This window comes from Clostridium sp. L2-50 (assembly GCF_000154245.1).
Taxonomy (GTDB): Bacteria; Bacillota; Clostridia; order Lachnospirales; family Lachnospiraceae; genus Coprococcus.
In genome coordinates this window covers 1-57,671 of sequence record NZ_DS480312.1, presented here as the reverse complement: position 1 = coordinate 57,671, position 57,671 = coordinate 1, and the positions used below count along the sequence as shown (strand labels likewise).

46 protein-coding genes and 1 pseudogene (1 of these 47 running past the window's edge) are annotated in these 57,671 nt (G+C 41.8%); 40 read left to right on the top strand and 7 right to left on the bottom strand.

Annotation, left to right across the window (positions count from 1 at the left end; translation table 11 throughout):
• The 4 genes from CLOL250_RS00440 to CLOL250_RS00425 form a co-directional block, all read left to right on the top strand.
• Positions 1-1,688, top strand: partial view of a hypothetical protein gene (locus tag CLOL250_RS00440; RefSeq protein WP_008399845.1) — the 3' portion only. Its footprint begins 22 nt before the window's first position; the window shows 1,688 of its 1,710 coding nt (coding positions 23-1,710); its start codon lies off the left edge, out of view; it ends in the stop codon at positions 1,686-1,688.
• Between the two features lie 158 nt (positions 1,689-1,846).
• Complete coding sequence (locus CLOL250_RS00435) at positions 1,847-2,206, top strand: hypothetical protein (protein WP_008399844.1); 360 nt, start codon at positions 1,847-1,849, stop codon at positions 2,204-2,206.
• Positions 2,207-2,369: 163 nt separating this feature from the next.
• Positions 2,370-2,987, top strand: coding sequence for an HNH endonuclease (locus tag CLOL250_RS00430; RefSeq protein ID WP_008399842.1), 618 nt, complete (start codon positions 2,370-2,372; stop codon positions 2,985-2,987).
• A 354-nt stretch (positions 2,988-3,341) separates the two neighbouring features.
• Positions 3,342-6,065 carry an AAA domain-containing protein gene (locus tag CLOL250_RS00425; protein WP_008399841.1) on the top strand — a complete coding sequence of 908 codons (2,724 nt, stop codon included), beginning with the start codon at positions 3,342-3,344 and terminating at the stop codon, positions 6,063-6,065.
• Between the two features lie 2 nt (positions 6,066-6,067).
• On the opposite strand, the gene CLOL250_RS00420 is transcribed toward CLOL250_RS00425, so the two are convergent.
• Complete coding sequence (locus CLOL250_RS00420; RefSeq protein WP_008399840.1) at positions 6,068-7,423, bottom strand: MATE family efflux transporter; 1,356 nt, start codon at positions 7,421-7,423, stop codon at positions 6,068-6,070.
• 339 nt (positions 7,424-7,762) lie between these two features.
• On the opposite strand from CLOL250_RS00420, the gene CLOL250_RS00415 reads away from it, so the two are divergent.
• Genes CLOL250_RS00415 through CLOL250_RS00400 form a run of 4 tightly spaced genes read left to right on the top strand, consistent with a single transcriptional unit; the run spans position 7,763 to position 10,665 of the window.
• A complete protein-coding gene (locus CLOL250_RS00415; RefSeq protein ID WP_008399838.1) occupies positions 7,763-8,806 on the top strand; it encodes a lysylphosphatidylglycerol synthase transmembrane domain-containing protein in 1,044 nt (347 codons plus the stop codon).
• Entirely contained in the window at positions 8,800-9,420 is a 621-nt protein-coding gene (locus CLOL250_RS00410) for a CDP-alcohol phosphatidyltransferase family protein (RefSeq protein WP_008399837.1), read from the top strand. The genes CLOL250_RS00415 and CLOL250_RS00410 overlap by 7 nt, the downstream gene beginning before the upstream one ends.
• 21 nt (positions 9,421-9,441) lie before the next feature.
• Positions 9,442-10,329: a phosphatidylserine decarboxylase gene (locus CLOL250_RS00405; protein ID WP_008399836.1), complete on the top strand. Its 888-nt coding sequence runs from the start codon at positions 9,442-9,444 to the stop codon at positions 10,327-10,329.
• Positions 10,330-10,374: 45 nt separating this feature from the next.
• Positions 10,375-10,665 carry a hypothetical protein gene (locus tag CLOL250_RS00400; RefSeq protein ID WP_008399835.1) on the top strand — a complete coding sequence of 97 codons (291 nt, stop codon included), beginning with the start codon at positions 10,375-10,377 and terminating at the stop codon, positions 10,663-10,665.
• Positions 10,666-10,686: 21 nt separating this feature from the next.
• Here the strand turns inward: CLOL250_RS00400 and CLOL250_RS00395 are convergent, their stop codons facing one another.
• Positions 10,687-12,009, bottom strand: coding sequence for a sodium-dependent transporter (locus tag CLOL250_RS00395; RefSeq protein WP_008399834.1), 1,323 nt, complete (start codon positions 12,007-12,009; stop codon positions 10,687-10,689).
• A gap of 180 nt (positions 12,010-12,189) precedes the next feature.
• Between CLOL250_RS00395 and CLOL250_RS00390 the strand changes: the two genes are divergently transcribed.
• From CLOL250_RS00390 to mutY, 6 genes are all read left to right on the top strand, one after another.
• Positions 12,190-12,936: an NERD domain-containing protein gene (locus CLOL250_RS00390; RefSeq protein ID WP_008399833.1), complete on the top strand. Its 747-nt coding sequence runs from the start codon at positions 12,190-12,192 to the stop codon at positions 12,934-12,936.
• 13 nt (positions 12,937-12,949) lie between these two features.
• Positions 12,950-13,819: a methylenetetrahydrofolate reductase [NAD(P)H] gene (gene metF, locus CLOL250_RS00385; RefSeq protein WP_008399832.1), complete on the top strand. Its 870-nt coding sequence runs from the start codon at positions 12,950-12,952 to the stop codon at positions 13,817-13,819.
• A 626-nt stretch (positions 13,820-14,445) separates the two neighbouring features.
• A complete protein-coding gene (bsh, locus tag CLOL250_RS00380) occupies positions 14,446-15,420 on the top strand; it encodes a choloylglycine hydrolase (protein ID WP_008399830.1) in 975 nt (324 codons plus the stop codon).
• 73 nt (positions 15,421-15,493) lie between these two features.
• Positions 15,494-16,120: a metallophosphoesterase gene (locus CLOL250_RS00375; protein ID WP_008399829.1), complete on the top strand. Its 627-nt coding sequence runs from the start codon at positions 15,494-15,496 to the stop codon at positions 16,118-16,120.
• A gap of 6 nt (positions 16,121-16,126) precedes the next feature.
• The gene (locus CLOL250_RS00370) at positions 16,127-16,366 is read left to right on the top strand and encodes a hypothetical protein (protein ID WP_008399828.1); all 240 of its coding nucleotides are present in this window, start codon (positions 16,127-16,129) and stop codon (positions 16,364-16,366) included.
• A 113-nt stretch (positions 16,367-16,479) separates the two neighbouring features.
• Positions 16,480-17,532 (top strand): A/G-specific adenine glycosylase, encoded by a 1,053-nt coding sequence (gene mutY, locus CLOL250_RS00365; protein ID WP_044944518.1) that lies wholly within the window; start codon positions 16,480-16,482, stop codon positions 17,530-17,532.
• Here the strand turns inward: mutY and CLOL250_RS00360 are convergent.
• Positions 17,515-18,321 carry a LytR/AlgR family response regulator transcription factor gene (locus CLOL250_RS00360; protein ID WP_008399826.1) on the bottom strand — a complete coding sequence of 269 codons (807 nt, stop codon included), beginning with the start codon at positions 18,319-18,321 and terminating at the stop codon, positions 17,515-17,517. The genes mutY and CLOL250_RS00360 overlap by 18 nt on opposite strands.
• Before the next feature lie 450 nt (positions 18,322-18,771).
• Here CLOL250_RS00360 and CLOL250_RS00355 point away from each other — a divergent pair, with 450 nt between their 5' ends.
• From CLOL250_RS00355 to CLOL250_RS13190, 3 genes are all read left to right on the top strand, one after another.
• Entirely contained in the window at positions 18,772-19,026 is a 255-nt protein-coding gene (locus CLOL250_RS00355; RefSeq protein ID WP_021943313.1) for a heavy-metal-associated domain-containing protein, read from the top strand.
• A gap of 259 nt (positions 19,027-19,285) precedes the next feature.
• Positions 19,286-19,462: a hypothetical protein gene (locus CLOL250_RS00350; protein ID WP_008399824.1), complete on the top strand. Its 177-nt coding sequence runs from the start codon at positions 19,286-19,288 to the stop codon at positions 19,460-19,462.
• A gap of 26 nt (positions 19,463-19,488) precedes the next feature.
• Positions 19,489-21,000, top strand: a complete 1,512-nt coding sequence (locus tag CLOL250_RS13190; RefSeq protein WP_008399823.1) for a DUF975 family protein — start codon at positions 19,489-19,491, stop codon at positions 20,998-21,000.
• A gap of 299 nt (positions 21,001-21,299) precedes the next feature.
• On the opposite strand, the gene CLOL250_RS00340 is transcribed toward CLOL250_RS13190, so the two are convergent.
• On the bottom strand, positions 21,300-22,142 hold the full coding sequence (locus CLOL250_RS00340; protein ID WP_008399822.1) for an AraC family transcriptional regulator: 843 nt from the start codon (positions 22,140-22,142) through the stop codon (positions 21,300-21,302).
• 212 nt (positions 22,143-22,354) lie between these two features.
• Here CLOL250_RS00340 and CLOL250_RS00335 point away from each other — a divergent pair, with 212 nt between their 5' ends.
• From CLOL250_RS00335 to gtfA, 6 genes are all read left to right on the top strand, one after another.
• A complete protein-coding gene (locus CLOL250_RS00335) occupies positions 22,355-23,638 on the top strand; it encodes an ABC transporter substrate-binding protein (protein WP_008399821.1) in 1,284 nt (427 codons plus the stop codon).
• A gap of 53 nt (positions 23,639-23,691) precedes the next feature.
• Positions 23,692-24,549 carry a carbohydrate ABC transporter permease gene (locus CLOL250_RS00330; protein WP_342413205.1) on the top strand — a complete coding sequence of 286 codons (858 nt, stop codon included), beginning with the start codon at positions 23,692-23,694 and terminating at the stop codon, positions 24,547-24,549.
• Complete coding sequence (locus CLOL250_RS00325; RefSeq protein WP_008399819.1) at positions 24,546-25,430, top strand: carbohydrate ABC transporter permease; 885 nt, start codon at positions 24,546-24,548, stop codon at positions 25,428-25,430. Before CLOL250_RS00330 ends, CLOL250_RS00325 begins: the two co-directional genes overlap by 4 nt.
• 15 nt (positions 25,431-25,445) lie before the next feature.
• Complete coding sequence (locus CLOL250_RS00320) at positions 25,446-27,623, top strand: alpha-galactosidase (RefSeq protein WP_008399818.1); 2,178 nt, start codon at positions 25,446-25,448, stop codon at positions 27,621-27,623.
• Positions 27,624-27,727: 104 nt separating this feature from the next.
• Positions 27,728-28,555, top strand: a complete 828-nt coding sequence (locus CLOL250_RS00315; protein WP_008399817.1) for a zeta toxin family protein — start codon at positions 27,728-27,730, stop codon at positions 28,553-28,555.
• Between the two features lie 24 nt (positions 28,556-28,579).
• Positions 28,580-30,217 carry a sucrose phosphorylase gene (gene gtfA / locus CLOL250_RS00310; RefSeq protein ID WP_008399816.1) on the top strand — a complete coding sequence of 546 codons (1,638 nt, stop codon included), beginning with the start codon at positions 28,580-28,582 and terminating at the stop codon, positions 30,215-30,217.
• Positions 30,218-30,759: 542 nt separating this feature from the next.
• On the opposite strand, the gene CLOL250_RS00305 is transcribed toward gtfA, so the two are convergent.
• Positions 30,760-31,218 carry a DUF2798 domain-containing protein gene (locus CLOL250_RS00305; RefSeq protein WP_044944514.1) on the bottom strand — a complete coding sequence of 153 codons (459 nt, stop codon included), beginning with the start codon at positions 31,216-31,218 and terminating at the stop codon, positions 30,760-30,762.
• Positions 31,219-31,622: 404 nt separating this feature from the next.
• Here CLOL250_RS00305 and CLOL250_RS00300 point away from each other — a divergent pair, with 404 nt between their 5' ends.
• Entirely contained in the window at positions 31,623-32,222 is a 600-nt protein-coding gene (locus tag CLOL250_RS00300) for a zinc-ribbon domain-containing protein (RefSeq protein WP_021943325.1), read from the top strand.
• Between the two features lie 99 nt (positions 32,223-32,321).
• Here the strand turns inward: CLOL250_RS00300 and hcp are convergent, their stop codons facing one another.
• A complete protein-coding gene (gene hcp / locus CLOL250_RS00295; protein ID WP_008399811.1) occupies positions 32,322-34,265 on the bottom strand; it encodes a hydroxylamine reductase in 1,944 nt (647 codons plus the stop codon).
• A gap of 868 nt (positions 34,266-35,133) precedes the next feature.
• Between hcp and CLOL250_RS00290 the strand changes: the two genes are divergently transcribed.
• The 4 genes from CLOL250_RS00290 (at position 35,134) to CLOL250_RS00275 (ending at position 39,775) form a co-directional block, all read left to right on the top strand.
• Entirely contained in the window at positions 35,134-35,907 is a 774-nt protein-coding gene (locus CLOL250_RS00290) for an ABC transporter ATP-binding protein (RefSeq protein ID WP_008399808.1), read from the top strand.
• Positions 35,897-37,984, top strand: coding sequence for an ABC transporter permease (locus tag CLOL250_RS00285; protein ID WP_008399807.1), 2,088 nt, complete (start codon positions 35,897-35,899; stop codon positions 37,982-37,984). Before CLOL250_RS00290 ends, CLOL250_RS00285 begins: the two co-directional genes overlap by 11 nt.
• A 64-nt stretch (positions 37,985-38,048) precedes the next feature.
• Complete coding sequence (locus CLOL250_RS00280) at positions 38,049-38,729, top strand: response regulator transcription factor (protein ID WP_008399806.1); 681 nt, start codon at positions 38,049-38,051, stop codon at positions 38,727-38,729.
• A gap of 2 nt (positions 38,730-38,731) precedes the next feature.
• Complete coding sequence (locus CLOL250_RS00275; protein WP_008399805.1) at positions 38,732-39,775, top strand: sensor histidine kinase; 1,044 nt, start codon at positions 38,732-38,734, stop codon at positions 39,773-39,775.
• 15 nt (positions 39,776-39,790) lie between these two features.
• Here CLOL250_RS00275 and CLOL250_RS00270 read toward each other — a convergent pair whose 3' ends face one another.
• Positions 39,791-40,672 carry a helix-turn-helix transcriptional regulator gene (locus CLOL250_RS00270; RefSeq protein WP_008399804.1) on the bottom strand — a complete coding sequence of 294 codons (882 nt, stop codon included), beginning with the start codon at positions 40,670-40,672 and terminating at the stop codon, positions 39,791-39,793.
• Positions 40,673-41,018: 346 nt separating this feature from the next.
• Between CLOL250_RS00270 and malQ the strand changes: the two are divergent.
• From malQ to CLOL250_RS00215, 12 genes and pseudogenes are all read left to right on the top strand, one after another.
• Positions 41,019-42,488: pseudogene (gene malQ, locus CLOL250_RS14000) on the top strand (4-alpha-glucanotransferase); the annotation flags it as partial.
• 48 nt (positions 42,489-42,536) lie between these two features.
• On the top strand, positions 42,537-44,786 hold the full coding sequence (locus CLOL250_RS13995; RefSeq protein ID WP_044944693.1) for a glycogen/starch/alpha-glucan phosphorylase: 2,250 nt from the start codon (positions 42,537-42,539) through the stop codon (positions 44,784-44,786).
• Between the two features lie 51 nt (positions 44,787-44,837).
• Complete coding sequence (locus CLOL250_RS00260; protein ID WP_008399802.1) at positions 44,838-46,355, top strand: response regulator; 1,518 nt, start codon at positions 44,838-44,840, stop codon at positions 46,353-46,355.
• Positions 46,348-48,090, top strand: coding sequence for a sensor histidine kinase (locus tag CLOL250_RS00255; protein WP_008399801.1), 1,743 nt, complete (start codon positions 46,348-46,350; stop codon positions 48,088-48,090). The genes CLOL250_RS00260 and CLOL250_RS00255 overlap by 8 nt, the downstream gene beginning before the upstream one ends.
• Positions 48,091-48,227: 137 nt before the next feature.
• Positions 48,228-49,535: an extracellular solute-binding protein gene (locus CLOL250_RS00250; RefSeq protein ID WP_008399800.1), complete on the top strand. Its 1,308-nt coding sequence runs from the start codon at positions 48,228-48,230 to the stop codon at positions 49,533-49,535.
• Between the two features lie 112 nt (positions 49,536-49,647).
• Positions 49,648-51,033 (top strand): carbohydrate ABC transporter permease, encoded by a 1,386-nt coding sequence (locus CLOL250_RS00245; RefSeq protein ID WP_008399799.1) that lies wholly within the window; start codon positions 49,648-49,650, stop codon positions 51,031-51,033.
• Positions 51,033-51,908 (top strand): sugar ABC transporter permease, encoded by an 876-nt coding sequence (locus tag CLOL250_RS00240; RefSeq protein ID WP_008399798.1) that lies wholly within the window; start codon positions 51,033-51,035, stop codon positions 51,906-51,908. Before CLOL250_RS00245 ends, CLOL250_RS00240 begins: the two co-directional genes overlap by 1 nt.
• A gap of 89 nt (positions 51,909-51,997) precedes the next feature.
• The gene (locus CLOL250_RS00235; protein WP_274922213.1) at positions 51,998-53,659 is read left to right on the top strand and encodes an extracellular solute-binding protein; all 1,662 of its coding nucleotides are present in this window, start codon (positions 51,998-52,000) and stop codon (positions 53,657-53,659) included.
• A 36-nt stretch (positions 53,660-53,695) separates the two neighbouring features.
• Positions 53,696-54,292 carry a sugar O-acetyltransferase gene (locus CLOL250_RS00230; RefSeq protein ID WP_008399796.1) on the top strand — a complete coding sequence of 199 codons (597 nt, stop codon included), beginning with the start codon at positions 53,696-53,698 and terminating at the stop codon, positions 54,290-54,292.
• A 109-nt stretch (positions 54,293-54,401) separates the two neighbouring features.
• Complete coding sequence (locus tag CLOL250_RS00225; RefSeq protein WP_008399795.1) at positions 54,402-55,382, top strand: diaminopimelate dehydrogenase; 981 nt, start codon at positions 54,402-54,404, stop codon at positions 55,380-55,382.
• A gap of 205 nt (positions 55,383-55,587) precedes the next feature.
• On the top strand, positions 55,588-56,115 hold the full coding sequence (locus CLOL250_RS00220; RefSeq protein ID WP_044944510.1) for a nitroreductase: 528 nt from the start codon (positions 55,588-55,590) through the stop codon (positions 56,113-56,115).
• Between the two features lie 156 nt (positions 56,116-56,271).
• Complete coding sequence (locus tag CLOL250_RS00215) at positions 56,272-57,606, top strand: MATE family efflux transporter (protein WP_008399793.1); 1,335 nt, start codon at positions 56,272-56,274, stop codon at positions 57,604-57,606.
• Positions 57,607-57,671: the final 65 nt, after the last annotated feature.

Genomic DNA, 57,671 nt, shown 5'->3' with positions numbered 1-57,671 from the left:
TACTAGCCGTAGTTATTTTATTAGTATTCGGTATATTTGCATTTCAGGGAGCCGATATAGAGACTTATGCAAAAGGTACAACTTCGAAATGGACGGTAGCTACGAGTAAAAAAACTTATGCTTATACAGGAAAGAAAATTAAACCGAAAGTTACAGTGAAGTATAAGGGGAAGAAATTAAAACCGAAGAACTATAAGGTTACATATCCTAAAAAGCCCGTCAAACCGGGTAAGTACAAAATTAAAGTTACCTTAAAAGGCAAATATAAAGGTAAAAAATTAAAAGGAAGCAAAACCATAGAATATAGCATAGCGGTTCCTGCGGTAAAAGGTCTGAGTGGCACAATTAAGAGCGGTGAGTATTATGGGGATGCTTTATGCTTTAGCTGGGATGACAATTCGGCTATGAATATCGATGGATATGACATAGAAGTAAAAAATAATGGGAAAAATGGAAATAAATTAACAAAGAAGAAAATAGAAGCTTATTATAGCAACTACAATGTTGAGATTTATGAATATGGGACGACATATACATTCCACATACGTTCCTATAAGAAAATAGGCGGGAAAAAATATTATTCCAAATGGTCTAAAGTAACGAAAAAGGTACCGGTACCAGATTATCATATGACTACTAAGACAGTAAATGGGATAGAGCTTGCATACAAGCAGGACGCATTTCCATTCTTTAAATATACCGGTTATTCGAGTTATGATGGCGATGTAAAGGACAGAACTTCAAAGAATTTTGCACAGTGCTATTTTCCGATCTTTATTAAGCAGAGGCTGAAGGATAATTTTATAATTCATACAGAATATAATGAAAAATGTGGATTTAGCAGTTTTTCACATTCGCAATACATTCCGAACAGAAAAGATGTTCAGGTAGCAACAAATATATCGGTGACATATTATAATGAAATGCCGGTTGAAGATAAAATGCAGCAGGCCCTTTATAAGCAGGGCTATGTTGGATACATACTTGTAAATGCAAGCTGTCTGTTGGATAAAAAGCAATCGGTAGGTGTATATTTTGGTGATGCAAAGGTTGTAACACTGGTATCAAATGGATATTCAAAAGCCAAGGAATATGACTACAGAAAATATAGAGGATATAATCCGTTCATAGAACCTGTGTATATTTATGAAAGCGAAGTGCTTCTAAAAGATATGTTAAAAGATGTTGCTAAATGTGCACCAAACATGACAGATTATGAAACATATACGGCACTTAAATATTGGATACAAAATCACACCTATACGGAGTACTCATGCTGGGGTGCGGCAACGGTGGCAAATGCTATGATGGAGCTTGGTTATCCATACATAATACTGTCTTGTTCGTATGATGGGAAGGATGGACTTTATAACGACTACAGCCGATACTATTCTCCTGCAAGTAAAATCGCACATGATTCGGCTGGACATATGATAACATTGATTTTTATGGAGCCGGGCAAATATGTAAGGTGCGAGGTTCAGGGCTATGGATTTGGCAGTTCAGAATTTAAGTTTGATCCTACAGGATGGCAGAGACCTGTTAACAGCACATTAACTTCCGCATCAGCTGAGTTTGGGTTAAATGAATATAATACCATCGAAGAATTAATGAAGGGAGATTATTATATAGATATCAATAAATACGATCCATATGACTGGCATACATGGTCCACTCATTTAGAGTAATAGTGCAAATAGATAAAAGTACTTGCATATTTATCTGCATTTATATATAATGGAAAAACATCGAAAATAATTGAAAAGACAAGGTATATATTAGGACGAGGCTAAAAGTCTGTCCGGATATATACCTTTTTTATATTATTTTCAATGGAGGTGCTGATATGGCATACAAATTTACAGAAAAAAGAAACAACATTCAGGAACAGACCACATATGTGCTCTACATGATCGTCAGCAGTTATTTTCACAAAAGCATCTGTAATTCCCGAACATTGGAGACATCGTTGTATCTTCATTATCTGGAGATGTCGAAGAACCAGCAGGAAAATCTGGAGAAGCAGGTGATCCGAAGATCGGAACAGGATCTTGGGGAAGTCATGTCTGTGCTTTCTCAGATGAATTGTGAGGTCGTGTTTACCCACAGGGATAACCGATACTATCTCGATTTCGAGACCGGGTTCGAGACGGTGTCTGTGGTGGTGGATCAGATGGGACACTACGTCATAGATGTGTTGATGTAGGTGATACCAGAAAGGCAGTCGCCAGATGCCTGCGGAAATGCAGGGGTCTGGCGATTTGCAGTATTTATATAGTGAATGGAAATGTTTTGTAGATGACCGCTTATTTGGACATTACACTTGTTACTATTGAATCATCATTGTGAAGATCAAAGGAGATTAATTTATGAGCAAAAGAGAACCAATCAAAACTACAAAAGAAGCAATTATTTCATATTGGGCAAAGCATCAGGACGAATGCGGATTAAGTGTAGACTGGGCTGAAGCGGGTGAAAGATGTTGGAGATGCGGGTGTGAGCGTTCATTGGATCGATGCCACATTATACCGGATTCATTAGGTGGAAAAGATGAACCGGAGAATTTGGTGCTTTTGTGCAAGAGATGCCATGCAGATGGTCCGAATGTTGCAGATCCGGAGATTATGTGGGACTGGATAAGAGCCTATGGGGTTTCGTTTTATGATACATTTTGGGGATGTGAGGGAATGCGCGAATATAAATTTATATATGGGTATAAATTTCGGAGCGCATTAAGATATATTCTGGATCATTCAGAAAATGAGCTGGATGAAAGAAAAATGCAGGAATATATAAGTAAAGAAATCAAGTCCCTTGCAGACAGATCAAGTGTGCATTTTGGACAAAATTACTGGAATACAGCAACATATGCAGGAAATCTTAGAATGATAATTAAGTCATTAGCAGAAAAGCAGGGGATTAACATTAAAGAAATAGATAAAGAACTACAGCAAAATAAATCCTCATGGTGGCTGGAAGCATTTTAGAGAAAGCAGCATAGTTCCTCTAAAGAGTGGGATTTTTCCCTTTTCACCTATTTTATATATTTTACATATGCGACAAACAATGCATAGCTGGAAAAGTCCGTGTAAGTGATGCTTGAAAAATAGTCGCCAGATATCTGCAGGAATGCAGGTGTCTGGCGATTTGCATATGCTGTCAGTTTAAAAATGGTAGTATGACTATACGAAATGTGTTATAATGCAAAAGAAGTAATAAGGGGTGGGTTAGTCTAATAGCCAAATCTGGCAAGAATTACCTAAAGAAATAAATAATCTTATACTTTGCGAATAAAGGACAATTTATATTATATATTGTCGAATAAAAGTAGTGAGGCACAAATGGATACAAGAAAAGAAATGATAGTTATACAGGGTGTAATAAAAACATGCAAGGTAGCATTATGTGAATACAATAGAGAAATGTATTCCTGGAATGTTTGGTATAACGATGGAAGGTTTTCTATATATAGGTATGATGAAGTGGAAAAATTAACAAATCCCAAGGTTTTAAATCCTGTTGAATACCGCATTAGCAGGAATGGTAAGGAATTCTTTAATATAGAAGAAATCTATGTTTTTAATGGTAGAGAAGAGGAATATTGGCATATTTGTTTCAAAAAAGAAATACAAGGCGATTATTTTCGGAGAGATCTTAGCATAGATAAATCCATTTTAAGTCAGGGTAATGAAGCAAATAAATTTGAGTATATGAAGCAGATTGCAGAATTGAGTGATCTCAGAAATAATAGAACAGGTGATAAATTACTGGTAAAGAAATATGAGAAAATATCCTTCATAAGCCCATATGTAGCATTATCCCATTACTTGAATCCGGCTAATTATAAAATAAAAAAGGGAAATTATACTCCAATCTTTCCGTTTGGGTGTAATAACAGTCAGTATACAGCAGTGAAAAAGGCGATGGAGAATCAGATCAGTGTCATTCAGGGACCTCCTGGTACTGGCAAGACTCAGACAATTTTGAACATAATTGCAAATATTTTAATGGATGGAAAAACAGTTCAGATTGTTTCTGGAAATAATTCAGCTACTGAAAATGTATATGAGAAATTGAGTTTTCCAGAGTATAATATGGGATTTATTGCAGCACGATTAGGTAATTCCGAAAATAAAAAACGTTTTATAGAACAACAAAGCATTGACTATCCTGACTTTTCATCATGGAGAGTACATACGGATATTCTTGCGTTACAGAGAAAAATACACGAAGATTCTGTTAAATTAAGGACTGTATTTGATAAACAGGAAAGATTGGCTGCATTAAGACAAGAACTTTCACAGATGCTTATAGAACAGGAATATTTTAATCAATATGTACAGGAAAAGAATATCTATATAGCAAAAATAAAGTTCCGGAAAAAGATATCATCGAAAAAATGGATCGAATTATGGCAGGAGTGGCAGATGGCTGTAGAGGAAAAACAGAAAATCAGTTTATGGATTAAATTGAAGTCATTATTTATGTATGGGATAGGAGATTGGAAATTTTATAAACAGGATATCACAAATGTAATTACAATATTTCAGGTTATGTATTATTATGCAAGAAAAGAAGAATTAACAAGTGAAATATTAGAAATAGAAACCTATTTAAAAAATACGGATCAGAATTTATTAAATAATCTATGTAGTGAATCTATGTTGGTTTTAAAAAATCAGATAGCAAAAAGATATGGAAATAACACGGAACGTAGAATATTTACGGAAGATGATTTATGGAAAAATTCGGAGGAGGTATTAGCGGAATATCCTGTCGTATTGAGTACAACATTTTCAGCCAGAAACAGTCTGAATTCGAAAATAATATATGATTATCTTATTATGGATGAAGCTTCACAGGTTGATATCGCAACAGGAGTATTAGCCCTTTCGTGTGCACGGAATGTTGTAATTGTTGGAGATACGAAGCAGTTGCCTAATGTTGTCCCAAATGATATAAAAAACAGAGCAGATGCTATATTTAATAATTTTAAAATTGATGAGGGATATCGGTATACCAAGAGTTTTTTGCAATCTGTTTTAGAAATTATACCAAATGTTACACAAACGATGTTGCGTGAGCACTACAGGTGTCATCCGAAGATAATTAATTTCTGTAATCAAAAATTTTATCATGGTGAATTGTTAATTATGACAGAGGATCATGGTGAGGAAGATGTGTTGTCAGTTGTTAAAACAGTTGTAGGAAATCATGCGAGAGATCATTATAGTCAGAGACAGATTGATGTTATAAAAAATGAAATTATTCCGCAGCGTAATCTTGATTTACAGAAAACAGGCATTATAACGCCATACAGAAACCAAATGGAAGCATTGTGTAATGAAATTTTAGATACAGATATTGCAACGGTACATAAATTTCAAGGACGGGAAAAGGAGAATATAATAATTTCTACCGTTGATGATGAGATTTCAGATTTTGTTGATGATCCATATTTGCTTAATGTTGCTGTATCGCGAGCAAAAAAGAGACTGATATTAGTGGTAACAGGAAATGAACAAACACGGGAGCGTAACATAACAGATTTGGTTGCTTATATTCAATACAATAATTTTGAAGTTACAGATAGCAAAATTTATTCTATATTTGATTATTTGTACAAGCAATATACAGAAGCAAGAAAGTTATATTTGAAGAATCATCCAAAAGTGTCAAAGTACGATTCTGAAAACTTAATGTATAGTTTAATTGAGGATATTCTTGCTGAAAATAAATATGCAAGTTTGGATGTCGTTTGCCACTTCCCTTTGAATAAACTAATAAGAAGTTCAGAGTTGTTAAGTGATGAAGAAAGGCGATATGTTGCCCAGTCTGGTACGCATGTAGATTTCCTTATATATAGCAGACTTGGTAAAAAGCCGATACTTGCTATCGAAGTCGATGGATATGAATATCATCAGGCAGAATCCAAACAGGCTTTCAGAGATTCAAAGAAAAATCATATATTTGAGTTGTATAAAATTCCATTATTGCGGTTTTGTACAAATGGAAGTGGAGAAAAGCAACAGATTATTGAAAAGTTGGAAGAAGTGATGGGATAGGATTACTTTATCTTCCCCTCCACCTTCTTCATATGTCTTACATATACGATAAACAGTGCACATCCGGTAAATATCCATGAAGCCACATATACATTCAACAGCCAGTCAAATGTTGGCAGCAGGCGGAAGACCGTGCCAAGCCAGATCAGACGGAAAACAACCGTTCCTAAGATGGTGAAGATTGCAGGTTCTACCGATTTGCCCATACCACGGAGAGCGGCACTTTCAACCTCGTAAGTAGTGGTCAGACCTTCCAGTGAGCAGACATGATACATACGGATCAAAGCATAGGCAGCGACTGCTGTACTTTTTGTGTAGATTCCGACGAAAAAGTCACTCCATACGATAAAGATAACTGCGAGAATCTCTGTGAAGACAATGCCAAACAGCATGTTTAACCAGAACACTTTCTTGCAGCGTTTGATGTTTCCTGCGCCATAGTTCTGGCTGGTGAAGGTGACCGTTGCCTGTGCAAATGCATTTGCAATGTCATAGGTAAAATATTCAAAATTAAGCGCAAGAGAAGAACCTGCGATCGCAAATTTGCCAAATGAATTAATACCACTCTGGATAAAAACATTCGAGATCGAGAAAATGGTTCCCTGGATACCGGATGGAATACCGATCTGAAGGATCTTGCGCAGATATGGGCGTACAATCTTCATCCGGTTGAACCGGAATGCAAACTCATCATCTCTGCGGTAAAGATATACCATGACCATAACAGCACTGATAACATTAGAGATTACAGTGGAAATGGCAACACCGGCAACACCCAGATGAAAGCAGATGACGAGGATCAGATTCAGGATGACATTTACGATACCGGAGATGATAAGATAGAACATTGGTCGTCTGGTATCACCGAAGCTTCGCAGAATGGCAGCTCCAAAATTATAAACGGTCATAAACGGAATGCTTAAGAAATAGATGCGGATATATAACAGTGCTTCGGCAAGAACACCGGACGGTGTACCGGATAATTCCAGAATGATCCGGGCAGAGGCAAAGCCGAGGATCATAAGCCCAAGTCCGAGGATTGTGCCAAATGTCAGGATCGTATGTACCATATCGTTGATCTTGTCACGCTGTTTCTGACCGATCAGATTAGCGAGGACGGCATTTGGTCCCACAGCCAGACCGACAATCAGGTTGACAAAGATGCCGACCAGAGCCACACAGCTTCCGACTGCAGCGAGCGCATTATCTCCGGCAAATCTGCCGACAACAGCGACATCTGCGGAGTTGAATAATTGCTGTAAAATGCTGCTGAATGCAAGTGGCAGTGAAAAAAGGATCAGCTTGCCAACTAATCCCCCGTTTAACATATCCATTTCTTTTGACTTTATCGTTTTCATATCTATAATCCCAAAGTAGTATTTTCAAATAAATTTTTTCATACATTAGAAGCAGAATCTATTTAAACACTATCGACAAATGTCGTCAAGATTGGATTATAAAAAATACGTTTTTCTGTAATGTTTTTTAGTTGTGTTGTCATATAAGCGATGGAAGGTGAATAAGGAATTAAAAATACTTTGCAATATAACATTAAATATTATTAATGTGATATTAATGTCAGATTTAACATTTTTTTCAAACGTTGTGATATACTGAAACAGATATTGGCAAAGACACGGTAAAGAAACAGTAAAAATGCTTCATGCATAAGGCAGTGAAATTGGAAATGAGGACGTATGGAGAGTAAGAAAAAATGGATATTTAATATAATTTTTTTGCTTCTGATCTTTGCGGCAACTTTTTATGGTGTGTTTCATGGTAAGGATATGGGGCGGATCATCGAAATAATTAAAACTGTGAACCCGTTTTGGTTGATTCCCGGCGTTATCTGTGTAATAATCTTCATATGGGGAGAATCTATCATTATTCATTATCTGATGCATTCACTTGGTATAAAGGTAAAGAAATGGACCTGCTTTTTATTTTCATCCGTTGGCTTTTTCTTTAGCTGCATTACTCCGTCTGCATCGGGTGGTCAGCCGGCACAGGTTTACTATATGAAGAAAGAAGATATACCGATTCCGATCTCAACGATGGTATTGTTGATCATAACCATTATCTATAAGATGGTACTGGTACTGCTTGGTATTGCATTGGTGATTTTCGGGCAGGGATTTATACATCGGTATTTATCGGATGCAATCTTCTGGTTTTATCTCGGAATGGGATTAAATGTGGTGTGTGTAGCGATTATGGTTGTATTTGCATTTCATCCGAATTTTGCGAAGTCAATTATGATCAAAGGGCATATTTTGTTAGAAAGAATCCATATATTAAAACATAGAAAGTCAAGAGCAAAGAAGCTGGTTCAGTCGATGGATCAGTATCGGGGAGCTGCTGTTTATTTGCAGGAAAATAAAAAGGTGCTGATCGTTGTATTTCTTATTACGATGGTGCAGCGGTTTGCGTTGTTTGCAGCAACCTGGTTCGTATATCTTGCATTTGGATTAAAAGGAACATCAGCGTTTACCGTGATACTTCTTCAGGGCTCAATCGCGGTTGCAGTTGATATGCTGCCGCTTCCGGGCGGAATGGGAATCAGTGAGAAGATATTCCTTGATATCTTCCTTCCGGTATTTGGAAGTATGCTTCTCCTTCCGGGTATGGTATTGTCCCGTGGACTGGGGTATTATACGGAACTGATCCTCAGTGCGATATTTACGATTGTTGCAAATTTTACTATTGGAAGAAAAAAGAAAAGTGTGGTAGAGAAATGTTAGGTGTTTATGATTATACAGTAATTCTTACATATATCAGTCTGATGGTGTCCATCGGTGGTATGTTATTTTCGTTAAATGGCGACTGCCGGATGGCGCTTGTATGTCTGGCAATTTCCGGTTTGTGCGATATGTTTGACGGCAAGGTTGCACGGACAAAGAAAGATCGTACAGAGGTTGAAAAACGATTTGGAATCCAGATCGATTCTCTGGCGGATATTGTCTGCTTTGGAGTTTCACCGGCAATCCTTTGCTACCGCATGGGAATGCGTGGATTGACTGGTGTTGCGATCCTGTTATTCTATGTGCTGGCAGGCCTGATTCGTCTGGCATGGTTCAATGTTTCTGAGGAAGTCAGACAGGATGAGACAGAGGAAAAACGTAAATATTATCAGGGACTTCCGATCACATCTATGGCTGTGCTTCTGCCACTTCTGGCAGTATTTAAGCCGATGCTTGGCAAGCGGGAATTCATGCTCAGCCTTCATGCGTTGGTACTGCTGGTCGGTTTGCTGTTTATTACAAATTTCAAATTCCGTAAACCAAAGAACCGCACACTGGCGATCATCGTTGGCGTTGTAACGTTGGCTGTACTTCGGATGCTCCATATATGGTAGGAGAAGATTGGAGAAAAGAAAATGAGTATCATATATATAGATCGAAAAGGACATAAAAGACAGGGCGAGACCGGTCAGGATTGCCTGCTAGCATTTATCTACGGACATGCAGTGACAAGGTGCCTGATCCGTCCCTTTCTGTCACCGGCAGTATCCCGTATAGGTGGGGCATTTTTGGATACCCGGATTTCCGGACTGGCGGTTCCAGGGTTTGTAAAGAAGAATGGCATTGATCTGTCCTTATATGAGAAACAGACATTTGATTCATATAATGATTTTTTCACCCGAAAGATCAGAGTAGAAGAACGACCGGTTAACCCGGATGCAAATGCGCTGGTCAGCCCAAGTGATGGAAAGGTCAGTGTGTATAAGATCCATGAAAACGGACATTTTCTTATTAAACACACCGAGTATACATTGGAACAGTTGTTGAAAGATAAGAAGCTGGCTAAGCGGTATCTGGACGGATATATCTATGTGATCCGGTTGACGGTAGATGATTATCACAGGTATTGCTATGCAGCAGATGGAAGAAAATCCGAACAGCGTAAGATAGCAGGAATTCTGCATACGGTGAACCCGGTTGCAAATGCTGTCTGTCCGATCTACAAGATGAATTCCAGAGAGTATTGTCTGATAAAGACGGAGCGGTTTGGAACGCTTCTTCAGATGGAAGTCGGGGCATTGATGGTTGGTAAGATCAGTAATAATCAGCAAGGCTTGGGATTTGTTCATAAGGGTGTTGAAAAAGGACGATTTGAATTCGGCGGTTCAACGATCATTCTGCTGACACAGAAGAATGTCGTGATACCGGATCGGGATTTATTGGAACATACCGGATCAGGAATGGAAACACTGGTGAAAATGGGAGAGCAGATCGGACGATCAGCGAACCGTTTGGATGCATAATTGGATATGCAGATATATATCGAAAGAATAGTCAGGTGATCATAAATGAAACCAAGATCAGAAGCAAGTAAAAACCTATATCAGATGATGCTTGACCGGGGCTATCCGGTGGAATTCTGCGAGGTTATAACACAGAATCTGAATACAGATTTTACAGCCGGTCGTATGATCGGCTATTTGTCACATTATCAGACCCTTCCTATGGAGGAGGTCGTAGATGAGATGCTCGCGATCCTCACAGACCGCAACCGCATCATACAGAAAAAAGAACTGGAGCGTAACAACGCCAGGTGGAATGAGTATCTGGCGAATGGCATTCCTAATGACGAGGAGTAATGCCGAGATTTTATCCCTGTTTTAGCCGATTCCGCCTAATGCGATTCCAAGTATTAAAACCAGAATGCAGATAGGGCAATAGATATATTTGCAGATTGGCAGGAATTTGTCGGTTAACTTCTTTTCACGTCCAAGGTTTACCTGCTCCTCTACATATTTCTTACCGCATACCCAGAAGAACATGATTCCGGCAAGTCCTGCACCAAGCGGGCAGATATAGATGGACAGAACATCCATCCAGCCGGATACGATTCCCTGAATACAGATGGATACGATCACGCCGATTCCTGCGATCACACCACAGGATAATTTACGATTTAATCCGAGCTTTTCCTGAATCGTTGCGATCGGAGCTTCGTACAGATTGATCAGTGAGGAAAGTCCAGCAAAGAATACTGCAACAAAGAAGATCATGGCGATGATATGTCCGCCCGGCATAGATTTGAACAGGGCAGGCAGATAGATGAACATAAGTCCGGGACCACCCTGGTCTAACTGCGCACCGGTCGTTGCCATAACCGGAATGATAACGAGGGCGGCAAGTAACGCAGCGATCGTATCAAATAAAGCAACCTGTCCGGCAGCTTCCGGTATATTTTCTTCGTCCGGCAGATAAGAGCCATAGATCAGTGTCCCATTTCCGGCAACAGACAGGGAGAAAAATGCCTGGCCAAGTGCGTAGATCCATGTCTTTGGATCGGCGAGAACCTTTGGCTCGATCCGGAAGATATATTTATATCCTTCGGCAGCACCCGGCTGGCAGGCGGTATAGATCGCAAGAATGATAAACAGGATAAAGAACAGAGGCATCAGGATCTTATTTGCCTTTTCGATTCCGTTTCCGATACCAAACATCAGAATGATAATGCCGACAGCGAGTGCAATGATCTGCCACAGGTTATTGCCGAATGCAGAAGCGGTTGAGCCAAATGCGGCACCAAAGGATTCTACATTTTCCGGTGCAAGTGTTGAACCAGTAAATGCACCGATCATATATTTTAAGATCCAGCCCATTACGACAGTATAGCCGATCGCCATGGCAAGCGCGCCGAGTACCGGTATAAATCCAAGAATTTCGCCAAGCTTTCGTTTGCCCTTTGTTCCACAGGCATAGCCGAAAGCGTCGACCGGGCCGGATTTGGTAGCACGTCCGAAACTCATTTCGCCGATCACACCGGTGAATCCGATCAGGATAACGAATATGAAGTAAGGGATCAGATAAGAGCCTCCGCCATAGAGGGATACTCTGGTTGGGAACATCCAGATATTACCCATGCCGACCGCTGAGCCGATACAGGCGAGGACAAATCCCCATTTGTTGTTGAATGATTCACGTTTTTTCATCTTTTGATAACTCCTCCAAACAAATTACATACCCATATACTATACAGGAAAATGTGGGATTACGCCAGCAAACTTTTCGAAAGTTTTCGCAATGCGGCAGAAAAGAATGTTGTTATTGTCATATTACCGTAGAATTTATATAATAGGGGCATCCGAGAAAAGTATAAGGGGAGGTATGTTATGAACTGGCCAATTTGGGTTATAATAGGTTTTGCTGTAGCGGGTATATTAGTTGGATGGCTGCAGGCAAAGGTTAAAGGAATAATCGGGGAAAAGAAAGTATCGGTGGTTTTAGCGACATTACCAGATAGTGATTATATTATTTTAAATGATGTGATGCTGCCGACAGAAAAGGGAAGTACTCAGATTGATCATATTGTTGTTTCTTTATATGGAATTTTTGTAATTGAGACGAAGAATTATAAAGGATGGATTACAGGAAGTCCATATGCTGAGCAATGGACAAAAAATATGTATGGTAAAAAATATAAATTTTATAATCCAATACGACAGAATTATGGTCATATAAAAAATTTGAGCACAATATTGGGATTGTCGGAAGAAAAATTTATATCCATTGTTGCTTTTTCAGCAAATTCAACAATAAAAGTAAAAAGTAGAGATTATGTGGTTCATATCTTACAGGTGAAAAAGGTTATTAAATCATATAAAGAACCTGTTTTTACACAAGATGAAATCAAACAGTTGGCGGATCGAATAAAGACAATTAATGAAGCATCTAGCGACCTGAGAGTTGGACATGTTAAGAGAATTAAGGAAGCGCAGAATATCAGAAAAAATAATAAGGAAGTTCAGCGGATCTGTCCTAAATGTGGCGGAAAAATAGTATATAAAAGAGGAAAATATGGTAAATTTTTGGGATGCACGAATTATCCCAACTGCAGATATACAAAAGAGATGAAATGACAGGAGGAAATACATGAAGATAAGAGATATTATAGGGCAGGAGAAAGCAACATTGTCATTTGAGGTTTTTCCGCCGAAGAAGGATACAGATTTTGCAAGTGTGGAAGCTGCGGCACTTGGAATTGCGGCATTGCGGCCGAGTTATATGAGTGTTACATATGGAGCGGGTGGCAGCACAAAAGGACATACGATCAAGCTTGCAAATGAGATTCAAGAAAAATACGGAGTTCCGACGATTGCGCATCTGACCTGCGTATGCGCAAATAAAGATAGCATCCGGACAGCACTTTCTGAAATGAAAAATGCAGGGATTGAAAATATCCTGGCACTTCGTGGGGATATTCCAAAGAATTATGATGGACAGGTATTTACTGATTTTGCCCACGCATCGGAGCTGGTAAAATTAATAAAAGAGAGCGGAGACTTCTGTGTGGGCGGAGCTTGTTATCCGGAGGTTCATCCGGATTCTGCAAACAAACAGGATGATATTGCAAACCTGAAAAAGAAAGTGGAAGCGGGATGTGAATATCTGACTACACAGATGTTTTTTGATAACAATATTTTCTTTAATTTCATGTATCGTATCAGAGAAGCAGGGATTACTGTGCCGGTGATTCCGGGAATCATGCCGATCACGAAACGGGTTCAGGTGAAAAATGCCGTCAAATTATCCGGCTGCAACGTGCCGGAACGTTTCAAGAATATTGTTGACCGGTTTGGAGATACCGAAGCTGCAATGAAGCAGGCAGGTATCGCTTATGCGACTGATCAGATCATAGATCTTCTGGCAAATGGCGTAAAGCACATTCATGTATATTCCATGAACAAGCCGGAGGTGGCAGCAGGAATTCAGGCAAATCTGTCTGATATTTTGCCGGTTTAAAAGATGTACGATTTTTTGTGCATATAAAACTGTAATATAAAGCCATAAACGGATTGACTGTATAAAAAATACAGGAAATTCAAAGAAAATCGGAACTTTATAGGGCAGAACAAATGTACAGGAGGTCGGCATTATGATAAAAGGATATTTTGTAACGGAAGGTTATATGGGATATGTAGATGGAAGATACCAGCTTTTTGCGGATGAAACAGATTATATTGAATACATGGAAGAATAGTGAATGATGGCATTCCAATGATATTTGCCCCATGCCAGTATTCATCTATTATAAATGGCTCGCTGTGGTTTCTATTCCATGCACATGCCTGATTCGTAAATGCTCCTGTGCAAACTCGCCCTTTGGGCTCAAACAAGCACCCACATTTACTGGCAATGTGCATGTCATAACGAAATCCTCGCTGATGCCATGTTATAATAAATGAATATTGGCATCAGACAAATTATTCATTGGAATGCCATTTTTACATTGTTTATAAATATATAATTGTTTTATGCGAATACTAATAGTAACATGTGTAGTATATGAAAATAATAAGAATATAATTTTGAATCTGGTGAGTGCAAGATTGTAAAATTGAGAAAACAGGAAAGGATGATGATTATAGATGTGTACAGCAGCGACGTATAAAACGAAGGATTTTTATTTTGGCAGAACATTAGATTATGAATTTTCTTACGGGGATGAGATTACGGTGACACCGAGAAAGTTCCCGTTTGAGTTTCGTCATATGGGAAAGAGGGATTCTCATTATGCGATCATTGGCATGGCGCATGTGGCAGGTGAATATCCGCTTTATTATGATGCGATCAATGAAAAGGGTGTCGGTATGGCGGGACTTAATTTTGTTGGAAATGCAGTTTATCAGGCAGTAGAAGCTGGTAGGGATAATGTTGCGCAGTTTGAATTCATCCCGTGGATACTTGGACAGTGTGCGGATCTGGACGAGGTACGGGCATTGCTTGACCGGATGAATCTGGTCGGAACACCTTTCAGCGAACAGCTTCCATCGGCACAGTTACACTGGATCATAGCAGATCGAAATGCTGCGATCACAGTTGAGTGTATGGCGGATGGAATGCATATACATGAGAATCCGGTCGGAGTTCTCACGAACAATCCACCATTTGAGACACAGATGTTTTTATTGAATAATTATCAGGGCTTATCTCCGAAGCAGCCGGAAAATACTTTCGCAGAGCAGCTGCAGTTACAGTCTTACAGCAGGGGCATGGGTGCACTTGGTTTGCCGGGTGATCTGTCGTCAGCGTCACGATTTGCAAAGGTCGCATTTACAAAAATGAATTCAAAATCTGGCGACAGCGAGGCGGAGAGTATCAGCCAGTTCTTCCATATTCTTGGATCGGTTGATCAGCAGCGTGGATGCTGTGAAGTGACAGATGGCAAGTATGAGATCACGCTCTACACCTCCTGCTGTAATGCAGATAAAGGAATCTATTATTATACAACATACGAAAACCACCAGATCACAGGTGTGGATATGCACCATTGTGATCTGGATGGTTCCGAGCTTTTTAGATATCCACTGGTTCAGGGAGAACAGATCCACTGGATGAATTGACACACCTATTTGGCAGAATGTAAAATGGTGGGAGAAAAAATGTTATAGAGGCATTGCGAGGTGAAAACACAGAATGAATTATTATATCAGTGATCTGCATTTCTGCTGTGCCAGCCAGCTCGCAGGCAGCGGAAGCGGATATGACGAAAGAGAATATAAGACACTGGAAGAAATGCATGCCGATATGCTTGCCAGATGGAACCGGAAGGTGACAAACGGAGATACGGTCTATATCCTCGGCGACATCAGTAAGCGGGGAAAAAGTGAAGAATTGATCGCATTGGTTGCGCAGTTAAAAGGACATAAGATCCTTGTGCATGGGAACCATGATGATTTGTCAGATTACAGGCTCCGGCAGTTATTTGAGGAGGTTTGTAATTACAAAGAGATTACAGACAACATTCGAGGAAATGCATATAAGCTGGTGCTTTGTCATTATCCGATCCTGTTCTGGAATGGTCAGCATAGAGGGAATATTCTGTTGTATGGGCATACACACCGATCCCCGGAGGATGTGTTTTTTCAGGACTGCATAAAGCGGCTGAATGAACGCAAGGATCTTCATGAGGAAGACCAGGATTTCCTGGCGATCAATGTCGGTTGTATGCAGCCTTATATGAATTATGAGCCACAGTCATTGAAGGAACTGTTAGAAGCAAGAGGGATTGAGATTCCGGAAAAAAAGAAAAAAGGAAGGTAATTTCAGATGAAAAGTACATTAATTAAAGACACAACAAAATCAGAACGAATTGCACTTGTAAAACAGTGGGAGGAAGAAGAAGGCTGTGAGAATTCCGGTATGAATTTGATGGAATATTTCAGAGATTACATTGACGGCAAGAAAGAAATTGCAGAAGTAAATGCTGCATTTCGCACAAATTATGTAGTAGAAACACCGGAGACAGAAGAAAAGCCTATGTGTGGTATGGGCGGAAGAAGATTTTAAGTATATAATTATTATTCTTATTAAAATGATCGGAACGGCAAAAAAATGAAAAGTTGCCGCTCCGGTCATTGATAGAGATAAAATACAAAAACGCAACAGGATGGAATGAGTTTATGCAGAATGTATATAAGCAGATCGCGGACAATCTGATCGTGTGGTATCCGGAGCATGCCAGAGATCTTCCATGGAGAAAAGATAAAGAACCGTATCATGTATGGTTGTCGGAGATCATGCTGCAGCAGACGAGAGTGGAAGCAGTAAAAGAATATTACAGAACGTTTTTGCAGGAGCTTCCGACGATCGAGGCGCTGGCAGAGGTAGATGATGACCGCCTGATGAAACTTTGGGAAGGGCTTGGATATTATAACCGTGCAAGAAATCTGAAAAAGGCAGCAGGAGAAGTGGTGATAGAATGGCAGGGAAACTTCCCTGCAGAATACAATGAGATTCTGAGTCTGCCGGGAATCGGAGAATATACGGCGGGAGCGATCGGCTCGATCTGCTTTGATCTGCCAACTCCTGCGGTGGACGGAAATGTTCTCCGGGTATATACCAGAGTGATGGAAGATCCGTCAAATATCGACAAGCAGGCAGTAAAGAAGAAAATCCGGGAGGAACTTCTGCAGGTGTACCGGTATGGACATTGCGATATGCTGACACAGAGTCTGATGGAGGTTGGAGCAACAATCTGTCTGCCAAATGGTGCGCCAAAATGTGAGGTGTGTCCACTACAGGAATTGTGTAAAGCTCATAAGCATGATTCCTGGCAGCAGTATCCGGTTCGTGAAGCAAAGAAGAAACGGAAAGTGGAAGAAAAAGCGGTGCTGATGCTTCGGTATGAAGATAAGGTTGCGATACGGAAGCGGACAGAGAAAGGGTTGTTACATGGATTGTGGGAATTCCCGAATCTTCCTGGAAGCTACAGCACACAGGAGATCCTTTCGTATGTAACGTCAAAAAATCTCCACCCAAAAGAAATCTGGATGGAGACAACATATACACATATTTTTTCCCATGTAGAATGGCATATGAAAGCCTTTTATATGGAATGTATGGAACAGCAGGCGAAAGATCTTCGTTGGGTTACATTAGAAGAGCTGAAGCAGGAGATTGCGATTCCGTCAGCATTTGCACCGTTTAAAGATCTTTTAAATTCCGGTGCCTGATGACCGGGCGTTAATAAAATCCAGAAGCAAACGTTTTACCTGAGTATATTTCTTTTCCGGGATTGGGATTACAAAGCCATCGGACATTGTAAGTTTAAAACGTTCAATTGATGATGCGAAATCAGGATTGATCAAATAACTCTGGTGGCAACGCAGGAAATAATCCGGGAAGCGTTTTTCCAGAGAAAGCAGACTTTCTGTAATCTCGTAAGAATTGGAGGTTGTATGGATATTGGAGTGTCTGCCATGGGATTCTATGTACAGGATCTGATTCCGATTCAGAAAAAGCAGAGATTTATCTGTACCCTTAAACGACAAACGTTCCGAGCGGGATACGCCGGCAAGCGGCATTCCGCGGAATTTGGAATCGTAATGCACCGGATAGATGGTATCTCGTTCATCGTAAGAGATAGCATTTGAGATATGGCAGAGCCGAATCTGAGGAACTCCGTTGTTCATGATCCAGGACAGATGAATCCTCTGATTAACCCGATTCATGCTGTTATCAGGCCATATCGTATCAACCATAAAGAACATAATGATCTCAACTACCCGGTTGCTGGTCGTAGCAAGAGGGGTAATAACCAGATCATGAAGAACAAATTTTAATTCGTGCTGTTCAGACAGAAATGCGTTAACCAACGCTTTTTTTGTGCGGATCACCTGTTTTTCGGCAGGACCGATCCACAGAACATCTTCATGGCATGCATCGAGAAATGGTGTAATGTTGTTGTCATAATATTGTGTCAATACCTCACCGGAAAGAGAAACAAAATCCTGAATTGTCATGGGAAGCTCCTTTCTTTTTTTATATTTTAATCAGAACAATATAAAAATACAACCCGCAAATTGGACAGTGCGTGTATATATGATTGGATAAGAAAAGGTAAAAAAGATAAAAATAAATGAAATAAATGGCAAATACTATCCGTTTGGTTAGTGTACAAAAAGTGGTGCAGGGTGATATAATTTGACTATGATCGACAATAGATCAGTGCATTTGGGAATTTAGTATAAAGAAAAGAGCGTGAGACCGATGTGGGGATATCGGTGATGACCGGCAGATTAGGGACTGCCGGTTTTTCCTTTTTATACAGCATGATTTTTCAAAAAGTGATTTGTGAAGTAACATCCGATTAAGCGATAATTAATTCTCAATATAATAGAAACAGAATTGACATATACCCCTGTGGGGTATATATTAAATGCGACATAATGAATACGAAAGAAGGAATTGAGATGATAAAGACAACTTTAAAAATTGATGGAATGATGTGTGGTATGTGTGAAGCCCACATGAATGATGTGATCCGTAAGAATTTCAAGGTAAAAAAGGTAACTTCTTCTGCCAAGAGCGGGGAAACGGTGATCATCAGCGAGGACAATATCGATACCGAGGCTGCAAAGAAGGCAATCAAGGATATCGGTTATGAGATGCTTTCCGCAACCAGTGAGCCATATGAGAAAAAGGGCTTATTCCATTTTGGCAAGTAGCAAAAATATCGCCATCAAAATAAACTGTTTATAAGCAGTATAACATTAGACAGATATATCCACTCTGAAAATATCAATGCATTTTCTATTCGATACACATAATTCTTTTCCGGGTGGATATATTTGTCTAATGATTAAATGCATGCGTACAGGCAGTTTATTTTGATTGCGAAGTTTTTTGTAAATTTCAAAATGTATATAAAGATAGAATTTTGTCGAAAGAGATAGTATAATCAGGCTAACGCTTTTGATAGGAGATATGGAAATGTTAGTATGTGATTATATTGTAAAACAGATTGATGGAGAATATGCGCATCTGCAGAATCTGGATGGTTCCGAAGAAGATAAGCTGGTTGCAAGAGCCTTGCTGCCGAATGGGATCGCAGAGGGAACGAAGCTGCACTACGAGCTGTTACAGTATGAGATTATACAGTAAGCAGAGCTGGAGGAGAGCATAAGAATATGAACTGGAATCGAAAAGAACTGAGAAAAGGCGCGTGGAACACGGTGTTTAAGCGTGGAACGATGGCGTGGCTTGCACTGGTTGCAGTCTGCTTCATCTTTGCATTTTTAGGTGTCGATGAATTTGCACAGTCGACATTTGTAAATGGGATTGACAAGGCAATCGGACTGGATACTTCGCATGTAGCAAGTAACGTGGAAATCTTAAAAGACTATGCCGTAAATACACCGATTGTAAAGGATGTTCCGTTTATACATTCGGATTTTGTGATCGGACTGATCGATGTTGCTTCCAAGAGTCAGACATGGATCATTAAGCTGTTAGGCGCAAATGCCGCCTATCTGGAACGTAATGCCGGAGAAGTGATCATTGCACTTCTGTTATCCGCATTTATTATGATGATCGTGCATTTCTTCATTCAGAGTGCAGCTATCGTTGGAAAGAATCGGTATGCGATGGAGTGCCGGTACAGTGATAAAGTATCGATCAACCGTATGTTTGCACCATTTCATTTTAAACATTTATTGAGATTGATCTGGACAATGTTCGTATATAAGGTGGTTCTGTTTTTATGGAATCTTACGATCGTCGGTGGTATATACAAATTCTATCAGTACCGGATGATCCCGTATCTTGTTGCGGAGAATCAGACACTTAGCTGGAAAGAGGCAAAAGCTTTATCCAAAGAAATGACAAATGGATACAAATGGAAGATGTTCGTAACAGATCTGTCATGTATTCCTGTTATGCTGTTAAAGCTTGTTCCGATTGCCGGTCTGTTAGTAGCAGTACCGTTTGATGTAGAGATCGACGTGGAGATGTATTTTCATCTTAGAAAGAGAATTGACAGTGAAGCATTTGTTGAGCGTGCATTTGACGGAGCACCATACTGTAAAGGTATAGAAACTGCTGTGCCGGTATATCTCTTGCAGGATGCAGCAGTAGAAGTACCAAAGGGAATCAAAATCAAGAGTGAATACCGGCTGACAGATTTCATCTTTTTCTTCTTCTCATTCTGTTTTGTCGGCTGGGTGTGGGAGGTTATGCTCCACATCGTCAGGGATCATGAGCTCGTAAACCGTGGAACAATGTATGGACCGTGGCTTCCGATCTATGGTGTCGGGGGTGTCGTTATTATCTTCCTGTTAGACCGGTTTAAGGCAGATAAATTGAAATTATTCTTGATGTCTATGGGTATCTGTGGCGTGCTCGAATATATCGCAAGCTGGATCCTGGATTTCTTCTTTAATTCCCACTACTGGAATTATAAGAAATTCTTCATGAATTTAAATGGAAGGATCTGTCTGGTCGGCTTACTTGCATTTGGCATCGGAAGTCTGTTCGGTGTCTATATCGCGGCGCCGAAGCTCAGCCGCTTTATGCATAAGAAGAGCCGGAAAACACAGATCCTGATCTGCGCTGTCTTAAGCACAGCCTTTATCATCGACCTGATCTGTTGTGCGTTATTTGGCTTCAATGCCGGATCCGGCGTAGGTGGAACCTATAACTAAGGAAACGAATCCCCTCCGACAGATGATTATATATGTAACATTTCACCTGTATTTCTTATATGGTAGTCAGGTGTTTTCTAACTATGACATTAGCGTATTTTCGTTATGAGGTTTGCACTGGCTATCAGCATCAAGCCCATGTCTGAGTCCGTAAGGACGAGTTTGGGCGACTGCTGATAAATAAGCGTGCGAACCGAATAGAAAATAAAGCAAGTCATAGTAGAAAAATGACTAACTGCCATATAAGAAATACAGATAAAACCACATACATATTATCATCTGCCGGAGGGGTTTCTATGTTAGTGATTCTGGTCCCGCCAGTTTTTTGGGGAGACACCATATATATTTTTAAAAGCTCTTGAGAAATGCAGTTGGTTTGGATAGCCGACTGCATTTCCTATATCTGCAATTGACAATTTAGTCATTTTCAGCAGCTCTGTTGCTTTGGACATCCGATAATTTATCAGGAATTCCTGTGGCGTTTTGCCAATGGAATCATGAAATATCTTTCCCAGATAGCTGCGGTTGATGCCGCAACAGGCAGCTATATCTTCGATAGAGATGTCATAAGGAAAATTCTGCTCTACGAAGTTTATCGCTTCTTTTATATAGTAATCGCTCATTTTACCGGTTTTTATCATCTGGGTAGAGGCGGTGGAACGGGTGAGTGCATCCAGAAAAAGGTAGGAATGACCGATCAGGTGAAATGGCGGTTCGTTTGGGTGATTGGCAATATAGAGCATTTCGTTCATCATGATTTCCCGGTATTCCTTTGAGGTAGCATGATAGATGGGCTGGTCTTTTGAAAAACCGGCAATGTCCAGTGCTTCTTTTACCCGTAATCCATCAAATTCCAGCCAGGTATATTCCCATGGGTTTGTCTCATCTGCGATATAGGTGCTGATCTGTCCCGGATACAGAAGAAAGCCCTGTCCGCTTTTGATCGAATAATTTCTAGTCTCTCCTTTTTTGTCCTGTGCCATTAAAAGTCCGGTTCCGGAGATGACATAATGAAACAGATAGTGGGTTCTGGCAGCTGGACCGAACTGATGGGCCGGTGTACAGCGTTCCCATCCGTACTGATATAGTCCGAGATCTATAAATTTCTCATTTGGAAATATAGAAAAAAGGTATTCATGCATAAAAAAACCTCCCAAAATTAGAACAAATACATAATATAAACTCTACTGTTTTCTACTATATACCAAAATGCTAGATGAATGCAATAGTGAGACAAAAATAATGTATTTTGGTATAAAAATGGAATTATTACGATATTTTAACAAGCATTATGATATGTTAGAATGAAAATAACTTAAAAAAGCATATTATAAAAGAAGGGAGAAATGTATTTATGCTAAAAGGGAAAAAACTATTATTTGTACTTACAATGATGACTGGTTTCTGCTTACTGGCGGGGTGTGGCAAGAATAATAAAGACGGAAAAACAGTGATCGAACTGGTACAGTACAAGCCGGAAGCAACCTCTTATTTTGAAGAAGTTGAGGAACGGTTTAATGCCAGTCATGATGATATTGAATTGAAGATCAGTTCTCCGAACGATGCAATGACGGTGTTGAAGACCAGATTTGTTCGCGAAGATAATCCGGATATCATTGGTATTGGTGGTGACATCAATTATTCGAATTTTATTGATGCCGATATGTTGATGGATATTTCTGATTTTGATGGACTGGCAGATATAAAGGAAAATTATCTGACAATCTGTGAGAATCTGAAATTTATTCCAACAGAAGGAACATACAGTGTTCCATATGTGGCAAATGCTGCCGGTATCCTGTACAACCGGGATATGTTTGAGGAGCATGGCTGGAAGATCCCGGAAACATGGGATGAGCTTCTTGCATTATGTGATGAGATTAAAGCAGAAGGAATTCTTCCGTTTTATATGGGATACAAGGATACATGGACCTGTCTTTCTCCATGGAACAGTGCAGTAGCTTCATTGACATCTTCGACCGTATGTAAGGATGTTAATAAGGGAGAAACGACATTTTCCGATCAGTATGTTCAGGTTGCGGAAGAAATGAAAACCTTGCTTCAGTATGGAGAAGCCAATCCGGTTGCATATTCTTATAATGATGCTTGTACAGCATTTGCAAAAGGTGAGTCAGCAATGTATATGATCGGAAGCTATGCTGTACCACAGATCCAGTCAGTAAATCCGGATATCAATATTGATTCATTTGTATTCCCGGCTTCTAACAATAAGGATGACATGGTTCTGACATCCGGTGTAGACCTTCAGTTCTGCGTGATGGAAGACTGTCCGAATAAGGAAGCAGCCTATGAAGTCCTCCGTTTCCTGTTAGAGGATGAAAATGTACAGGACTATATAGACAATCAGAACGCAGTACCTTGTAAGAAAGGTGATTTCAAGCTTGCATCTATGTTAGACGGTATGCGGGAATATCTGGACAACGGAATCGTGACTGATTATCAGGATCATTTTTATCCATCTGAGATGGCAGTAGATGCATTGATTCAGACTTATCTGTTAGATGGAGATACAGAAGCGTTTTTGAAGAAATTTGATACGGAATGGAAACGGTACAATCGTGACCTGATCATAAAGGTTCGCAAATATGAGCAGGAGCATTCCGGAGAGGAGGAATAGAAATGGATACAAAAAAGACAGAAGATATGAAGTTTGCTAAAAAGAAAAAGAAAATGTCCGGGAAATCCAGAACATTTATGTTGATCACAATTCCTATCGTAGCATTGTTCTTTACATTCAACACATTGCCTTTGATTCAGGGTGCGATTTACAGCTTTACCAATTTCCGTGGGTATGGCAGCTATGAGTGGGTTGGTTTTCGAAACTATATTGATCTTTTTCATGATGCCAGAGTTGGTTCATCCTATCTGTTTACATTTAAGCTGGCTATAGTAACAACGATCATCGTAAATGCTGTCAGCCTGATCCTTGCGATGGCATTAAACAGCAAGATTCGTTTTAAGAGCGGTCTTCGTGGACTGTATTTCCTGCCAAATATCTTAGGCGGTCTGGTTGTTGGTTATATTTTTAACTATTTCTTTACTTATATTCTGCCACAGATTGCAATCATGCTCGGTTTTGAGGGAAACAGTATGCTGGCAAGTTCTAAAACGGCCTGGCTTGCGATCGCGGTAGTATGTGCATGGCAGTCGATCGCGATGAATACGATCATTTATATATCCGGTCTTCAGACAGTTCCGGAAGATGTATACGAAGCAGGATCTTTAGATGGTGCAACCGGATTTGCAAAATTCCGTTATCTGACATTCCCACTGATCCTTCCGTTTTTTACAATTAATGTAGTCCTTTGTATGAAGAACTTCCTGATGGTATTTGACCAGATCATGTCGTTGACAAAGGGTGGCCCTGCGCAGAGCACAGAATCCATTTCCTACCTGATCTACAACAATGGTATGAGTGGCGGACAGTTTGGATTCCAGAGTGCAAATGCAGTCGTGTTCTTTATAGTAATCGTAGTGATATCTGTATTACAGATGCGTTTCCTGGGTAAGAAGGAGGAACAGTTATGAAAAAATCGCAGAGACAGATCAGAAAAGAATATAAAGAAAAGGGGATTAAGACAGGAAAAGAACGATATAATATCGGGGTTACGATTCTGTTGATCCTTGGTCTTGTAACCATCCTGTTCCCATTATATATGACGGTTATGATCGCATTTAAGCAGCCGTCTGAGATGACAAATGATATCCATGGAATCTTATCTCTTCCACAGCACTGGAGTCTGAGTAATTTTAAGGAAGCTATGGAGGTAACAGATTTCTGGCATTCTCTCGGTAACAGTTTATTTATCACACTGGCAACTATCGCATTATCGATCGTAATACATTCCCTGATCGGTTATGTACTTGGACGAAGCAAGAAAAAGAATCGGATCTATAATGGAATTTATCTTTATCTTGTCAGTGGTATGTTCGTGCCATTTGCTATTTTGATGATGCCGCTTGTAAAACAGACAGCAAAAATGGGACTGGCAAATATGATTGGTGTGGTATTACTTTATACAGTATTTTATCTTCCGATGAACACAATGTTATATGCCGGATATCTGAATAATCTTCCGCTTGAACTGGAAGAGGCAGCTTGTGTTGACGGAGCCACTACATGGACGACTTACTGGAAGATCATCTTCCCGAATATGAAACCAATGCATGCAACGGTTGCGATCCTTACAGCCCTTGGCACATGGAATGACGTTATGACACCGCTTGTAATTATGTCCGGTGATCAGAATACACTTCCGCTTGCGCAGCTGAATTTCCAGACTCAGTTTGGAACAAATTACAATCTGGCCTTTGCATCTTATCTGTTAGCGTTACTTCCGATTCTGATCTTCTATATTATTTGTCAGAAACAGATCATATCAGGTGTGGCAAACGGAGCAGTAAAATAAAAGGAGACTTAATTTATGGCTATTATATATAACAAAGAGAAAAGAATATTTTCTCTCCATACGGGACATACAACTTATCAGATGATGGCCGATACACATGATTATTTGCTTCATCTGTATTACGGAAAACGCTTGGATTCGGAAATGGATTATATACTGACTTACTATGATCGAGGTTTTTCAGGAAATCCATATGATCTTGGAAACGATCGTACTTATTCCCTAGATGCACTTCCTCAGGAATTCCCTGTTCTTGGAACCGGTGATTACAGAACAACGGCAGGAAAGATCCGTGAAGCAAATGGCTGTATGGCACTTGATCTTCGCTATACAGGATATCAGATTCAGGATGGTAAGTATGATCTCCCGGGACTTCCGGCAGCACATTCTGAAGCTGCACAGACTCTGTGCATATATCTGAAGGACGAAAGAGTCGGTGTAGAGGTAACATTATTATATGGCGTATTACCTGACTGCGATGTAATAACCAGAAGTGTAAAAGTTACAAATGTCGGAAAGAATGAAATCTATCTGGAGAAGCTTTCCAGCGCATGTCTTGATCTTTTGTATGGAGATTATGATGTACTGACATTTTATGGACGGCATGCAATGGAACGGAATATGCAGCGAACACCGGTAACACATGGCAAACAGGTGATCGGAAGTAATCGTGGTACGTCCGGACATCAGTATAATCCATATATGATCCTTGCGGAACATGGCACAACAGAGACCGCCGGAGCCTGTTATGGTGTATCACTGGTGTACAGTGGAAGCTTTGAAGGAAGCGTAGAATTAGATCAGTTTGATCAGATCCGTCTGGTTATGGGTCTTCAGGAGGATTTCTTTTCCTATCAACTAAAGCCGGAGCAGACATTTTATGCCCCGGAAGCAGTTCTGTCATATTCAGCGTATGGAATGGAACAGCTATCCAATCAGATGCATCATTTGGTGAGAGAGCATATCTGTCGCGGGAAATATAAAGATCAGATCCGTCCGGTTCTTGTAAATAGCTGGGAAGCCTGTTATTTTGATTTTAATGGTGAAGCGATCGTTAATCTTGCGGAGCAGGCTGCAGCACTTGGTGTGGAGCTTCTGGTCATGGATGATGGCTGGTTTGGCACAAGAGATGATGATAATTCATCCCTTGGTGACTGGATTGTAAATGAAGATAAACTGGGCTGTTCTCTTACGGAGCTGACAAAACGGGTTCATGACAAAGGTGTTCAGTTTGGTATCTGGATAGAACCGGAGATGGTTTCAGAAAACAGTGATCTTTACAGAAAACATCCGGAGTGGGCAATTCAGGTTCCCGGTAAACATCCGGTACACGGCAGAAATCAGCTTGTACTTGATTTTGCAAATCCGGAGGTGGTGGACCATATCTATGAACAGATTGCAGCTGTCCTCAGGCAGGGCGATATCAATTATGTGAAATGGGATATGAATCGAAGCTTATGTGATATATATTCCGACAGTATGGTATGGCAGGGAAATGTAATGTATGACTATATGCTTGGTGTATATGACCTGCTGGAACGTCTGACGCAGGCATTTCCGGATATGTTATGGGAAGGCTGCTCCGGCGGTGGCGGAAGGTTTGATATGGGTATGCTGTATTATACACCACAGATATGGTGCAGTGATAATACAGATGCCGTTGACCGTATCCGTATCCAGTACGGTACATCGTTTGCTTATCCTTTATCAACGATGGGAGCCCATGTATCTGCGGTGCCGAATCATCAGACCGGCAGAGTGACGGATATGAATACCAGAGGTGTGGTTGCCATGACAGGTGCATTCGGATATGAACTGGATCTTGGAAAATTATCTGAGGAAGACAAGACGGCAGTCCGTGAACAGATCAAAACCTATCATGAAGCAGCACCGGTTATTTTAAAAGGGGATTATTACAGATTAAGTAATCCGTTTGAAGCGGAATATGGAGCATGGATGTCTGTCGATGAAGAAAAAAAACATGCAGTTGTAGGTGCTGTTTTATTAAATACACATGGTAATCATCCTGTATTTTATATTCGATTGAGAGGGCTTGCGCCGGAACGTTCTTATCGGGATAAGAAAACAGGTACTGTTTATTCAGGAGCTGCTTTGATGGAGCTCGGTATGCCGTTTACGGTAGTATCCGGTAATTATCCAAGCTATCAGATCCTGCTTGATGCAGTAGAATAAGAATAAATAGGACTCCCCGGTTTCTGTTTGCAGAGATCGGGGAGTTTGGCAAAAACAATAGAGTAAAAGATATATAAGATGATCAGAAATGAGGTGACAGACAGATGGATACGAAAGAAATTACAGTATCGGATCTGGCACAGGAACAGATCAAAAACGCGGAACGATTATTTCCGTTGATCCGGAAAAAAACAGAGGAAAGAAAAGAGAAAAAAACAGTCATATCGGTATCCGGAGGTTCTGGTGTTGGTAAGACCGGAATGGCTTTCTTACTTCAAAATATGTTTGAAAAACAGGGAAAGAAATCACTTATTATAAGCGGGGACAATTATCCGCATCGGATTCCCATGTATAATGATGCAGAACGAATTGCGAGATTTCGTATGTCCGGGTTAAATGGACTTATAACTGAAAGGCTATATACAGATGAAATAAAAGAAAAATTATTAAAGCTTCAAAAAGCCGGAAGGGATGCAGAAGAACAGGAGGACATGCAGTGGTTATCCATATATCAGAAGTATGGAGACAAGGCTCTTACAGACTATCTGGGTACGGATCAGGAACTGGATTATGAAGCTATATCGAATCTTCTCATGCAGTTTCATAGAGGAACTTCACAACTGCTGCTACGTCATATGGGAAGAACCCAGGATGATATCTGGTATGATCGCAGGGATGTATCAGATACAGATATTCTGATTCTTGAATGGACACATGGAAACAGTGCATACCTGCAGGGGGTAGATGTATCTGTTGTATTGATCAGTACGCCGGAAGAAACACTTGAAAACCGAAAGAAGAGGAATCGTGACACTGCCATTGACAGTCCATTTGTAGCCAGAGTATTAAGAATTGAGCAGAAAAAGATTAATGATGGACTGGATAGGGCAGACATCATTCAGGATATGCATGGCAGGATTTATACGGAATAGTAAGTGAACAGGAGGTTATAGAATATGAGGAAAATAGAGATAGAAGAAACCAATATGACAGATATAAATAAAATTAAAAATGGTCCAATGCTGAATCTGTATCCGGACAGTCTTGGCGGAGATCTGGAAGCTGTTGCGGATTTATTTGAAAGAGATGGATTTGCAGATGCATTTTCCTCAATGTATATACTACCGAGTATTTACCATTCTGATCTGGATCGTGGTTTTTCTGTAATCGACTATGATCTTGAGGAGACATTTCATTCTGAAAAGGCACTATTACGGTTGGGCAGACAGAATATTGATCTGAAGCTGGATTTTGTGTTAAACCATGCGTCTGTACAGTCGCCACAGTTTCAGGATCTGTTGGAGAATGGCAGTCGATCTGAATATCGTGACTTTTTTATTAACTGGAATACATTCTGGGAAAACTGTGGAGAAATGACAGAAGACGGCTATATACAACCGGAACAGAAGTATCTGGATCCGATGTTCTTCCGCAAACCGGGATTGCCTCTGTTGATGGTGAAAATGGCAGATGGCAGTCGGATTCCATACTGGAATACGTTTTATCAGGAGATTCGGGATACTGATGATTATCATACCAGATATTTAGGACAAATGGACCTCAATATTAAATCAGAAAAGGTTTGGGACTTTTACCGTGAAACCATAAAAAAACTGGCAGGTTACGGAGCGAAGATAATCCGTCTGGATGCATTTGCATATGCCCCAAAAGCCCCGGGACGCGCCAATTTCTTAAATGAACCGGAGACATGGGAATTCCTTGAACAGATCCATAAGCTTGCAAAACCATATGGAATCCGCCTTCTTCCGGAGATTCATGCCGGATATAAAGAGAAAAAGTATAAGATGATAGCAGAGAAGGGATATCTGACATATGACTTTTTCCTTCCGGGATTGATCCTGGATGCTCTTTACAGAGGCGATGGCTCTTACCTGGAGCAGTGGGCAAAGGAACAGATAAAAGAGAATATTCATACTGTGAATATGCTTGGATGCCATGATGGAATACCGGTACTGGATCTTGCCGGACTGTTGCCGGACGACAGGATTGAAGATCTGATCCGGTTGCTTGTGGATCGTGGGGGTTTTGTAAAGGATCTTCACGGTAATAAAAAGATGTATTATCAGGTAAATACGACATATTATAATGCACTTGGCGAAAATGAGCAGGCATTGTTATTAGCCAGAGCATTACAGATATTTATGCCCGGAAAACCTCAGGTCTGGTATCTGGATCTGTTTGCCGGATCTAATGATTATGAGGCAGTGAAGCGTGCAGGTGCAGGTGGACATAAAGAGATCAACCGGACGAATCTTTCACAAAAAGATATAGAGTCAGGCCTTGAAAAGGAGGTCGTAAAAAAGCAGCTTGAAATGTTGAAATTCCGGAAAGAATTTCCGGCATTTGGATTTGATGCGGAAATGACAATCCGTACAAAGCCTGCAGCGCAGATCTCTGCTCAGGCAGAAAATGCTTTGCATTTTGCAGAATTACCGGCGGACCAGATGTATAACCGTATTTATATCACCTGGAAAAAGGACGGTTATCTTGCCCGTCTGTCCGCAGACCTTAAAGCCCATACCTACCGGATTCAGGCTCTTGATCCATCCGGTAACCTGGTCTGGCAGTCGTAATGTGTAAATCCCCTCCGACAGATGGTTATACATATGGGGCTTTATCTGTATTTCCTATCTGGCAGTCAGCCATTTTTTACTATGACTTGCTATGATTTCTGTTTGCTGCATATGCCTGATTCGTAAATACTCCTGTGCCAACTCGCTCTTTGAGCTCGAACAGGCACCCGTATTTACTGGCAATATGCAGCTCACAACGCAATCTTCGCAAATGTCATAGTTAGAAAACGTCTGATGACCATATAAGAAATACAGGTAAAACGTTACGCATATAACCATCTGTCGGAGGGGATTCTCTAATTTCATAATATAAATAATGGATTCGAGTGATCCGGAAGGCTGGCACTTCCTACATATGACATTAGCGTATTTTCGTTATGAGGTTTGCACTAACTATCAGCATCAAGCCCATGTCTGAGTCCGTAAGGACGAGTTTGGGCGACTGCTGATAAATAAGCGTGCGAACCGAATAGAAAATAAAGCGGATCATATGTAGGAAGTGCCAGCCTGCCGGATCACTCGAATCCATTGTTTATACAGGCTTATTTCGCTGGAAAAAGCTTGCGGAAGATCAGACGGATAGACGGACCGCAATAAAAAAGCTGCCAGAAGAAAGCTACCGGGAAGTTTAAGAAGGTGGTCTGGAGCCACACGGCTGCAAACTGACGACCGGCATGTTTGAATAAAATAGTGGCAACAAGGCTCATGCAAGGACACATAATGCAGATGATCATGGTAGAAATTGCAAGCGTGATGATGATCGGGCGGTCATCCGGCTTCACGAAGCGGAATGCAAGAGCATGTGCAGCCTTATCTACAAACAGGAATTCAAGAAAAAAGGCAACCGGCCACATGATGATAAGCTCATGAAAGGCGGCTAAGAAAACGGAGTTTGACATTCCACCCGTGTTTAGGGAAATGTTGTAGCAGATCATGGCATAGACCATAAGAAAAGACATCATTAATGTGAAAACAATGTTTTGAAATAAAGTTTTTGGCATAAAATAAATCTCCTTTTTGATAAATAATCTGAATAAATGCAGAACCAAAACTGCAAATATCTTAAAAATAAGCACAAAAAAGACACATGTGTTGTTCGTTATCAAGTGATATGCTCATCCGTCGGCAAACGAGGTGAAATATCAGGAGCACACTTGTGTCGTTTCCAATTTTATACCAAAGCTTTTTCTTCAATTTTTACAACGTCGGTCATTATACTAAGCTTTTAGTAAAAATGCAAGTGAAAATTTCATATTCAAACTTATAAAATTTCATATGCAGGTATAAAGAATATCATAGGCGAGAACAGATAATTGTATACGCAATAATACATGGATTTGTTTGACTTATAAATGGGTAGATGCTAGTATCATAGTTATGATCATTATGTGGGAGGCAGATGGATATGAACAGTGCACAGAAGATATGTATGATTGTCGGGGTGGGTTTTGCAGGAATAGGGCTTTTTATGACATTGATCTTTTTATTTGCATTTGGTAAGCCCGGGGCATTTATATTAATTCCATTAATGTTTGTGGTACTTGGATTATGTTTTATCGTGACGATCCTTGTTATGCTCCATAACAAGAAAATGATCCGTGTACATGGTGAAAAGTATACAGCGAAGATTTATGGTTATGTAAAAAATACATCTTATATGGTAAATGGCAGATTTCCTTTAAATGTAAAGGTGCATTATTTTGATAATTATGGTATCGAGCGGGAAGTGATCCTGCCGACTTCGATCAGTGGAGGAGCGGATTCCATGTTCCCGATCGGAATGACGATCGATATCTATGAATACAATGGTAAGTACAGTTATGATCCTGCTTCTGTCCGTGGAGAACGGTTAAGAAGAGAAGAAGAGCTGATGGACAACAAGCCGATCGATCCGGAACAGCTTCACCTGATCGCAGTCCGATGTTCGAACTGCGGTGCTTCTTATAAGGCAGCAACCGGATATGCCAGCCGCTGCCCTTATTGTGGTGGTTACCAGAATGTGTGATAAAGCACTGATGTTTGCCGGAATGTGTGATGAAGCTCTGATGTTTGCTGGAACGTGTGATGAAGCTGTTGCCGGAATAGGATGATGCCGGCTGACTGTTTAGCCGCGCCCGAGGATCGCATCCATATCCTGCTCAGGAGCCGTGATCGGCTGCAGATTGTAGGTGTCAACCAGAAAACGGACAACGGTCTCTGTCATGAATGCCGGAAGGGTTGGACCGAGATAGATGTTTTTGACACCGAGGGCAAGCAGGGTTAAAAGGATGCAGACAGCCTTCTGTTCATACCATGAAAGAACGAGAGTCAGAGGAAGCTCGTTGATATCACAGCCGAAGGCTTCTGCCAGTGCAAGGGCAACCTTGATCGCACTGTAAGAATCGTTACACTGTCCCATATCTAAGATCCTAGGGATTCCATCGATCTCGCCAAGGTCAAGATCATTGAACCGGTATTTGCCACAGGCAAGTGTCAGAACGAGAGAATCCATAGGAGTCTGTTTTACAAATTCCGTATAATAATTTCTGCCCGGATGGGCACCGTCGCAGCCGCCAACCAAGAAGATGTGTTTGATATCACCATTCTTGATGGCGGCTGTAAGTTTATCTGCATGGGAGAGGACTGCGCCATGTGCAAATCCTGTTGTCAGGATATGTCCGCCATTGATACCGCTCATGCTGTGATCGTGTTCATAGCCGCCCAGCTTTAGGGCATGCTTGATGATCGGAGTAAAATCCTTTTTGCCATCCTTTGTTCCCTTGATATGCACCATTCCTTCATAGCCGACAACAGAGGTGGTGTAGATGCGATCTTCATAGCTTGGGCGTGGGGGCATCAGGCAGTTGGTTGTAAAGAGGACGGGTGCAGGGATATTTTCAAATTCCGTCTGCTGGCTTTGCCATGCAGTTCCGAAGTTGCCGGCAAGATGCTTATAGGCGGCTAATTTTGGATAGCCGTGAGCCGGAAGCATTTCGCAATGTGTATAGACATTGACACCGGTTCCTTCGGTCTGTTTTAAGAGCAGATCCAGATCGCGGAGATCATGACCGGATACAACGATGAAAGGCCCCTTGCGGATATCGGTGTGAACCTTAGTCGGCGTTGGTGTGCCGAAGGATTCGGTATTTGCCTTATCGAGCAGTTCCATGCATTGATAGTTCACTTTTCCAAATTCCATAATAAGCTCGATCCATTCTTCTACCGAGTGTTCACGGTTCACTTCACACAAGCCCTTATAGAACCAGGTTGTTACATTATCATTTTGATAGCCGAGATTCATTGCATGATGCGCATACGCCGCCATTCCCTTTAAGCCGAACAATAACGTGGAGCGGAGTGACACGATATCGTCCGTACCATCCCACAGGCTGATTACCGGTATATCATGTGGATCTTTCAATCCACAGGTCGGAGGATTGATATTTGCTGTTGATGAATTCATATCTGTATCTGAGAAATTCATATTTGCGGTTGGTGCATTTATATCTGTATCTGAGAAATTCATATTTGCGGTTGGTGAATTCGTATCTGTATCTGAGAAATTCATATTTGCGGTTGGTGAATTCGTATCTGTATCTGAGAAATTCATATTTGTAGTTGGTGCATTCATATCTGTATCTGAGAAATTCATATTTGCAGTTTGTGAATTCATATTTGTAGTCGGGAAGTTCTTATATGCGATATCTGATATGCTACATATGTCTGTAGGCATACAGCGCATGATATCTTTCTGGTTTTTCTGCACTTCTTTGATGTAATCTTTGATTGATTTATCATCAAAATTCACATTTGTAAGTGTTGTAAATAAACCATCGATCAGCAGACGATCAGCGGATTTTCGGTTGTTCAGGTATCGGGACAGAAGTTTGGGATCTGTCTCTTTTTTCTGTTGCATGGATTTCTTTGTAAGCTCGGCTGCTTCGGCAAGTCGTATCAGTTCACAGATCAATTCGTCCTGCAGATTGGATGTCGAGGGCTGCTTACCGCAGACTCCGGTATTCACACAGGCTTTATTGCCAGCTGTCTGCTGGCACTGAAAACAAAACATATTTGACATGGGATAACCTCCTGATGAAATTTTATTGATGATTGTGGAATGACTACAAATTGCTGTTCATGTATGTGCAATATATATTAATTCCGCAATTATCTTTTTAAACATATTTAGTATCGTCGGGTGTTTTCAGAATTATACAGGCAAAACCTTTCATTCAGTGTAAGTGTTATTTGAGGAAGATATCTGATAGTATAAATATTGTCAGATATGGTGGGTATGAAATTAAGAAATAAATTATGATACCCCCAGGAGCCAGGCAGCAGCGGGTATGAGAGCGAGAAAAAGAATGCGATACCTGCAGAAGCAAATGGGCGAGGGTATGAGAGTGCGAAGGAAACCATGATACCCCCAGGAGCCGGGCAGCAGCGGGTATGAGAGCGAGAAAAAGAATGCGATACCCGCAGAAGCAAACAGGCGAGGGTATGAGAGTGCGAAGGAAACCATGATACCCCCAGAAGTCGGGCAGCAGCGGGTATGAGAGCGAGAAAGCCAATGTCATACCCCCAGGAGTCGGGCGGCAGCGGGTATGAGAGCGAGAAAAAGAATGCGATACCCGCAGAAGCAAACAGGCGAGGGTATGAGAGAGCGAAGGAAACCATGATACCCCCAGGAGCCAGGCAGCAGCGGGTATGAGAGTAAGAAAAAGAATGCGATACCCGCAGAAGCAAACAGGCGAGGGTATGAGAGTGCGAAGGAAACCATGATACCCTAAGAAGTCGGACAGTAGCGGGTATGAGAGCGAGAAAAAGAATGCGATACCCGCAGAAGCAAACGGGCGAGGGTATGAGAGTGCAAAGGAAACCATGATACCCCAAGAAGTCAGACAATAGCAATTAAGAAAGTACAAGGAGGCGGCAGCATGGATGCATTATTAGAGATAGAAGATCTGAAAAAATATTATGGCAAGGAACCGAACCAGACAAAGGCTCTGAACGGAATCACATTTCAGGTGATGCCGGGCGAGTTTTTAGGAATTATGGGGAGTAGCGGTTCCGGCAAGTCAACATTATTAAACTGTATCGCAACAGTGATCCAGCCGGATAGCGGCAAGATCCGGATGAAAGGTACAGAGATCCAGAGGTTGAAGGGCAAGAAGCTGGCAGGATACCGTGGTAAGGAGATCGGATATCTGTTCCAGAATTTTGAACTGTTGGATAATCTGACCGGACGTGAGAACATCATGGTTCCGTTGTCGATTCATAACATATCGGAGGCAGAGGGCGGAAAACGTCTGGAGCAGTTAGCGGAATATCTGGAGATCACCGAGGTGCTGGATAAGTTCCCATCGCAGATGTCAGGTGGTCAGAAGCAGAGACTGGCAGCAGCCAGAGCACTGATCCTGAATCCGGGTATCATTCTGGCAGATGAACCAACCGGAGCACTTGATTCCAGAAATGCCAAAGCCTTAATGGAGAAATTAGCCGGTCTGAACCGGGATGAGAAGGCAACTGTTTTGATGGTAACGCACGATTCCAATGCAGCAAGCTATTGCAAGCGTATCCTGTTCATTCAGGATGGCGTGATCTTCCATGAATTAAGACGTGATCTGCTTGCTGAGACACAGCAGCAGTTCTATGAAAGAATCTTGCAGGTTATGGCACAGTTGGGAGGAGGCAGTGCAAATGTTCTTTAAACTGATCCGAAAAAACAGTAAACGAAGCAGAAAAGAAAACGGCTTGTTTTTCTCCTCGTTAGTAATATCCATCGTGGCATTCTATATTATCCTGTCACTTTCTTCACAGGATGTTATGGTATTTCTTAAGAAAATGGAGAGTGATGCGGTAGATCGTCTATTCCAGATCATACCTGCATTTTTTGTAATGACACTGGTGATCTTATTCTTTCTGATCTACTATGCAAGCAAATTCCAACTGGAACGAAGAAAACACGAATTTGGCGTTTACCTGATGATGGGAATGCGGAGAAGCAAACTTTTCGGGATGCTTCTTGCAGAAGATATAGGAAGCAGTCTGGCAGCACTTATAACAGGACTTCCGATCGCTGTTTTATTATCCGAACTGATCAGTCTGATCACAGCCAAATGTGTAGGACTTGGTATTGTCGGACATCAGGTAACATTTTCCATTCAGGCAATCATAATAACGGCTGTTGGATTTTTTGTGATCAAGCTGGTTGCATTCCTGATCTTAAGCGGGAAGATCGCAGGACAGGAGATTGGTGCATTATTAGTTGATACACCGGAGGGAACAAAGAAGCAGTTCCCAGCTGGCGTCTATGCGGTAAGCTTCGTCCTCGGTATTATCTGCCTGGCTGTGGCATACAGCATGGCGATCGGAGGAATATCATGGACGACACTTCGTAAGATGTCTGAGACAGTATTGATCGGTTTTGTCGGTATGCTGCTCTTATTCTATGGCATGCGGTTTTTTATCGACCGTTTGGCAAGACACAGCCATGGGGGAGCTGCCCTTCGGGTATTTAATTTCCGTCAGGTGCAGGAAAATGTCATAAGAAAATCCAGTACCTTATCGATCAGTTCCGTTCTGATCCTTGCAGCCCTCTGCTGTTTTGGAGCAGGAATTGTGATCGCATTTTCCTATGGAAATGAAAAAGGAAATACCCATATCATGGATTATACATTTGAGAATTACGAAGAAGATCAGGAACAGGGTGTGGCAAATGTAAAAAAGCTTCTGACAGACAACGGACTGGAACAGGATTTCTCCGATCTGTTTGAGGTGCAGGTCGGTCATCTTATTCCGGGTGCAAATGATGATTACGATGTATTTGATCTGTCATCAGTCATGAACCGGGTAGAACAACTGCCGGACTCAGAGGATAAAGATATTCTGCTTAACAATCTGGAATATGAGTCATATCCATATCTGATTTCTTTGAGCGGATATAATCATGTACTTGAACTTGCAGGGAAAGAACCTCTTGCATTGTCAGACGATGAGGCGGCAGTATTTAAAAGTCTGGAATTTACATCGGATAGTATGAATCAGAATATAAATGATATTCTGGCAGACCGCCCGGAGGTGGCATATCTGGATCATAAGATGTATCTGACCGGTAAGATACAGAACACACCGTTTATCACAGACCGGGCAATTACATTATCCTTTGCCCTGATCGTGCCGGATGAAGTATTTGACAAATATACATGGGACAGCACGATCTATCTGAATTGTGTGCTGGATCAGTCAAAGGTCAAGGGAGATAACCTGCTTCAGTCGGTCATGCAGATGAATGATAAACTTGCGCAGATCGATTTTGCAGCAAAAAATATTGAATATGAAAGTTATCTGAAAAATATGGGACGCCGGATGTTCTATATCGTAGCAGCAAGTTATATCACGATCTATCTGGCGATCATTTTCCTGATCATTGCAAATACTGTGATCGGGGTACAGTTCCTGATGGGACAGCAGAAATCCGGCCGCAGATATAAGACACTGATCCGGCTTGGAGCAACCTATGAACTGCTCTGCCGTTCCGCAAGAAAGCAGATCAACTGGTACTTTGGTATGCCGGTTGTCGTTGCAGGCATCAGCAGTATCTTCGGTGTGCGCGCCGTCCTTACACTGGTTTCCGGTATGATCTCAAATAGTATCCGAGATGCCATGCTGCTTGCTGCAGCTATGATTTTGCTGCTCTGTGTGGTAGAATGCATTTATATGGCATTTGTAAAACGGTCAAGCAACCGGTATCTTCTGACACTGATGGTACCGGAACGTGAGGAGTAGATTCAGAGCAGATGAAGATCAATGGCGATGGCGTGAAACCTTGACTGATAGATGAGGAGTAGATATGAAGCATATAGCAGTGGTAGAAGATGAAGATATGATGCGGGAAGAACTGGAAGCTATATTGCAGAAGGCGGGCTATCAGACCAGCGGTATCACGGATTTTGAGAATGCGGCAGCGGCTATTCTTGCGGCATCCCCGGATCTGGTGCTGCTCGATCTGAATCTGCCGGGCATGGGTGGATTCCAGATCTGCCGGGAACTGAAGCAGAAAAGCTCCATACCGGTTCTGGTTCTGACGTCGAGGGATCAACTTCAGGATGAACTGCATGCTCTGGATCTGGGCGCAGATGAATTCCTGACGAAGCCTTGCAGAAAAGAACGCCTGCTTGCCAGAGTATCCAATGTGTTGAAACGGTACGAGGGAAGAAATAACCTTTTAGAAGGAAACGGATTCCTCCTTGACCGTCAGACCTATACTTTATACATTCATAACCGATCTGTTATCCTGCCGCAGAATCAGGGAAAGATCCTTGGGATATTCTTAGAGCACGGATCGGATATCGTGACGAAAGAGGAACTCTGTATCGCCTTATGGGGGACGGCAGAATTCATCGATGAAAATGCTTTACAGGTGAATCTTACGAGACTGAAAAAGACAATGGCGAATCTTGATATGCCACAGCAGATCATTCCTGTGCGTGGCGTCGGATATCGTTTTGTCGGACAGACATCGGAGAGGTAGAGATGGAACATATATCCATAAAGGAGATCGGACAGATCATAAAACAGAATAGATTCTGGCTGGGGATCATCGGACTGCTTGATCTGCTCAGTATCCTGCTGTTATGGCTGATCGATGCACAGGCATTTTATGTGATCGCAATATCGGTGATTTTGTTCAGTCTGCTGGTATTTGTAACGGCTGTTTTCTATCTGGCAAAGAAAGATAGAAAACGGAAGAAAGCATTTGATGAATTCCTTGCAATGCCGGATTCCTATCATGAGGAACAACTGCTTCATGATGCTGAGAATCTGCAGGCGGAGATCAGAAGCTTCAGTCAGACATTACATGAACAGACGGATCAATGCGCACAGACGAAGTTACAGCTAAATGATTATGAGGAATATGTGGAAGCATGGGCGCATGAGGTAAAGACACCGCTTGCTCTGTTGACATTTATGTTGGACAATCACAGAGACGAGCTGTCAGAAGATGTGGTATGCAAGCTTGACCGGATCAACTGTCAGATGCAGAGATATATCGACCAGATGTTATACTATGCCCGTTTAAAGGGGGCGAGAAAAGATTACAGGTTTGAGTCGGTCGATACGGAAACCTGTGTAAAAGAAGTGCTGGAGGATTTCACACCACTGTTAGAAGAACAGAAGATACAGGTTTGGCTTGATATAAAAGAGAACACAGTATTTACCGATAAACGTGGCTTTGCCTTTATGCTCGGACAGTTTATCAGTAATTCGATCAAATACAGCAAAGGAGAGAATAAACAGCTCCGGATCTCCTGTATCAGAGAACATGAGAAGATTATTTTATCTGTCCGGGATAATGGCGTGGGTATCAAAGCCTGCGATCTTCCGTATGTATTTGAGAAAGGCTTTACCGGAGATTCCGGTGACAGGCGGAAGAAAGCAACCGGTATGGGACTTTACCTTGCAAAAGAAATGGCGCATGATCTAAATGTGGAGCTGGATGTGTCCTCTGATGAAGCCACAGGCGGCTGTGAGATTCGGGTGTATTTTCCAGTGGTTACTGCTTCCGATACTCTATAGATGTTACCGGATCAGTTACCGTTTTCGATACCCTCCGGGTGTGACACCATATTTCTTCTTGAAGGTTCGGTTGAAATAGGACAGGTTAAAGAAACCGCAGCTTTCTGCGATGGACAGGATGCTGTCATCGGTTGTGACAAGAAGCCTTGCTGCGATATTTAACCGGAAGTCACACAGATAGGTGGTAAAGGATACACCCATAGTATTCTTAAAAAATCGCATAAAATGGGATTCTGAGAATCCACAGTAAGAAGCAATGTCTGCAATGGGTATTGCTTCTTTGTAGTTTCGATCGATATAAGATAAGATTGCTTTGGTACGATCCAGATTCTTTGCATGATTCTTCCGATCTGAGGTCTCTGCCTTTTGCTCTGCGTGTGCATACAGGGTATAGAAGAATTCAAAATAGCAGCTTTTCAGAGCAAGCCGGTATCCCTTTGGTGTCGATGCACAGAGGGCATCTACCCGGTTCAGGCACGAGGACAGGGAATTGTATAATGGATCGTCACGGTCATAGATACTCTTTATATTTAATTCACCGGAGAGCAGGGGCAGGAAGAATTCACTGTCTAAGGTATCATGATTTCTGGATCGGAATAGATCAACGGAGAAAATGATATTTTCATATTCCATCGAATAGGAGGAATACTGAGAGATGCCGTGGATCCTTCCCGGCAGTATCAGAATGATATCTCCTTCCTCTACATAGTGCGTAGTGAAATCCAGCGTTACATTTCCTTTTCCTTTTTTTATGTAAATGATCTCCATATATGGATGCCAGTGGAGTGGAACGGCATTGAAGTCGAGCGGTATCGAGCACAGATAGGTGTTGTAAGGGAAAAGCGGATCGGCGTGTGCCTTCGTTTCCATGTAATTTTCATATTCAAGACTATTCATATATGTACCTCCCTTTCCTAACTTTGAGGTATTCTATCCTTACCAAACAGGTGGACGCTTCCGCTCGTTTCGACCTGCAACGGTACTAAGATGCCGCTGGTGCGCCATCTAAGGACCGGCGGTCTCAAATGCCACTGTTTTGGTAAGATAGAATACCTCAAAGTTGTGAATGATAGAATAGTATCATAAAATGCTCTTATTATGCAAGAAATAGCATGAAAAAGATATTAGAATACAAACCAGAACAGACATTCCGAATATACGACCTTTACCTTACCTTTACCTTTATTAAATGCAGGCGAATGGATAGCTGTTCAATAGAAAATTTAATAAAGAGGTATCAGACATGAAGAAAGCGTTAGAGCGTGGCGCAGGAATCCTCCTGCCGATCAGCAGCCTTCCATCCCCTTATGGAATCGGATCTCTGGGGAAAGAGGCATATGAATTTGTTGACAGGTTGAAGGAGGCAGGTCAGCGTTACTGGCAGGTGCTTCCGATCGGACCAACCAGCTTTGGTGACAGTCCGTATCAGTCATTTTCAGCATTTGCAGGCAATCCTTATTTTATCGATTTCGACATTCTGATTCATGAAGGTTTACTGACACAGGAGGAGGTAGATGCATATAGCTGGTACGATCAGCCGGATGACATCGATTACGCCCGCCTGTACAGACAAAGGTTTGAGGTATTGAGAAAAGCATATGGCAGATCAAAGCATGAGACATCAAAGCAGTATGCGGAATTTCTTACGGAAAATGAAAACTGGCTTCCGGATTACGCCCTTTATATGGCGGTCAAGGCAGACCATGAGAACAAAGAATGGTTAAGCTGGGAAGAACCGGTTTTAAAGAGAGAAGAAACAGCACTTCGTAAGTGCAGGGAACAGTTACACGACGAGATCGGATTCTATATGTTCCTTCAGTTCAAATTCGATGAGCAGTGGAAGGCACTCAAATCTTACGCCAACCGTCATGGTATCAGCTTGATCGGCGACATTCCAATCTATGTAGCACTGGACAGTGCAGATGTATGGGCAAATACAGAACAATTTCAGTTAGATCATGATCTACAGCCTGTGTGTGTAGCCGGTTGTCCACCGGATGCATTCTCCGATTACGGTCAGAAATGGGGCAATCCTTTATATGACTGGGATCGTATGGAGCAGGATGGGTTCTCGTGGTGGAAGAACCGGATCCGGAAATCAGCCAGTCTCTATGATGTGATCCGTATCGATCATTTCATCGGGGTTGTGCGGTATTACAACATTCCGGCAGACGGAGAGCCAAAGAACGGATTCTATCTGGAAGGACCGGGAAAGAAGCTTGTAGATGCGATCGACAGTGCCAGAGGAAATGCGAAGGTGATCGCAGAAGATCTGGGCGTCGTTGTGCCGGAGGTACAGAAGCTGGTGAAGGAATCCGGCTATCCGGGAATGAAGATCTTACAGTTTGGATTTGACGGAAATGCGGAGAATGAACATGCACCGCATAATCACGAAAAGAATTACGTTGTCTATATCGGAACACATGATAATGACACATTAAAAGGATATATCGAGAATGCATCAAAGGAAAATCTTACATTTATGATGAAATATCTGGGAGCGGCAGATGAGCAGGAGATCCCGGAGAAGATGATGCAGGTATTATATATGAGCTCTGCCGATACCGTTATCGTTCAGATGCAGGATCTGCTTGGAAAGGATAACGAAGCACGGATGAATCTTCCGTCTACGATCGGTATAAACTGGCGCTGGCGGATGAAGAAGGGTGAATTTACAGACGAGATCAGAGACAGATTAAGGGAATTAACAAGAGTATATGGAAGAAATGCTGTGAAGCAGTATTTTTGTAAGGAGGATATAATGTTAACAGAGATTTGTAAGAAAAAATATAATAAAACGATCAAAGAATGCAGCAATGAGGAGATCTATTTTGCGCTGCTTGATATGACAAAAGAATTAGCAGAGGACAAGGTTACAGAGGATGGCAAGAAAAAGGTTTACTATATATCAGCAGAGTTCCTGATCGGTAAGCTGTTATCCAACAACCTGATCAATCTTGGAATCTTTGACGAAGTAAAACAGGTGCTGGCAGAAAACGGTAAGAGCATCTATGACATCGAAGAAGTAGAGCCGGAACCATCCCTTGGAAATGGCGGACTTGGACGACTGGCAGCCTGCTTCCTTGATTCGATGGCGACACTCGGACTTCCGGGAGATGGTATCGGATTAAATTACCATATGGGTCTGTTCAAGCAGGTATTTGAGAATAACTATCAGAAGGAGACTGCGAATCCATGGATCGAGGCAGACAGCTGGCTGACAAAGACCGATGTAAGCAACACGATCCGGTTCGGAAACTGTACTGTACAGTCCAGAATGTATGACATCGATGTGACAGGCTATGAGAACCGCACAAATAAACTGCATTTGTTTGATATCGAGAGCGTGGACGAGAGTATCATGGAGCCGGATGGCATTAGCTTTGATAAGACAGATATCAAGAAGAACCTGACACTCTGTCTTTACCCGGATGACAGTGACGAAGCCGGTAACTTACTTCGTATCTATCAGCAGTATTTCATGGTTGCAAATGGCGCAAAGCTGATCCTTGCAGAGGCAAAAGAGAAAGGTTCGAATCTCCATGACCTTGCAGATTACGCAGCCATTCAGATCAATGACACACATCCATCTATGGTGATCCCTGAGTTGATCCGTTTGTTGATGGAGGAAGGTATTTCCTTTGATGAAGCAACAGAGATTGTAACCGATGTATGTGCTTACACCAATCATACGATCCTTGCAGAAGCATTGGAGAAATGGCCGGTTGCTTATCTGGAGAAGGTTGTTCCACAGCTTATGCCTGTGATCCGTATGCTGGATAAAAAGGTCAGAAACCGTTATAAGGATGAGCGTGTTTATATCATAGATGGAGATTCTCGTGTGCATATGGCACATATCGATATGCATTACAGCCATAGTGTAAATGGTGTTGCTTATCTGCATACCGAGATCCTGAAGAATTCAGAGCTGCATCCATTTTATGAGATCTATCCTGAGAAATTCAACAATAAGACAAATGGTATCACATTCAGAAGATGGTTATTACACTGCAATGAAAAGCTGGCAGCCTACATCACAGAGCTGATCGGACCGGACTACAAGAAGGATGCCGATAAGTTACAGGAGCTGGCTTCTTACTACAAGGATAAGAATGTATTAGAAGAGATCCTTGCGATCAAACAGAGCAATAAGGCAGTCTTAAAGGACTACCTGAAAGAGACACAGGGAATCGACATCAACGAGAATTCGATCTTTGATATTCAGGTCAAGAGACTGCATGAATACAAGCGTCAGCAGATGAATGCCCTCTGGGTGATCTACAAATATTTTGAGATCAAGAAGGGACACCTGCCGGAGACTCCGATCACAGTTATATTTGGAGCAAAGGCTGCGCCTGCTTATACGATCGCAAAGGACATCATTCATCTGATCCTCTGCCTGCAGGAGCTGATCGACAATGATCCTGAGGTAAGTCCGTACTTGAAAGTTGTTATGATCGAGAATTATAATGTATCAAAGGCAGCAAAGATCATTCCGGCGTGCGATATCTCAGAGCAGATCTCACTGGCATCCAAGGAAGCATCCGGAACAGGAAATATGAAGTTCATGTTAAACGGTGCGGTTACTCTGGGAACCCGTGACGGTGCAAATGTAGAGATCGGAGAACTGGTGGGCGAGGATAATATTTATTTCTTTGGTGAATCCAGTGAAGAAGTGATCGAGCACTATGCAAAGGCAGACTATGTGGCAAGAGAGTATTATGAGAAGCCGGAGATTAAGAAGCTGGTAGACTTTATCGTGAGTGATGAGCTGCTTGCGATCGGTCAGAAGGAATCACTTGCCAGACTTCATAACGAGCTGATCGTAAAAGACTGGTTTATGACACTTCTTGATGTCTGTGATTACATTCAGACAAAGGAACAGGTGCTTGCCGATTATGAAGATCGTATGGGCTGGGCTGAGAAGACTCTGGTAAATATCAGCAAGGCAGGCTTCTTCTCCTCCGATCGTACGATCGCAGAATATAATAAAGATATCTGGAAGCTGTAAAATGTGTTAAAATAAGATATATATTTCCACCATAGAAAGGCGTTGATAGATATGTACAAGATATTGATCGTAGATGATGAGAAGATAGAAAGAAACGGTATTCGGTTTCTTTTAAAAAAACTGAATCTGGAATTTGAGATTGCAGAGGCGGTAAATGGTGTGGATGCACTGGAGAAGCTGGAGAAAGAAGATTTTGATATCCTGCTTACAGATGTAAAGATGCCTTTCATGGATGGAATCGAACTGATCGACCATGTTGTGAAGGAAAAGAAAAAGCTGCGCACAGTCATATTCAGCGGATGCAATGAATTCGACTATGCAAAGAAAGCGATCCGGCTGGGTGTTGTTGATTATATTTTAAAGCCGGTTGATCCAAATGAATTCAAGAATACCCTGAATAAGGTTGTAAATGAATTGGAAGAGGCAAAGGCTTCGGACGAGCTGAAGAATAAGAGCATGGAATTCTTATATGAGCATGCGCTCTATATGCTGTTGAACGGAACGGATGTTACGAAGCTCAGACAGGAATACAGCGGATTATCGCTAGATCTGGGTAAATTCAAGAATATGCTTTTGATGGAATTCAATCATGATTTCTTCGGCAGACGTGGGGTGGATTTCAAAGAGAATGAGAACTTAAAGTCAATTGGAATCCTGCAATATCTGAACCTGAACCAGCAGCAGGAGATCTTATTCTTAGGGGATGAGATGAATATTCTCCGTAAGGCAAATGAGATCGTAAAGATCATCAAAGCCGATTATGATGCTGACTGTTACATAGCGATATCCTCTGATATCGGGGATCTGTCCGAAGTGGCAGATAAGATGGAAGAACTCGAAGTACTGATGGAGAACAAATTCTACCATCCGGAGATCCATGTATTTTATCCGAACATGGAGGGTGAGACTCCGGGTATTATCCAGTTCGATGATGACACCTTTATGAAGCAGATGAAACAGGATATCAAGATGAAGGATGTGGAAGCACTCCGGGAGCATTTCCAGAGATTCTGTGAGAAGTACAGACATAAGACAGAGTACTCCCAGATCTATATCAAGTTCCTGTTCTCGAATCTGATGAAGGATATCTACGGAAGCATCGATGAGACTGACGAAGCAGAGTTAAATAAAGACATTGAGAAATTATATATGGCGACAGATTTTCAGGTGTTGACAGAGCTTGTCGAAGAAGCAATCCGGAGACTGGAAACCTGTTTTGCAGGAAAGACACAGATGGCGCATCGGGAAGTAGAACTGGTGAAGCAGTATATTTACCGGAACTATGGAAGCGAGCTTGGAATCGATATGCTGGCGGATATGGTACATCTCGCACCGAGCTATCTAAGTACGGTATTTAAGAAGGAAACCGGACAGAATCTAAGCAAATTCATCAAGGCATACCGGATGGAACAGGCAAAGGATATGTTAGAGAACAGCATGACGAAGATCGTAGATATCAGTGTGGCGTGCGGATATCCGAATGTGTCTTACTTCTGTTCCAGCTTCCGTGAGTTCTTTGGCGTGAGTCCGCAGAAATTCAGAGAGAGCGGAGGACAGGCGGATGCATAAAGAACGGATAGATAAAAGGATAAAAAGAAGGTTCCAGAATCTGCGATTATCCGGCAAGCTGTTGGTTATTTATATACTTGCCGGTTTTTTGCCGATCATGATCACGCTGACGATCACCTACCATGAGATGAAGAAGATCCTGTGGGATCGTGAGACAATGATCCTGGAATCGTATCTGACACAGACGACGGATGCGCTTGATAATGAGTTAGAGATTTATAACAATCTTTCTAATTATATATCCTATAATCAGTCGATCGCGAAGATCTTAAGCTCGGATCAGAGTACATATCAGAATTATGAGCAGGTGGCAAGTGTCATAGATCCCCTGCTTTCTTCTATTATGTATTTTCATGATGATGTAAAGCAGGTAACGATCTACACGGATGCCTGTCAGGTGAAGCACGGCAGTACGATCGCCCCCATTACCACGCTTGAAAATGAAGAGACGAACTATGGAATAGTTGACGATAACCAGATCCACTGGATCGTGAATGCGAAGGATAAGACTGCGTATTCGTTAAACCGCATGGCTATGCTGGAGCAGAAAAAGGCGAAGGGTCTGCTCTATGTAGGGGTGGATTATGACAGCGTATTCCAGCCGTTTAATAACGAAACGGTATTTGATAATTATGGCGTTGTGATAGAGGATGCAGAAGGTAACTGCATCTTTAAAAAGAGTGTATTTACAGAAGAAAAACAGCCGTATGAATTATCAGAGGAACAGTTCTTTGCAACAGTAGGGCAGAAGGATTCCGGTTATCAGTTTATTAAGCGGGAGTCGAAGGCATCCGGCTGGAAGATCTGGATCTATAAGCCGGATCGACTGATCATTTCTTCGATTCAGCCAATCTTAATAATTGCTGCAGCAGCAATCCTGGTCAGTCTGATCGCAGCAGTCGCATGTATCCGTATAATTTCCGAGTTCATAACGAAACGTATCAGTAAGCTTCAGAAGAAAATGCGTAATCTGGAAACCGGGAATCTTGGTATGGAGATTGAGAATGACAGTACGGATGAGATCGGTGATCTGATCAATGGTTATAACAGTATGACGAAGCGTCTGGATGCAACGATCAATGAAGTATACCGAAGCAAGATCAAAGAAAAGGAATATGAGATGCGGGCGTTGCAGGCGCAGATCAATCCGCATTTCCTGTATAATTCCCTGTCTATCATTAACTGGAAAGCGTTAGAGGCAGACCAGGAGGATATCAGCCGTATCACGTTGTCGTTGTCCACCTTTTACCGGACAGCGTTAAATAAGGGAAAGAATATCCTGCTTGTCCGGGATGAGATCGCGAACATCAAAGCATATCTGGATATCCAGCTTACGATGCACGATGACAGTTTCGATGTTATCTATGATATCGATGATTCCATTTTAAAATATGAAACACTGAACCTGATCTTACAGCCGATCCTCGAGAATGCGATCCATCATGGCATAGATCTGAAACAGGATGGCAGAGGAGAGATCCGCATCAGTGGAAAAGAGGACGATAAAGATATCCGGTTTGCGGTATCCGATAATGGTGTCGGTATGACCCAAGAACAGGCGGAGCTGATACTGACTGCCGATTCGAAGGGCTATGGTGTGCGAAATGTCAATGAACGTATCAAACTGTATTATGGAGCGGAATATGCGGTTTGTATCGACAGTGAAGTTGGCAGGGGAACGACTGTCACGATCCATTTTCCAAAAGAACTGCATGCAGAAATCAAACATTCATAAAAAACCAACATGTTTCTGAAATTATTGATATATACGGTGAAACGGTTCCTTTTTATAATAATGTCATAAGGTAAAGGTACTGCAAAAGTATTAAAAAACAAACAAAAAAACATGACTTATTTAAAGGAGGAACGGTTATGAAGTTTAGAAAGTATGCAGCAATTGCACTGGCAGGAGCTATGTGCATGTCATTACTCGCAGGATGTGGAGATAAGAAGGATGATACATCTAAGGATTCCACAACAGCATCAAATGCAGAGGCAACATCAGGAGAGAGTACTGATACATCTGCAGAAGAGGAAAACATTAAAGCAACAATTACAGTATGGGGACCTGCCGAGGATCAGTCACCGGATTATGGTGAATGGCTTCAGGGAAGATGTGAAGCATTTAATAAGGAACATCCAAATTGGGATCTTTCATTTGAATATGGTACATGCAGCGAGGCAGATGCAGGAAAGACCGTAACACAGGATGTATCCGCATCAGCAGATGTATATATGTTCGCAAACGACCAGTTACAGACACTGATCGATGCAAACGCAATCTCGGAGTTAGGCGGAAGCACAGCAGACTATGTAAAGTCAACAAACTCACAGGCAGTTGTGGATTCTATCACAGTAGATGGAGGAATCTATGGTGTTCCGTTTACAACAAATACATGGTTTTTATACTATAACAAGAAAGTATATTCAGACAGCGATGTAAAGAGCCTTGATACAATGCTTGAAAAAGGAAAAGTTGCTTTTCCTCTTACAAACAGCTGGTATGATGCAGCATTCTATCTTGCAAACGGATGTACATTATTCGGTGATGGTACAGATAATGACGCAGGAATCAACTTTGGCGGAGATAATGGAAAGGCTGTTACAGATTACCTTGTAGATCTTGTAGCAAATAAGAATTTTGTAAATGATGAATCCGGTGTCGGTATTTCCGGTATGACAGATGGATCTATCGCAGCTATGTTTTCCGGTTCATGGGATTATAAGGCATTACATGATGCACTTGGTGATGATCTTGGAATCGCAGCTATGCCTACAGCCAAGATCGGCGGATCTGACAAGCAGTTACTTTCATTTGCCGGTTCAAAGGCAATCGGTGTAAATCCAAACTGTGAATATCCACAGGTAGCAGTAGCACTTGCCCTGTACCTTGGTAACGAAGAATCACAGCAGTCACATTATGAAGCAAGAAGCATTGTTCCTTGTAACACAAATCTTTTAGAGAGTGATACGGTAAAGAATGATGCATTAGTAACAGCTCAGAACGATACCTTTAACAATACATCTATGATCCAGCCATTTGTACCTAAGATGAGTAACTTCTGGACACCGGCAGAGAATTTTGGTAAGGCACTCTTAAACGGTGAAGTTACACATGATAATGCTGCTGAGCAGACAGAAGCATTCAATACATCATTGAACACAGATGTAGCAGAGTAAAAATAAACAGTTCATAAGATAGAGTGTTCCATTTCCACAGGGGTGGTGGAACACTTTATTTTATGAAAGAGACGTAAAAACGCAACATTTACTTTGAGACGGAGGTGTCAGGATGGCTGAAGCGACAGTAAGCAAAAAGAAAAAAATAAGACGAAGTGATTATCAATATACTGTTTTCAAGGCCATGAGAAATGGTGACTGGATCACCAGATTATCGTTCCTGATCATGGGATTCGGAAACATTGTCAGAAAACAGTTTGTAAAAGGTTTATCATTTCTGGTACTTGAAAGCATATTTATTTATTTCATGATAAAAAACGGTGCATCCCTTCTGACCGATTTCTTCCATCTGGGAGGAGCAGAACAGGAGAAGGTGTGGAATGATGCAAAAGGCATATTTGAATATACACAGGGTGATAATTCCCTTTTGATGTTATTATATGGAGTAGCCACGGTATTTATCATATTTGCATTTGTATGCCTCTGGGTAGTCAGTGTCGAGAGCGCATATCGTGCACAGTGCCTGCATGATGCAGGGAAGAAAGTTCCGGGATTTACAGATGATATTAAGAGTTTATTTGATAAAAACCTTCATATGTTTCTGCTTCCACTTCCGGTACTCGGGATTGTTGTCTTTACGATCTTGCCGCTCGTATTCATGATCTGTATGGCATTTACAAATTACAGTAAGCTGGATTCCCATACGGTATTGTTTAACTGGGTAGGACTGAAAAACTTTGCCAAGATTTTGAATTTTAATGACGCAGTCGGAAGTACATTCTGGTCCGTTCTCGGATGGACGCTGGTATGGGCGGTTGCTGCGACATTTACCAACTATATCTTCGGTATGATCCTTGCAATGGTCATCAATCGAAAGGGAACAAGATGTAAGAGTGTGTGGAGGTCGATCTTCATGTTATCCGCAGCCGTTCCACAGTTTGTATCCCTGCTTTTGATGCGTACGATCTTCAGTCAGAATGGTATCGTAAATACCTTATTACTGAATCATCATATCATCGACAATGCAATTCCGTTCTGGAGCAATGCAACCGTTGCCCGTATCATGGTTATCGTGATCAATATCTGGATCGGTATTCCGTTTACCATTATGCAGGTGACCGGTATCTTACAAAGTATACCGGAAGATATCTATGAGGCCGCAAAAGTGGATGGAGCCGGACCGGTGAAGATCTTCTTTAAGATCACACTTCCATATATGTTATTTGTAACAGCTCCGTATCTGATCACGACTTTTGCAGGTAATATTAATAACTTTAATGTAATCTATCTTCTGTCAAACGGAGCACCGATTCCGGTTGGAAAGACAGCAGGAAAGACCGATCTTCTGGTTACCTGGCTCTACAAGCTGACAGTTGATAATCAGTATTATAATCTGGGTGCGGTTATCGGTATCATGACATTTATCGTTCTTGCGATCGTATCTCTGATCACCTATCATAATACAACATCTTATAAAGACGAGGAGGGATTCCAGTAATGACTAAAACAGGTAAGAAAATAAATGGAAAACAGAAGCTTACACCATCGGATATCGTTGTTCATATTATACTGGTAATTCTTTCTGTGATCTGGGTAATCCCGATTCTGTGGATCGTTCTGATCAGCTTCCGTGGAGAAAAAGGACAGTATGTTTCTACATTGCTGCCAAAGGCGTATACTCTTGGCAATTACACAAAGTTATTTACAGATACCGGTATCCTGAATTTTCCGAAGATGTTCATGAATACTTTGATTATTGCGATTTTCTCCTGTATAATATCTACAGTATTTGTATTGGCGATGTCATACTGTATGTCGAGAATGCGTTTCCGACTGAGACGCCCATTTATGAATGTAGCATTGATCCTTGGTATGTTCCCGGGATTCATGGCTATGATTGCAGTTTATTATATCTTAAAGGCGATCGGACTGTCAGAAGGATCCTTGATCCGTGTTGCACTTATCCTGGTTTATTCCGGTGGTGCAGGCTTACAGTTCTATATTGCAAAAGGCTTCTTTGATACGATTCCGAAGTCGATCGAGGAAGCAGCTTATCTGGACGGAGCAACCAGATGGCAGTCGTTTACTAAGATCATTATTCCGTTAAGCCGTCCGATCATTGTATATACGGTTCTGAATTCCTTTCTTGCTCCTTGGATTGATTTCGTATTTGCAAAGGTTATCTGCCGTGCAAATAAGGATTACTATACCGTATCTATCGGACTTTGGAATATGTTAGAGAAAGAATATGTGTATCCGTGGTTCAATTCCTTTGCAGCCGGTGCGGTGCTGATCTCAATTCCGATCATCATTCTGTTCATGTTTATGCAGAAGTGTTATCGTGAGAGCTTCTCCGGTGGTGTAAAAGGTTAAGGGATCATATGATTATTTGCTTATAGTTTGGTTGAAACAGAGGAATGTATATGATTACAGGTTCGTATTTAAAAAAGATTATTTCATGTGTGCTGATTATAAATTTATTGATCTTATGTGGATGCGGTGATTCCGGGGCTACCCCCTCCACCCGGGAGAATGCAGAGACAAAAGAAGAATATGAAGCTGCGTTATATACAGCCCGCACGACACCTTACGGAAAATATCCGGAACAGCTTACCTACACACTGGGTAAGCTGTCCGGAGCAAATAATTCCAATCTCCCGGATGGCGAGACGTATGAAAATAATGCTTATACAAGGCTGTTGAATGAAAGGCTAAATGTTCAAAATCAGGATGTGTTTGAGGCTATGGATGAGCAATATACCGATAGTGTGACCATGGTGATCGCACAGAATGATCTTCCGGATGTGATGATCGTGGAGGATCTGGATGAGCTTCAGTATCTGGTGGATAATGATATGATCGCAGATCTGACAGACAGCTATAATAACTGTATGAGCGATACGATCAAGAATATATATGGAAGCTATGGTCGGGATATCCTTGATGTTGTAACCTTTGGCGGGAAGATCATGGCGATACCGGAAACGAATATCTCAGACGGACCGAATCTGATCTGGCTTCGTAAGGATTGGATGGATGCACTTGGGCTGTCCGCACCGAGAACACTCTCGGATGTAGAAGAGATTATAAGACAATTTAAAGAAAAAGATCCCGGACATAATGGGGCAGGAAATACCGTAGGGCTTGTATGTGATACCAGTCTCTGCGGCGGTTGTGGTTATAGCAGCGAATACACATTAGATATTATATTTGCTGCATATGGTGCATTTCCGAAACAGTGGATTTATGATGAGGACGGCAATGTTGTCTATGGTTCGGTTCAGCCGGAGGCGAAAGAGGCACTTGCCCATATCCATGAGTTGTATAAAGAGGGAATTCTGGATCAGGATTTTCTGATGCGGACGAGCAGTAACCTGATCGAGCTGATCGTGGATGGTCAATGCGGTTCTTTCTTTGGTCCCTGGTGGGCACCGAATAACCCGCTGATGCAGGCAGTGGAACAGAATAAAGATGCCGAGTGGCAGCCTTATCTGATCGCAACAGAGAAATCCGGACTTACCAGTTATCATACACAGAATCCTTCCGGTAAGTATATTGTAGTGCGTAAGGGTTATGAATATCCGGAGATTGCATGTAAGATTGTTAGTGTATTATTTGACTATTTGCGGTATAATGACAGAGACAATCAGGAGATTGTCGATTATTATAAAGAAAATGTAGACCCTACCGCCAGACCGTTTGCGATCAATGTAGATTATAACAATGCTTTACAGATCTGCTATGGAGAACTGAATCATGTATTTGCGGGGGACAAATCCGCAGATGATCTGAACGTACTGGAATATTCCTATTATGAGGCATGCGAATCCTATCTGAAGGATGCGGAGAATGCCAGTGCGGAAGATTGGGCGGCGTATACTTCCCGTATCACAGCCTGTAAGATCTTAAACGATGGAAGAACGAACAAAGTAGAGTCGTTATATTTTGGAGAAACGGAAACGATGGTTACAGACTGGTGGAGCCTTGAGAATCTGGAAAGTGACACCTATCTGAAGATTGTAACCGGTGAGAGTTCACTCGATGAATTTGACCGTTTTGTCGAGAACTGGTATCAGAATGGCGGTGAAACGATCACAAAAGAGGTACGGGCTGAGATAGAATAAGAAGTTTCCGATGTTTTTATACGGAGGCATATTAAGATGACAGAAAGAGAAAAAATGATAGCAGGATCCGTTTATGATCCATCTGATGATGAATTAATACGATTAAGACAGAATGCGCATCGGTTGAGTAAAGAGTATAATGACTGCTTTGAGACAGATGAGAAACGCGAGAAGATTCTGGCAGAGCTGATTCCGAATAAGGGTAAGAATGTATATCTTCAGGGACCGGTTCAGTTCGATTACGGTTGCTTTACCGAGATAGGCGAGAACAGTTATGCGAACTTTAATTTTACCTGTCTGGACTGTGCACCTGTTAAGATCGGCTGCAATGTATTTATGGGACCGAATGTTTCTCTGCTGACACCGATGCATCCGTTTCGTTTTCAGGAGCGTAACATTTATAAGAGGGAAGACGGCGTGTATACAGACCGGGAATATGCGAAGCCAATCACGATCGGAGATAACTGTTGGCTGGCAGGAAATGTAACAGTATGTGGCGGTGTAACGATCGGCAGCGGTTCTGTGATCGGAGCCGGAAGCGTGGTTACGAGAGATATCCCATCGGGAGTATTGGCTGCCGGAAATCCATGCAGAGTCATTCGCGAGATCACGGAGGAAGACCGTTTAAAGTAGAATTATATTGTTGAGAAAATGAAATGGGAGTCTGTCAATGAAAAAGTTGACAGGCTCTTTTTGAATCATTAAACTGAAAGAAGAGTAATTTTGCAAAGGAGTATGAAACATGAAAATAGGTATTTTAGGATATGGTAATCTTGGACGGGGTGTTGAGTGCGCGATCAAGCAGAATCCGGATATGGAGCTAGCAGCGGTATTTACCAGACGTGCACCGGAGACAGTATCGATATTAACAGAGGGAGCAGCTGTTTGTTCTGTAAATGATGTGGAGCAGTGGAAGGATAAGATCGATGTCATGATCCTCTGCGGCGGCAGTGCTACCGATCTGCCGGAGCAGACACCAAAGTATGCAGAGATGTTCAATGTTATAGACAGCTTCGATACACATGCAAGAATTCCGGAGCATTTTGCAAATGTAGATGCTGCCGCAAAGAAGAATGGTCATGTCGGCATCATCTCAGTAGGCTGGGATCCGGGTATGTTCTCTTTAAATCGTATGTATGCAAATGCGATCTTACCGGAAGGTCGTGATTATACATTCTGGGGAAAAGGTGTCAGCCAGGGACATTCCGATGCGATCCGTCGTGTAGAGGGTGTTAAGGATGGCAAGCAGTATACGATCCCTGTAGAAGCAGCACTGGAAGCAGTCAGAAATGGTGAGAATCCAGAACTTACAACCAGACAGAAGCACACAAGAGAGTGCTTTGTTGTATTAGAGGATGGTGCCGATCCTGTAAAAGTTGAAGAAACGATCAAGAACATGCCAAATTATTTTGCCGATTATGATACGACGGTTCACTTTATCAGTGAAGAAGAATTAAAGGCAAACCACAGTGGAATTCCTCATGGTGGATTTGTGATTCGTTCCGGTAAGACCGGCTGGAATCTGGAAAATAATCATGTGATTGAATACAGCCTGAAGCTGGATTCCAATCCAGAATTCACATCCTGTGTCATCGTGGCTTATGCAAGAGCAGCATACCGTCTGTACAAAGAAGGACAGAGCGGATGTAAGACTGTATTCGATATAGCACCGGCGTACTTAAGCGCAAAAGACGGAGCAGAGCTCCGTAAGAGCTTGTTGTAATTGCATAATTCATTAGATGGTGTCAAACATGTTGACTTTACCAATCAGGGAACGCTTCCGCTCGTTTCGTCCTGCAGCGGTACTAAGATGCCGCCTTTGCGCCATCAAGTACCGGCGGACTCAAATGTCCCTGTATTGGTAAATCAACATGCTTATACACCATCTAATGAATTGTGCCAGTACTTGTAATAAGGAGGATTTTAAGATGAGCGTTGTTTTGGATGAGATGAAGACGAGAAGAAGTATCCGGAAGTTCAAACCGGATATGGTTCCGGCAGATGTTCTGGATCAGATCATTGAAGCAGGAACATTTGCTGCAAATGGCAGAGGCTTGCAGTCTCCGATCATTATTGCGGTAACAAATAAAGAGATGCGGGATAAGATCATGGAGATGAACCGTAAGATCGGCGGCTGGGAGGAAGGCTTTGATCCGTTTTACGGAGCACCTGTTATATTGATCGTACTGGCAGATGCATCCTGTCCGACTGCTGTCTATGACGGAAGCCTGACGATGGGAAATCTGATGCTTGCCGCACATGATCTTGGAATCGGAAGCTGTTGGATCCATCGTGCAAAAGAAGGATTCGAAAGCGAAGAAGGAAAGCAGATCCTTGAAGGCCTTGGAATCACCGGCGACTATATCGGTGTCGGACATTGCGCACTTGGATTTACGGATGGAGCGTATCCTGATGTTATTCCAAGAAAGGATAACAGAGTATACTATATTCGCTAAGCAGTTATTGACATTCTGAAAAAATATGGTAGAATAGCCACGAAAACGAATGAAGTGGATTTTTCCGGATAATAAATAAGTCATCTTTTCGCCACACAGCTATAAGTGAAACCATTTATAACTGTGTGGCGTTTTTATGTAGAGAGGGAGAAATGTATGAACGAAGAATTTATGAAAGAACGACCGGTGCTGCCGCTGCTTTTGTCAATGGCACTTCCGATGATATTATCGATGTTGGTCAATTCTCTGTATAACATTGTGGACAGCTTTTTTGTAGCGAAGATCAGCGAGGATGCGATGACAGCTCTGTCGCTTGTCTTTCCGATCCAGAATTTTGTAAATGCGGTAGCCATCGGTTTTGGCGTGGGAATCAATGCGGTGATCGCGTTCTATCTCGGCGCAAAAGAACCGGACAAGGCAAATGCAGCAGCGTCAAAGGGCACTCTTCTTTCTGTTGTTCATGGTGTGATCATGACAGTAGTCTGTATTCGGATCATGCCGGGATTTCTGCGAATGTTCACATCGAATGAGATGGTTGTTCAGATGGGAATTCAGTATTCGATGATCGTATTTGCATTTTCTGTTATTATTTCCATTGATCTGTCATTTGAGAAGATTTATCAGGCAGTTGGAAGAATGGTTGTTACAATGGTCGGACTTGGCGGTGGATGCCTGATGAACATTGTATTAGATCCCCTATTGATCTTCGGTATCGGACCATTCCCGAAAATGGGAATCCGGGGCGCGGCACTTGCAACCGGACTTGGACAGGTGTTTACCCTGTTGATCTATCTGTTTGTCTATGTGTTCCGTCCGATATCCGTAAAGATCGGCAGACGATATCTGCATACGGAGGATTATCTGACAGGGAAGCTGTATGCGATCGGTATTCCGGCTATTCTTAATATGGCGCTTCCGTCCCTGCTTACAACTGCACTGAATGCGATATTAAGTACCTATTCACAGATCTATGTCGTGATCCTTGGAATCTATTATAAATTGCAGACATTTTTATATCTTCCTGCAAACGGCATGATCCAGGGTATGCGTCCGGTAATTAGCTATAATTACGGAGCAGGAGAGCATAAGCGTGTCCGCAGCATTTATAATATTACACTTACGATCATTGGTATGATCATGGTATTTGGAACAGTGATCTGTCTGATCTTTCCGGATAAATTGATCGGAATGTTCTCGGATAATCAGGCAACGATCACGGAGGGCGCGACGGCACTTCGGATCATCTGTGCCGGATTTATTGTTTCTTCGGTATCCGTGACTTCATCCGGTGCATTAGAGGGACTTGGTAAGGGTACGCCATCATTGATGATCTCCCTGCTTCGCTATGTGGTTGTCATCATTCCGGCAGCATTTGTACTCAGTCGTATCTTTGGTGTTGTCGGTGTCTGGAATGCGTTCTGGGTAGCAGAACTGATAACAGCAGTTGCCGCACTTTTCATTTACCGACAGGCAGTTAAGAGAAAAAGTTAAGATTTCATAGATTGCACAGTTGCATGAAAAAGAAGATAATAAAAGAAGAAAGAAGGATTTATATG

Coding starts and splice junctions, on each gene's coding strand:
- CLOL250_RS13190 (WP_008399823.1), top strand. CDS start 19,489: ATGAACTGGAATCGAAAAGAACTGAGAAAAGGCGCGTGGAACACGGTG.
- CLOL250_RS00315 (WP_008399817.1), top strand. CDS start 27,728: ATGGATACGAAAGAAATTACAGTATCGGATCTGGCACAGGAACAGATC.
- CLOL250_RS00240 (WP_008399798.1), top strand. CDS start 51,033: ATGACTAAAACAGGTAAGAAAATAAATGGAAAACAGAAGCTTACACCA.
- CLOL250_RS00415 (WP_008399838.1), top strand. CDS start 7,763: ATGGAGAGTAAGAAAAAATGGATATTTAATATAATTTTTTTGCTTCTG.
- CLOL250_RS00355 (WP_021943313.1), top strand. CDS start 18,772: ATGATAAAGACAACTTTAAAAATTGATGGAATGATGTGTGGTATGTGT.
- CLOL250_RS00370 (WP_008399828.1), top strand. CDS start 16,127: ATGAAAAGTACATTAATTAAAGACACAACAAAATCAGAACGAATTGCA.
- CLOL250_RS13995 (WP_044944693.1), top strand. CDS start 42,537: ATGTTAACAGAGATTTGTAAGAAAAAATATAATAAAACGATCAAAGAA.
- CLOL250_RS00435 (WP_008399844.1), top strand. CDS start 1,847: ATGGCATACAAATTTACAGAAAAAAGAAACAACATTCAGGAACAGACC.
- CLOL250_RS00275 (WP_008399805.1), top strand. CDS start 38,732: ATGGAACATATATCCATAAAGGAGATCGGACAGATCATAAAACAGAAT.
- CLOL250_RS00290 (WP_008399808.1), top strand. CDS start 35,134: ATGGATGCATTATTAGAGATAGAAGATCTGAAAAAATATTATGGCAAG.
- CLOL250_RS00410 (WP_008399837.1), top strand. CDS start 8,800: ATGTTAGGTGTTTATGATTATACAGTAATTCTTACATATATCAGTCTG.
- CLOL250_RS00350 (WP_008399824.1), top strand. CDS start 19,286: ATGGAAATGTTAGTATGTGATTATATTGTAAAACAGATTGATGGAGAA.
- CLOL250_RS00390 (WP_008399833.1), top strand. CDS start 12,190: ATGAACTGGCCAATTTGGGTTATAATAGGTTTTGCTGTAGCGGGTATA.
- metF (WP_008399832.1), top strand. CDS start 12,950: ATGAAGATAAGAGATATTATAGGGCAGGAGAAAGCAACATTGTCATTT.
- CLOL250_RS00225 (WP_008399795.1), top strand. CDS start 54,402: ATGAAAATAGGTATTTTAGGATATGGTAATCTTGGACGGGGTGTTGAG.
- CLOL250_RS00220 (WP_044944510.1), top strand. CDS start 55,588: ATGAGCGTTGTTTTGGATGAGATGAAGACGAGAAGAAGTATCCGGAAG.
- CLOL250_RS00375 (WP_008399829.1), top strand. CDS start 15,494: ATGAATTATTATATCAGTGATCTGCATTTCTGCTGTGCCAGCCAGCTC.
- CLOL250_RS00215 (WP_008399793.1), top strand. CDS start 56,272: ATGAACGAAGAATTTATGAAAGAACGACCGGTGCTGCCGCTGCTTTTG.
- CLOL250_RS00230 (WP_008399796.1), top strand. CDS start 53,696: ATGACAGAAAGAGAAAAAATGATAGCAGGATCCGTTTATGATCCATCT.
- CLOL250_RS00420 (WP_008399840.1), bottom strand. CDS start 7,423: ATGAAAACGATAAAGTCAAAAGAAATGGATATGTTAAACGGGGGATTA.
- gtfA (WP_008399816.1), top strand. CDS start 28,580: ATGAGGAAAATAGAGATAGAAGAAACCAATATGACAGATATAAATAAA.
- CLOL250_RS00270 (WP_008399804.1), bottom strand. CDS start 40,672: ATGAATAGTCTTGAATATGAAAATTACATGGAAACGAAGGCACACGCC.
- CLOL250_RS00395 (WP_008399834.1), bottom strand. CDS start 12,009: ATGAAAAAACGTGAATCATTCAACAACAAATGGGGATTTGTCCTCGCC.
- CLOL250_RS00340 (WP_008399822.1), bottom strand. CDS start 22,142: ATGCATGAATACCTTTTTTCTATATTTCCAAATGAGAAATTTATAGAT.
- CLOL250_RS00430 (WP_008399842.1), top strand. CDS start 2,370: ATGAGCAAAAGAGAACCAATCAAAACTACAAAAGAAGCAATTATTTCA.
- CLOL250_RS00335 (WP_008399821.1), top strand. CDS start 22,355: ATGCTAAAAGGGAAAAAACTATTATTTGTACTTACAATGATGACTGGT.
- CLOL250_RS00250 (WP_008399800.1), top strand. CDS start 48,228: ATGAAGTTTAGAAAGTATGCAGCAATTGCACTGGCAGGAGCTATGTGC.
- CLOL250_RS00305 (WP_044944514.1), bottom strand. CDS start 31,218: ATGCCAAAAACTTTATTTCAAAACATTGTTTTCACATTAATGATGTCT.
- CLOL250_RS00330 (WP_342413205.1), top strand. CDS start 23,692: ATGTCCGGGAAATCCAGAACATTTATGTTGATCACAATTCCTATCGTA.
- CLOL250_RS00320 (WP_008399818.1), top strand. CDS start 25,446: ATGGCTATTATATATAACAAAGAGAAAAGAATATTTTCTCTCCATACG.
- CLOL250_RS00280 (WP_008399806.1), top strand. CDS start 38,049: ATGAAGCATATAGCAGTGGTAGAAGATGAAGATATGATGCGGGAAGAA.
- CLOL250_RS00360 (WP_008399826.1), bottom strand. CDS start 18,321: ATGACAATTCAGGATTTTGTTTCTCTTTCCGGTGAGGTATTGACACAA.
- CLOL250_RS00255 (WP_008399801.1), top strand. CDS start 46,348: ATGCATAAAGAACGGATAGATAAAAGGATAAAAAGAAGGTTCCAGAAT.
- bsh (WP_008399830.1), top strand. CDS start 14,446: ATGTGTACAGCAGCGACGTATAAAACGAAGGATTTTTATTTTGGCAGA.
- CLOL250_RS00300 (WP_021943325.1), top strand. CDS start 31,623: ATGAACAGTGCACAGAAGATATGTATGATTGTCGGGGTGGGTTTTGCA.
- CLOL250_RS00260 (WP_008399802.1), top strand. CDS start 44,838: ATGTACAAGATATTGATCGTAGATGATGAGAAGATAGAAAGAAACGGT.
- CLOL250_RS00405 (WP_008399836.1), top strand. CDS start 9,442: ATGAGTATCATATATATAGATCGAAAAGGACATAAAAGACAGGGCGAG.
- mutY (WP_044944518.1), top strand. CDS start 16,480: ATGCAGAATGTATATAAGCAGATCGCGGACAATCTGATCGTGTGGTAT.
- CLOL250_RS00245 (WP_008399799.1), top strand. CDS start 49,648: ATGGCTGAAGCGACAGTAAGCAAAAAGAAAAAAATAAGACGAAGTGAT.
- CLOL250_RS00325 (WP_008399819.1), top strand. CDS start 24,546: ATGAAAAAATCGCAGAGACAGATCAGAAAAGAATATAAAGAAAAGGGG.
- CLOL250_RS00400 (WP_008399835.1), top strand. CDS start 10,375: ATGAAACCAAGATCAGAAGCAAGTAAAAACCTATATCAGATGATGCTT.
- CLOL250_RS00425 (WP_008399841.1), top strand. CDS start 3,342: ATGGATACAAGAAAAGAAATGATAGTTATACAGGGTGTAATAAAAACA.
- CLOL250_RS00285 (WP_008399807.1), top strand. CDS start 35,897: ATGTTCTTTAAACTGATCCGAAAAAACAGTAAACGAAGCAGAAAAGAA.
- hcp (WP_008399811.1), bottom strand. CDS start 34,265: ATGTTTTGTTTTCAGTGCCAGCAGACAGCTGGCAATAAAGCCTGTGTG.